The organism is Azospira sp. I13 (genome assembly GCF_003112695.1).
In the GTDB taxonomy this organism is placed as follows: domain Bacteria; phylum Pseudomonadota; class Gammaproteobacteria; order Burkholderiales; family Rhodocyclaceae; genus Azospira.
In genome coordinates this window covers 402,840-459,314 of the sequence record NZ_BFBP01000011.1, presented here as the reverse complement: position 1 = coordinate 459,314, position 56,475 = coordinate 402,840, and the positions used below count along the sequence as shown (strand labels likewise).

The 56,475-nt window shown below is 66.5% G+C and carries 48 protein-coding genes (1 of these 48 cut by a window edge); 17 read left to right on the top strand and 31 right to left on the bottom strand.

Annotated elements, in window-relative coordinates; genetic code table 11:
- The 9 genes from AZSI13_RS12020 to AZSI13_RS11980 form a co-directional block, all read left to right on the top strand.
- Positions 1 to 1,447, top strand: partial view of a PLP-dependent aminotransferase family protein gene (locus tag AZSI13_RS12020; protein ID WP_109041385.1) — the 3' portion only. 77 nt of this gene lie to the left of the window's left edge; only the last 1,447 of its 1,524 coding nucleotides appear in the window; the start codon falls outside the window, past its left edge; the stop codon is at positions 1,445 to 1,447.
- A gap of 133 nt (positions 1,448 to 1,580) precedes the next feature.
- A complete protein-coding gene (locus AZSI13_RS12015; RefSeq protein ID WP_109041506.1) occupies positions 1,581 to 1,955 on the top strand; it encodes a cytochrome c in 375 nt (124 codons plus the stop codon).
- 28 nt (positions 1,956 to 1,983) lie between these two features.
- Positions 1,984 to 3,168: a cytochrome D1 domain-containing protein gene (locus tag AZSI13_RS12010; RefSeq protein WP_201262365.1), complete on the top strand. Its 1,185-nt coding sequence runs from the start codon at positions 1,984 to 1,986 to the stop codon at positions 3,166 to 3,168.
- Positions 3,169 to 3,199: 31 nt separating this feature from the next.
- The gene (locus AZSI13_RS12005; RefSeq protein ID WP_109041383.1) at positions 3,200 to 4,222 is read left to right on the top strand and encodes an Lrp/AsnC family transcriptional regulator; all 1,023 of its coding nucleotides are present in this window, start codon (positions 3,200 to 3,202) and stop codon (positions 4,220 to 4,222) included.
- Positions 4,215 to 4,718 carry an Lrp/AsnC family transcriptional regulator gene (locus tag AZSI13_RS12000; protein ID WP_109041382.1) on the top strand — a complete coding sequence of 168 codons (504 nt, stop codon included), beginning with the start codon at positions 4,215 to 4,217 and terminating at the stop codon, positions 4,716 to 4,718. Before AZSI13_RS12005 ends, AZSI13_RS12000 begins: the two co-directional genes overlap by 8 nt.
- A 61-nt stretch (positions 4,719 to 4,779) precedes the next feature.
- The gene (locus tag AZSI13_RS11995) at positions 4,780 to 5,283 is read left to right on the top strand and encodes an Lrp/AsnC family transcriptional regulator (protein WP_109041381.1); all 504 of its coding nucleotides are present in this window, start codon (positions 4,780 to 4,782) and stop codon (positions 5,281 to 5,283) included.
- Between the two features lie 194 nt (positions 5,284 to 5,477).
- Positions 5,478 to 8,078 (top strand): diguanylate cyclase, encoded by a 2,601-nt coding sequence (locus AZSI13_RS11990; RefSeq protein WP_109041380.1) that lies wholly within the window; start codon positions 5,478 to 5,480, stop codon positions 8,076 to 8,078.
- Between the two features lie 130 nt (positions 8,079 to 8,208).
- A complete protein-coding gene (gene nirJ / locus AZSI13_RS11985; RefSeq protein WP_235609753.1) occupies positions 8,209 to 9,420 on the top strand; it encodes a heme d1 biosynthesis radical SAM protein NirJ in 1,212 nt (403 codons plus the stop codon).
- The gene (locus tag AZSI13_RS11980; RefSeq protein WP_235609752.1) at positions 9,417 to 11,135 is read left to right on the top strand and encodes a nitrite reductase; all 1,719 of its coding nucleotides are present in this window, start codon (positions 9,417 to 9,419) and stop codon (positions 11,133 to 11,135) included. Before nirJ ends, AZSI13_RS11980 begins: the two co-directional genes overlap by 4 nt.
- Positions 11,136 to 11,274: 139 nt before the next feature.
- Here AZSI13_RS11980 and AZSI13_RS11975 read toward each other — a convergent pair whose 3' ends face one another.
- The 16 genes from AZSI13_RS11975 to AZSI13_RS11900 all read right to left on the bottom strand — a co-directional run bounded on the left by AZSI13_RS11975 (position 11,275) and on the right by AZSI13_RS11900 (position 26,513).
- On the bottom strand, positions 11,275 to 12,258 hold the full coding sequence (locus AZSI13_RS11975; RefSeq protein WP_109041379.1) for a DUF2894 domain-containing protein: 984 nt from the start codon (positions 12,256 to 12,258) through the stop codon (positions 11,275 to 11,277).
- Positions 12,255 to 12,884: an OmpA family protein gene (locus AZSI13_RS11970; RefSeq protein ID WP_201262364.1), complete on the bottom strand. Its 630-nt coding sequence runs from the start codon at positions 12,882 to 12,884 to the stop codon at positions 12,255 to 12,257. Before AZSI13_RS11970 ends, AZSI13_RS11975 begins: the two co-directional genes overlap by 4 nt.
- Complete coding sequence (locus AZSI13_RS11965) at positions 12,884 to 15,301, bottom strand: DUF802 domain-containing protein (protein WP_109041377.1); 2,418 nt, start codon at positions 15,299 to 15,301, stop codon at positions 12,884 to 12,886. The genes AZSI13_RS11970 and AZSI13_RS11965 overlap by 1 nt, the downstream gene beginning before the upstream one ends.
- A complete protein-coding gene (locus AZSI13_RS11960; RefSeq protein WP_109041376.1) occupies positions 15,298 to 16,056 on the bottom strand; it encodes a DUF3348 family protein in 759 nt (252 codons plus the stop codon). Before AZSI13_RS11960 ends, AZSI13_RS11965 begins: the two co-directional genes overlap by 4 nt.
- 250 nt (positions 16,057 to 16,306) lie before the next feature.
- Complete coding sequence (locus AZSI13_RS11955; RefSeq protein ID WP_109041375.1) at positions 16,307 to 16,675, bottom strand: response regulator; 369 nt, start codon at positions 16,673 to 16,675, stop codon at positions 16,307 to 16,309.
- Positions 16,676 to 16,678: 3 nt separating this feature from the next.
- Positions 16,679 to 17,983 (bottom strand): methyl-accepting chemotaxis protein, encoded by a 1,305-nt coding sequence (locus AZSI13_RS11950; RefSeq protein ID WP_109041374.1) that lies wholly within the window; start codon positions 17,981 to 17,983, stop codon positions 16,679 to 16,681.
- Entirely contained in the window at positions 17,958 to 18,479 is a 522-nt protein-coding gene (locus AZSI13_RS11945) for a PAS domain-containing protein (RefSeq protein ID WP_109041373.1), read from the bottom strand. Before AZSI13_RS11945 ends, AZSI13_RS11950 begins: the two co-directional genes overlap by 26 nt.
- 129 nt (positions 18,480 to 18,608) lie before the next feature.
- Positions 18,609 to 19,343, bottom strand: a complete 735-nt coding sequence (locus AZSI13_RS11940; RefSeq protein WP_109041372.1) for a Crp/Fnr family transcriptional regulator — start codon at positions 19,341 to 19,343, stop codon at positions 18,609 to 18,611.
- A 49-nt stretch (positions 19,344 to 19,392) separates the two neighbouring features.
- On the bottom strand, positions 19,393 to 21,240 hold the full coding sequence (locus tag AZSI13_RS11935) for a nitric oxide reductase activation protein NorD (protein ID WP_109041371.1): 1,848 nt from the start codon (positions 21,238 to 21,240) through the stop codon (positions 19,393 to 19,395).
- Between the two features lie 3 nt (positions 21,241 to 21,243).
- Positions 21,244 to 22,236: a 4Fe-4S binding protein gene (locus AZSI13_RS11930; RefSeq protein ID WP_201262363.1), complete on the bottom strand. Its 993-nt coding sequence runs from the start codon at positions 22,234 to 22,236 to the stop codon at positions 21,244 to 21,246.
- A gap of 36 nt (positions 22,237 to 22,272) precedes the next feature.
- Positions 22,273 to 22,680: a hypothetical protein gene (locus AZSI13_RS11925; RefSeq protein ID WP_109041369.1), complete on the bottom strand. Its 408-nt coding sequence runs from the start codon at positions 22,678 to 22,680 to the stop codon at positions 22,273 to 22,275.
- Positions 22,681 to 22,726: 46 nt separating this feature from the next.
- Entirely contained in the window at positions 22,727 to 23,521 is a 795-nt protein-coding gene (locus tag AZSI13_RS11920) for a CbbQ/NirQ/NorQ/GpvN family protein (RefSeq protein ID WP_109041368.1), read from the bottom strand.
- Positions 23,521 to 23,811, bottom strand: coding sequence for a cytochrome C oxidase subunit IV family protein (locus tag AZSI13_RS11915; RefSeq protein WP_235609750.1), 291 nt, complete (start codon positions 23,809 to 23,811; stop codon positions 23,521 to 23,523). Before AZSI13_RS11915 ends, AZSI13_RS11920 begins: the two co-directional genes overlap by 1 nt.
- 10 nt (positions 23,812 to 23,821) lie before the next feature.
- Positions 23,822 to 24,424, bottom strand: a complete 603-nt coding sequence (locus AZSI13_RS11910; RefSeq protein WP_109041366.1) for a cytochrome c oxidase subunit 3 family protein — start codon at positions 24,422 to 24,424, stop codon at positions 23,822 to 23,824.
- A gap of 234 nt (positions 24,425 to 24,658) precedes the next feature.
- Complete coding sequence (locus tag AZSI13_RS11905) at positions 24,659 to 26,032, bottom strand: cbb3-type cytochrome c oxidase subunit I (RefSeq protein ID WP_109041365.1); 1,374 nt, start codon at positions 26,030 to 26,032, stop codon at positions 24,659 to 24,661.
- A gap of 55 nt (positions 26,033 to 26,087) precedes the next feature.
- On the bottom strand, positions 26,088 to 26,513 hold the full coding sequence (locus AZSI13_RS11900) for a cytochrome c (protein WP_109041364.1): 426 nt from the start codon (positions 26,511 to 26,513) through the stop codon (positions 26,088 to 26,090).
- A gap of 234 nt (positions 26,514 to 26,747) precedes the next feature.
- Between AZSI13_RS11900 and AZSI13_RS11895 the strand changes: the two genes are divergently transcribed.
- The 5 genes from AZSI13_RS11895 (at position 26,748) to AZSI13_RS11875 (ending at position 33,057) form a co-directional block, all read left to right on the top strand.
- On the top strand, positions 26,748 to 30,062 hold the full coding sequence (locus tag AZSI13_RS11895) for an EAL domain-containing protein (RefSeq protein WP_109041363.1): 3,315 nt from the start codon (positions 26,748 to 26,750) through the stop codon (positions 30,060 to 30,062).
- Positions 30,063 to 30,092: 30 nt separating this feature from the next.
- Positions 30,093 to 30,731, top strand: a complete 639-nt coding sequence (locus tag AZSI13_RS11890; protein ID WP_109041362.1) for an MBL fold metallo-hydrolase — start codon at positions 30,093 to 30,095, stop codon at positions 30,729 to 30,731.
- Positions 30,724 to 31,080, top strand: a complete 357-nt coding sequence (locus AZSI13_RS11885) for a DUF123 domain-containing protein (RefSeq protein ID WP_109041361.1) — start codon at positions 30,724 to 30,726, stop codon at positions 31,078 to 31,080. The genes AZSI13_RS11890 and AZSI13_RS11885 overlap by 8 nt, the downstream gene beginning before the upstream one ends.
- A gap of 153 nt (positions 31,081 to 31,233) precedes the next feature.
- Positions 31,234 to 31,554 (top strand): quaternary ammonium compound efflux SMR transporter SugE, encoded by a 321-nt coding sequence (sugE, locus tag AZSI13_RS11880; RefSeq protein ID WP_109041360.1) that lies wholly within the window; start codon positions 31,234 to 31,236, stop codon positions 31,552 to 31,554.
- A 186-nt stretch (positions 31,555 to 31,740) separates the two neighbouring features.
- The gene (locus AZSI13_RS11875; protein WP_109041359.1) at positions 31,741 to 33,057 is read left to right on the top strand and encodes a hemolysin family protein; all 1,317 of its coding nucleotides are present in this window, start codon (positions 31,741 to 31,743) and stop codon (positions 33,055 to 33,057) included.
- 171 nt (positions 33,058 to 33,228) lie between these two features.
- On the opposite strand, the gene AZSI13_RS11870 is transcribed toward AZSI13_RS11875, so the two are convergent.
- The 6 genes from AZSI13_RS11870 to ada all read right to left on the bottom strand — a co-directional run bounded on the left by AZSI13_RS11870 (position 33,229) and on the right by ada (position 40,889).
- Complete coding sequence (locus AZSI13_RS11870) at positions 33,229 to 35,736, bottom strand: bifunctional diguanylate cyclase/phosphodiesterase (RefSeq protein WP_109041358.1); 2,508 nt, start codon at positions 35,734 to 35,736, stop codon at positions 33,229 to 33,231.
- A 12-nt stretch (positions 35,737 to 35,748) separates the two neighbouring features.
- Positions 35,749 to 36,981 (bottom strand): EAL and HDOD domain-containing protein, encoded by a 1,233-nt coding sequence (locus AZSI13_RS11865; protein ID WP_109041357.1) that lies wholly within the window; start codon positions 36,979 to 36,981, stop codon positions 35,749 to 35,751.
- A 181-nt stretch (positions 36,982 to 37,162) separates the two neighbouring features.
- Positions 37,163 to 37,816, bottom strand: a complete 654-nt coding sequence (gene mobA / locus AZSI13_RS11860) for a molybdenum cofactor guanylyltransferase MobA (protein ID WP_235609748.1) — start codon at positions 37,814 to 37,816, stop codon at positions 37,163 to 37,165.
- A gap of 114 nt (positions 37,817 to 37,930) precedes the next feature.
- Positions 37,931 to 38,824, bottom strand: coding sequence for a DNA-3-methyladenine glycosylase (locus tag AZSI13_RS11855; protein WP_109041356.1), 894 nt, complete (start codon positions 38,822 to 38,824; stop codon positions 37,931 to 37,933).
- The gene (gene alkB, locus AZSI13_RS11850) at positions 38,824 to 39,483 is read right to left on the bottom strand and encodes a DNA oxidative demethylase AlkB (protein WP_109041355.1); all 660 of its coding nucleotides are present in this window, start codon (positions 39,481 to 39,483) and stop codon (positions 38,824 to 38,826) included. Before alkB ends, AZSI13_RS11855 begins: the two co-directional genes overlap by 1 nt.
- Positions 39,480 to 40,889: a bifunctional DNA-binding transcriptional regulator/O6-methylguanine-DNA methyltransferase Ada gene (gene ada / locus AZSI13_RS11845; RefSeq protein ID WP_109041354.1), complete on the bottom strand. Its 1,410-nt coding sequence runs from the start codon at positions 40,887 to 40,889 to the stop codon at positions 39,480 to 39,482. The genes alkB and ada overlap by 4 nt, the downstream gene beginning before the upstream one ends.
- 227 nt (positions 40,890 to 41,116) lie before the next feature.
- On the opposite strand from ada, the gene AZSI13_RS11840 reads away from it, so the two are divergent.
- Together AZSI13_RS11840 and AZSI13_RS11835 are read left to right on the top strand one after the other, a co-directional pair.
- On the top strand, positions 41,117 to 42,424 hold the full coding sequence (locus AZSI13_RS11840) for an FAD-dependent oxidoreductase (protein ID WP_109041353.1): 1,308 nt from the start codon (positions 41,117 to 41,119) through the stop codon (positions 42,422 to 42,424).
- A gap of 79 nt (positions 42,425 to 42,503) precedes the next feature.
- Positions 42,504 to 43,157: an HD domain-containing protein gene (locus AZSI13_RS11835; RefSeq protein WP_109041503.1), complete on the top strand. Its 654-nt coding sequence runs from the start codon at positions 42,504 to 42,506 to the stop codon at positions 43,155 to 43,157.
- 157 nt (positions 43,158 to 43,314) lie between these two features.
- On the opposite strand, the gene recQ is transcribed toward AZSI13_RS11835, so the two are convergent.
- From recQ to AZSI13_RS11795, 8 genes are all read right to left on the bottom strand, one after another.
- Positions 43,315 to 45,153 (bottom strand): DNA helicase RecQ, encoded by a 1,839-nt coding sequence (gene recQ / locus AZSI13_RS11830; protein ID WP_109041352.1) that lies wholly within the window; start codon positions 45,151 to 45,153, stop codon positions 43,315 to 43,317.
- Positions 45,154 to 45,192: 39 nt separating this feature from the next.
- The gene (locus AZSI13_RS11825; protein ID WP_109041351.1) at positions 45,193 to 46,161 is read right to left on the bottom strand and encodes a TerC family protein; all 969 of its coding nucleotides are present in this window, start codon (positions 46,159 to 46,161) and stop codon (positions 45,193 to 45,195) included.
- Between the two features lie 9 nt (positions 46,162 to 46,170).
- Positions 46,171 to 46,437 (bottom strand): hypothetical protein, encoded by a 267-nt coding sequence (locus AZSI13_RS11820; protein ID WP_109041350.1) that lies wholly within the window; start codon positions 46,435 to 46,437, stop codon positions 46,171 to 46,173.
- Between the two features lie 311 nt (positions 46,438 to 46,748).
- Positions 46,749 to 47,507 (bottom strand): UDP-2,3-diacylglucosamine diphosphatase, encoded by a 759-nt coding sequence (locus AZSI13_RS11815; RefSeq protein ID WP_109041349.1) that lies wholly within the window; start codon positions 47,505 to 47,507, stop codon positions 46,749 to 46,751.
- A 48-nt stretch (positions 47,508 to 47,555) separates the two neighbouring features.
- A complete protein-coding gene (locus AZSI13_RS11810) occupies positions 47,556 to 48,047 on the bottom strand; it encodes a peptidylprolyl isomerase (protein ID WP_109041348.1) in 492 nt (163 codons plus the stop codon).
- Between the two features lie 52 nt (positions 48,048 to 48,099).
- Positions 48,100 to 48,690: a peptidylprolyl isomerase gene (locus tag AZSI13_RS11805; protein WP_201262362.1), complete on the bottom strand. Its 591-nt coding sequence runs from the start codon at positions 48,688 to 48,690 to the stop codon at positions 48,100 to 48,102.
- Complete coding sequence (locus AZSI13_RS11800; protein ID WP_201262361.1) at positions 48,690 to 49,991, bottom strand: murein L,D-transpeptidase family protein; 1,302 nt, start codon at positions 49,989 to 49,991, stop codon at positions 48,690 to 48,692. The genes AZSI13_RS11805 and AZSI13_RS11800 overlap by 1 nt, the downstream gene beginning before the upstream one ends.
- Positions 49,991 to 51,142: a nuclear transport factor 2 family protein gene (locus AZSI13_RS11795; RefSeq protein ID WP_109041347.1), complete on the bottom strand. Its 1,152-nt coding sequence runs from the start codon at positions 51,140 to 51,142 to the stop codon at positions 49,991 to 49,993. The genes AZSI13_RS11800 and AZSI13_RS11795 overlap by 1 nt, the downstream gene beginning before the upstream one ends.
- A 315-nt stretch (positions 51,143 to 51,457) precedes the next feature.
- Here AZSI13_RS11795 and cysS point away from each other — a divergent pair, with 315 nt between their 5' ends.
- Positions 51,458 to 52,834: a cysteine--tRNA ligase gene (gene cysS / locus AZSI13_RS11790; protein WP_109041346.1), complete on the top strand. Its 1,377-nt coding sequence runs from the start codon at positions 51,458 to 51,460 to the stop codon at positions 52,832 to 52,834.
- Between the two features lie 505 nt (positions 52,835 to 53,339).
- On the opposite strand, the gene AZSI13_RS11785 is transcribed toward cysS, so the two are convergent.
- Positions 53,340 to 56,243, bottom strand: coding sequence for an adenosylcobalamin-dependent ribonucleoside-diphosphate reductase (locus AZSI13_RS11785; RefSeq protein ID WP_201262360.1), 2,904 nt, complete (start codon positions 56,241 to 56,243; stop codon positions 53,340 to 53,342).
- Between the last annotated feature and the right edge of the window lie 232 nt (positions 56,244 to 56,475).

Sequence of the window (56,475 nt, the reverse complement as noted above, 5' to 3'; positions counted from 1 at the left end):
TGAGTTGCGGGCGGCCATCCTCTCCGGCCGCATCGCCGCCGGCCGGCGCCTCCCGTCGAGCCGCGACCTGGCCCGCCAGCAGGGCGTGTCCCGGGGCACCGTGCTGTCGGTCTATGAACAGCTGATGGCCGAAGGCTACCTGGCCAGTACCACCGGCAGCGGTACCGTCGTCGTCGATGCCCTGCGCCTCCAGGGCGCGCCGGCCCGCCCCGTCGTACCGGCCTTGCCCGGGGGGCGGCATCTCTCTCCCCCATCGCCTCCTTCTCCCCTATCACGCCTGTCCCGCCAGGGTCGCCGACTGGCCGACAGCCCTTTTCCCCTTTACGAATCCAGCCTGACGGCGGTGCCTTTCCGCCCCAACCAGCCCGATCTGGCGGCCTTTCCCTGGGCCGTCTGGAACAAGCTCAGCCACCGCTGCAACCGGCAGGCCCGGCCCGATGCCATGGCCTACGGCGAGGCCGCCGGCTACCGGCCCCTGCGCCAGGCCATCGCCGAACACCTGCGCTACGCCCAGCGCATTGATTGCCGGGCAGAGCAGGTGATGATCCTGGGCAGCGCCCAGCAGGCCATGGACCTGTGCATCCGCCTGCTGCTGGACCCCGGGCAGGCTGCCCTGGTGGAGGACCCGGGCTATCCCGGGGCCGCCCGCCTGGTGGAACTGGCCGGTGGCCGGGTCATCGACGTGCCGGTGGATGGCGCCGGCCTGTGCACCTCGCCGCCCCTGCCGGTGGCGTCGGACATCCGCCTGGCTTACGTCACGGCGGCCCACCAGTCGCCCCTGGGCGGCGCCCTGCCCCTGGAGCGGCGCCTGGACCTGCTGGCCTGGGCGGAGGCCTGCGACGCCACCATCATCGAGGACGACTACGACAGCGAATTCCGCTTCGATGCAGCGCCCCTCTCCAGCCTCATGAGCCTGGACGGGGCCGGGCGGGTGATCTACATGGGCACCTTCAGCAAGCTGCTCTTTCCCGCCCTGCGCCTGGCCTATGTGGTGCTGCCGGAGTGGCTGGCGGAGCCCTGCGCCGCGGCCATCTCCCTGACTTGCCGGCACCTGCCGGTGGCGCCCCAGGCCGTCCTTGCCGCCTTCATCGCCGAGGGCCATTTCGCCCGGCACCTGCGCCAGATGCGCCTGCGCTACGGCGAGCGGGCGGCAGTCTTCCAGACGGAATGCCGCCGCCAGCTAGGCGGTCTGCTGACGGTGCTGCCCATCACCACGGGCATGGATGCGGCAGCCCTGCTGGATTTTCCCGGGGATGACCGGACGGTGGCGGCGGCCCTGGCGCAAGGGGGCGTCGAGGCCCGGCCCCTCTCCTTCTACCGGCGCAGCCAGCCCGGCCCCCCGGGGCTGGTGCTCGGCTTTTCCGCCTTCGCGCCGGCGCAGCTATGCCAGGGGGTGGCGGCCATGGCGCCGATACTCGAAGCCTGCCGCGCCGCTGGGGCAGGCTGAGTCTGGCCGGCCTGCGCAACCTCTGTTTCGGGCGCGGTTGCGGGCTTGCCCTTACATGGCGCAGGGTTGATCTGCCGCGAAAGCTGATGCTTATCAAAGTGGGCGGCCCGGCCTCTCGGCAAGATGGATGCCCATGAAGCCCGCTCTCCTTTCCCGCCCCCTGTTTTCCCGCCTCCCGGCCTTTGGCCTGGGGAGCCTGTGCCTGGCCGGCGCCCTCGGGCTGCCGCCGGCGGTCGCTGCGGAAGGCGGCCCATCCGCCCCCCGGGCCCGGGAACTGGTGCACCTGGTGCGCCAGGACTGCGGCTCCTGCCATGGCCTGACCCTCAAGGGCGGCCTGGGGCCGGCCCTCACCGCCGAGACCTTCCGCCAGCGCCCTGCCGAGAGCATGGTGGCCACCATTCTTTACGGCCGCCCGGGCACGCCCATGCCGCCCTTCAAGGGCATCGTCAGCGAAGCCGAGGCCCAGTGGATCGTGCAACAGCTCCAGGCCGGCTTTCCCACCGAATAATCCCATGAATTGCCCGCGAAAGACTGCCATGAAGCCCGCCGCCTCCCGTCTCCTGCTCCTGCCTGCCCTGCTGCTTTCCCTCCTGGCCGGTTGCGCCAGCGCTCCGGCGCCCCGGGGCAGTGGCGACCTGGGGGTGGTGATCGAGCGTTCCATCGGCCAGGTGCAGGTGGTCAATACCACCACCAAGACCTCCCTGGCCAAGGTGCCGGGCCTGGGGGACCTCTCCCACGCCTCCGTGGTTTTCAGCCGTGACCAGCGTTACGCCTATGTCTTCGGCCGCGATGGCGGCCTGACCAAGGTGGATATCCTCACCGCCAGCATCGCCAAGCGCATCGTCCAGGCCGGCAACGCCATCGGCGGCGCCATTTCCCAGGACGGCAAGCTGGTGGTGGCCCAGAACTACGAGCCGGGCGGTATCAAGGCCTTCGATGCGGAAACCCTGGAGCTGGTGGCCGACATTCCTTCTGTGGACATGAACGGGGTGCGCTCCAAGGTGGTGGGCCTGGCCGACCTCTCCGGCAACCGTTTCGCCTTTTCTCTCTTCGAAGCCGGGGAAATCTGGGTGGCCGACCTTTCCAGCCCGAAGGCGCCCAAGGTGCAGAAGTACTCCGCCGGCAAGCAGCCTTACGACGCCCTGGTGACGCCGGACGGCCGCTACTACATCGCCGGCCTCTTCGGTGAGGACGGCCTGGCCATGCTCGACACCTGGCAGCCGGAGCTGGGGGTGAAGAAGATCCTCGCCGGCTACGGCAAGGGCGAACAGGCCCTGCCGGTGTACAAGATGCCCCACCTGCGTGGCTGGTCCGTCGCCGGCGGCAAGGCCTACCTGCCCGCCATCGGCCGCCACGAGGTGCTGGTGGTGGATACCAAGACCTGGCAGGAAACCGGCCGCATCCCCGTGAAGAGCCAGCCGGTGTTCGTCATGGCCCGGCCCGACGGGCGCGAGGTGTGGGTCAATTTCGCCTTCCCCGACAACGGCTGGGTGCAGGTGCTCGATACCCTGGAGGGCAAGGTCACCCACACCCTGCAACCGGGCAAGGCTATCCTGCACATGGAGTTTTCCCCCCGCGGCGAGGCTGTCTGGCTCTCGGCCCGGGACGACAACAAGGTCACCGTCTTCGACACCCGCAGCAAGCAGCCGGTGGCCGAGCTGAAGGCCGACAGCCCCAGCGGCATCTTCTTCACCAGCCGTGCCGCCCGCACCGGCTTCTGAGCCCCGCCTGCCTGAACCTGCGCCCACGCCCATGAACGCTGCCCACTTTCCCCTGCTCAACGACTACCAGCGGGATTTCCCCCTGGTCTCCCGGCCCTTCGCCGTGCTTGGCGAGGCCCAGGGCCTGAGCGAGGCGGAAGTGCTGGAGCAGTACCGCCACTGGCAGCAAGCGGGCCTGGTAAACCGCATCGGCGCCGTTTTCGCCCCGCGCCGGGTCGGCGCCAGTACCCTGGCCGCCCTGCAGGCCCCGCCAGAGCGCCTGGAATGGGTGGCCGGCCGGGTCAGCGCCCACCCCGAGGTGAACCACAACTACGCCCGGGAACACGCCTACAACCTGTGGTTCGTCGCCACCGCACCGGACCTGCTGCGCCTGGGCCAGGTGCTGGCCGCCATCGAGGTGGAAACCGGCTGCCCGGTGATTTCCCTGCCCCTGGTGGAGGAGTTCCACATCGACCTGGGCTTCGATCTTTCCGGCGGCGCCGGCCGGCGCCAGCCCGTGGCCGCCGTACCCTCCCTGGACCAGCCCATTGCCCTGACGGCGGAAGAGCGTCGCCTGATGCCGGTGTTGCAGGAGGGCCTGCCCCTGGAGCCCCGCCCCTTCAAGGCCCTGGCCTACCGCGCCGAAATGGGGGAGGAGCGCCTGCTGGCCCTGCTCGGCGAATGGCTGCAACGGGGCATCCTCAAGCGTTTCGGCGTGGTGGTGCGGCACCACGAACTGGGCTACACCGCCAACGCCATGTGCGTCTGGGCGGTGCCGGAAGACGCGGTGAGCGCCCTGGGCGAACGCCTGGCCGCCGAGCCCGGCGTCACCCTCTGCTACCGCCGCCGCGCCCAGCTACCCCATTGGCCCTACAACCTCTTCTGCATGATCCACGGCAAGGCCCGGGACGAAGTGGCGGAGTTGCGCCGCAGCCTGGGCGAACGCCTGGGGCTGGATGCCCACCCCCATGACCTGCTCTTTTCCACCCGCCGCTACAAGCAGACCGGCGCCCAATATGCACCCCAGGCGCCCCGGGCCGCTGCCGGGATGCCCCAGGAGGCCGCCCATGGCTGATGCCGGCAACGCCCGCACCGCCCGCCGCGCCGCCCTGGCCCCCGCCCGGGAGCCGGACGAGCTGGACCGGCGCATCATCAATGCCCTGCAGGGCGACTTCCCCCTGAGCCCGGAGCCCTACGCCGAAGCCGCCGCCCAACTGGGGATCGGTGAAGCTGAGCTGCTGGCCCGGCTGCAATCCCTGCTGGATGACCGCATCCTCACCCGCTTCGGCCCCATGTTCCAGATCGAGCGCCTCGGCGGCGCCTTCTGCCTGGCCGCCATGGCGGTGCCCGAAGATGAATTCGAGCGGGTGGCGGAACAGGTGAATGCCTTGCCCCAGGTGGCCCACAACTACGCCCGGGAGCACGCCTTCAACATGTGGTTCGTGCTGGCCACGGAAACGCCGGAAGGCATCGACGCGGCCGTGCAGGCCATCGAGACCGCCACCGGCTATCCGGTGTATCCCTTCCCGAAAGAGAAGGAATACTTCGTTGAAATGAAGTTGCAGGCATGAATGCGGTGAAGGCCTCTCACACCGGCGTCGCGGTTGCCACCTGTCTGCCCTGGAGCCCTTGATGGACGCCACTTTCCGCATGGATGACCTGGATCGCCGCCTGGTGCTTGCCACCCAGGCCGGCCTGCCCCTGGAGCCCCGTCCCTATTGGGTTCTCGGGCAGCAGCTGGGCATGGAGGAGGCCGAGGTACGGCAGCGCCTGGGCCGTCTGCTGGAGGCCGGCGCCATCCGCCGCATCGGCGCCGTGCCCAACCATTACGCCATCGGCTACACCGCCAACGGCATGAGCGTGTGGCAGATCGACCCGACGGTGATCGACGCCGTCGGCGAGCGGGTGGGCGGACTGGCTGCCGTCACCCATTGCTACCGCCGGCCCGACCATCCGCCGAGCTGGCCCTACAACCTCTTCGCCATGGTGCACGGCAAGAGCCGGGAGGAGGTGGTGGCCGAGGTGGCGCGCATCGCCGCCCTCGTCGCCGCCGAATTCCCGGGCGCCCTGGGGGCCCGGGACATCCTCTTTTCCACCCGCATCCTGAAAAAGACCGGCTTGCGCATCGGCGGCTGATGGGCCTTCCGGCGTCGGGCGGAGGCGAGCGGGGCAATCCATCGCGCAGTGTTGTTGATGCGCATTGAATCCGGGTAAAAATTCTGCCTTGGCATATGCGATCGGTGTCCCTTGCGGGGGGCTATGGCATACAATGAAAAGAACATAACTTAAGTCTTAGCTCTGGGCTGACGACCTGCGCGGGGACTTTGACGGTGTTCCTTTCCTCCTTCCCCATGACGCCTCGCACCCGCTTTAGTCTACTCATCGCCACGATTGTGGTGACGACCCTGTTGGCCCTGGGGGGCTATTGGTACAGCCTGCTGAGCAGCCATGCCCGGATGCGGGCCGATACGATGGCCAACCTGCAGCGCGTCTCCGGCCAGATCGGGGGCGGGGTGTCAGAACAGATGTCCGCGGTGGTGCGCGGGCTCAACTATGTGATGGAAAATCTGCGTCTGGAGTACGTGGACAAGCACCTCACCCAGCGCCGTTCTTTCGACCAGGGGGTTCGGGCCGCCCTGCGGGCCTTCCCCTCGGGTGCCCTGGCGCAGGTGGGCGTCATTGATGCCAAGGGTTACCTCGATTACTCCAATTTGGGCGGGCCGCGGGTCTATCTGGGGGACCGGGAGCATTTCCGGGTCCATGCCGACCGGCCGGATGAGGATAAGCTGTTTATCAGCAAGCCGATTCTGGGACGGGTTTCCCAGCAATGGACGATCCAATTTACCCGGCCCATCCGCGAAGGCGGAAAGTTCGCCGGCGTGCTCGTCCTCTCCGTGTCCCCCGGCTATCTCTCCAAGACCCTGGAACGCCTGGGGCTGGGGGAAAACGACAGTGCCGGCATGGTGCGGGGCGATGGCACCTATCTGGCCCGTAGCGCCAATCTGCTGAATTACCTGGGCAAGTCCGTCAAGGAAGGGCGCCCCTACCTGGGGAATGAGCGCGACATGCGCGGGAGCTTCAGCGACGAGGCCTCTCACGAACCGGTGCGCCGCACCTTCTCCTGGTTCCGCCTGCCGGATTTGCCACTGGTGGTGTATGTCGGGCTGTCGGAACAGGATGCCCTGGCCCCGGTCGAGCGGGAAATCCGCACCAGTCGGCGGGCCAACCTGATCGGCTCCCTGTTCGTCCTTTCCTTCATGGTGGCCATCGTTGTGCTGCTCTTCCGGGTACAGCGCCAGCGGGTGCGTCTGGAGCAGAACGAAAACCTGTATCGCAGCCTGTTCGAGAAAAACGCCTCGGTCAAACTGCTGATTGATGAAACCAGCGGTCAGATCGTGGGGGCCAATGAGGCCGCCTGCGACTATTACGGTTACACCCGCGCGCAGCTGGAAGCACTTCATATCAGCGACATCAACTGCCTGCCCGTGGACGCCATCAAGCTGGAAATGGCCCGGGCCAAGGCCGAACTCCGGGCGCACTTCTTCTTTTCCCATCGCCTGGCCAGTGGCGAGATTCGCCAGGTAGAGGTCTATTCCGGGCCAATGGAGCTGAATGGCCGTTCCCTGCTCTATTCCATCGTCCATGACGTGACCGAGCGCAGCCAGCTGGAGAAACGCCTGAAGGTCAGCGAGAGCCGTTACCGCACAGTTTTTGATGTCATTCCTGACGGCATGATGCTGGTGGATGCCAACGAAAACATCATCTTGTGGAACGAATCGGCCCTCTCCATTCTCGGCGTTTCCGAGGAGGGGCTGCTGCAGCGTCAGGTCGCCCTCGTGCTGCGGGATGGTCAACCGGTGTCGCCAGCGGATTACCCCAGCCGTCGTGCCCTGCGGGAAATGTCTTCCCAGGGCTTGTACAGCGTTGTCCTGCCCGATGGGGGGCGTCGCTGGATCGCCGTCAGCACCCGCCAGCTGCCGCTGGATGCAGATGGCCACGCCACCGGTGCCGTGGTGTCCTTCTCCGACATCAGCCGGGTGGTGGCCCTGGAGGAATCCCTGCTGATCAGCCAGTCGGTTTTTGAGGCCGCCTCCGAAGGCATCCTGGTGACCAACGCCCGCAATGTGATTGTGCGCACCAACCCGGCCTTTGCCCATATCACCGGCTACAGCGCCGAGGAAACCGAGGGACGAGTGCCCTCCTTCCTGGCCTCCGGTCATCACGATGCGGCGTTCTACCAGGCCATGTACCAATCCCTGGCGGATAAGGATTACTGGGAAGGGGAGGTGGTGAATCGTCGCAAGGATGGCAGCATCTTCGTGGAATGGCTGAAGATCACCGCCGTGCGCAATCGTGAAGGGGTGTTGATACGCTATGTGGCGCTACTTTCCGACATCACCCTGAAGAAGCTGCGGGAGCAGGACATCTGGCGTCAGGCCCACTACGACCCCCTGACCCAGCTACCCAACCGTACGCTGTTCATGGACCGGCTGGGTCAGTCCATCGCCCAGGCGACCCGTCGCCATCAGCAGGTGGGGGTGCTGTTCATTGACCTGGATAAATTCAAGCCGGTGAACGACACCTACGGGCACCAGGCTGGGGATGAACTGCTGCGCCTGGTGGCCAACCGGATTTCCGGCTGTCTGCGGGATGAAGACACGGTGGCCCGCTTGGGGGGCGATGAATTCGTGGTGCTGCTGCCGGCCCTGGATGATGGGGAAAGCTGCGTGATGGTGGCCGAAAAGATTCTCCAGGTGGTGCATCAGCCTTTCCACCTGGGGGTGGGCCTGGTGGAAATTTCCGCCAGTATCGGCGTGGCCCGTTCTCCCCAGGATGGCGCCACGGCGGAATCCCTGCTGCAGGCTGCCGACGAGGCCATGTATGCCGCCAAGGCTGATGGTCGGGCCACGGTGCGTCAGCTAAGCAACTGAGGGCCTTTCCGTCGGGTCTGGCTTGTGTTTGAGCCGGCACGGCGGGCGGCCACTCACCCGGCTTGATGCGCATCAATGCCCGGTGAGCCGGGGCTGTCGTTCAATGGGAGCAATTCCTGTTGGAGGCATCATGTTCCGCATTTCCCAATTCATGGACGAGCTGGTCAGCCCTTCCGCCGTCGGCCCCCGCCGTAATCCGCCCGGGCCGGTGGTGATCTGGAACCTGGTGCGCCGCTGCAACCTCACTTGCAAGCACTGCTATTCCATCTCCGCCGACAAGGACTTTCCCGGCGAACTGAACACCGCGCAGGTCTTCACGGTGATGGACGACCTCAAGGCCTTCCGCGTGCCGGTGCTCATCCTCTCCGGCGGTGAGCCCCTGCTGCGGCCCGACATCTTCGACATCGCCCGCCGCGCCAAGGGCATGGGCTTTTACGTCGGCCTGTCTTCCAACGGCACCCTGATCAACGACAGCAATATCGACGCCATTGCCGACATCGGCTTCGACTACGTGGGCGTCAGCCTGGACGGCATCAAGGAGACCCACGACAAGTTCCGCCGCCTGGAGGGCGCCTTCGATGCCTCCCTGGCCGGCATCCAGCTGTGCAAGCAACGGGGCATCAAGGTGGGCGTGCGCTACACCATGACCCAGGACAACGCCCATGATCTGCCGGGCCTGCTCAAGCTGATCGAGGCCGAGGGCATCGACAAGTTCTACTTTTCCCACCTCAACTACGCTGGCCGGGGCAACAAGAACCGCCGCACCGACACCCACCACCAGGCCACCCGTCAGGCCATGGACCTGCTCTTCGATACCTGTTGGGACTATCGGCAGAAAGGTCTGCACAAGGAATTCGTCACCGGCAACAACGATGCGGATGGCGTCTACCTGCTGCGCTGGGTGGCCCGCCGCTTCCCCGACAAGGTGGCCCACATCCGCGCCAAGCTGGAGCAATGGGGCGGCAACGCCAGCGGTGTGAACGTGGCCAACATCGACAACCTGGGCAATGTGCACCCGGACACCATGTGGTGGCACCACACCCTGGGCAATGTGAAGGAGCGGCCCTTCTCCACCCTGTGGAACGACCTTTCCGACCCCCTCATGGCCGGCCTCAAGCAACATCCCCGGCCCGTGGAAGGGCGCTGCGGCGCCTGTGCCTACCTGAAGCTGTGCAACGGCAATACCCGGGTACGGGCCCAGCAGCTCACCGGCAACCCCTGGGCCGAAGACCCGGCCTGTTATCTCACCGACGAGGAAATCGGCGTGGCCCAGGCCGATGCCGCCGGCCATTCGGCCAACCACGACGCCATCCACTCGGAAAGCAAAGAGGTCACGGCATGAAGCGCCCCATTTCTTCCTTCGCCACCATCTACGGCGCCCGCGAGGCTCGTGTTGCTGCCGTCTGTCGGCCGGGCAGCGAAGCTCGGCCCCCATCCTCTCCTGCCCGCCTGGCTTTCTGGCTGCTTTCCGTGCCCCTGGGTCTGGGTGCCCTGTGGCTGGCCAGTCGGCCGGCCCAGGCCGGCGAAGCCGCGGCTCCAGCAACCCTGGCCGGTGCCGCCCCGGTGGTCCCGGTGACCAACACCGCCACGCTCTACCAGCAGCACTGTGCCGCCTGCCACGGTGCCGATCGGCTCGGCGGCATGGGCCCGGCCCTGCTGCCGGAGAACCTGGAACGCCTGAAAAAGGCCGAAGCCCTGAAGACCATCAAGGAAGGCCGCCCGGCCACCCAGATGCCAGCCTTCGCCGCCACCCTCAAGGCTGAGGAAATCGCCGCCCTGGCCGATTACGCCTACGCCCCGGTGAGCCCCAAGCCGACCTGGACGGAAAAGGACATCCGCGCCTCCCGCGTTCAGCATGTGGATGAGAAAACCCTGTCGCCCAAGCCCGTCTTCAAGGCTGACCCGATGAACCTCTTCGTGGTGGTGGAAGGGGGCGACCATCACGTTTCCGTGCTGGACGGCGACAAGCTGGAGCCCATCTACCGCTTCCAGTCCCGCTATGCCCTGCACGGCGGGCCCAAGTTCTCCCCCGATGGCCGCTTCGTGTATTTCGCCTCCCGGGATGGCTGGCTGACCAAGTTCGATCTGTGGAACCTCAAGGTGGTGGCCGAGGTGCGGGCCGGCATCAATACCCGCAATGCCGCCGTCTCCGGCGATGGCAAGTACGTCATCGCCGCCAACTACCTGCCCCAGGACTTGGTGCTGTTCGACGCCGACCTCAATCTGATCAAGGTGATGGACGCCAAGAGCGCCGACGGCAAGGAAAGCTCCCGGGTTTCCGCGGTATACGACGCTGCGCCGCGCAAGAGCTTCGTCGCCGCCATGAAGGACATGCCCGAGGTCTGGGAAATCAGTTACGACCCGGAAGCCCACCCCATCTACGACGGCTTGGTGCATGACTACCAGTACAAGGAAGGGGTCTCGGTGCCCGGCTTCCTCAACCCCCGCCGCACCCGCCTCATCGACCCCCTGGACGATTTCTTCTTCGACCAGAGCTATTCCGAAGTGATGGGCACCAGCCGGGAAGGCAAGGGCCAGGTGGTGAACCTGGATGCCCGCCGCAAGGTGGCCGAACTGCAGCTCTCCGGCATGCCCCACCTGGGCTCCGGCATCACCTGGAACTGGCAGGGGCGCACCGTGATGGCCTCCACCAACCTCAAGGAAGGCAAGGTGACGGTGATTGACATGAAGGACTGGAAACCGGTGAAGGATATCGTCACCCGGGGAGCCGGCTTCTTCCTGCGCAGCCACGAGAACAGCCGCTACGCCTTCGTCGATTCCATGATGAGCCCGGCCAAGGACACCCTGCAGGTGATCGACAAGGACAAGCTGGAGATCGTCAAGGAACTCAAGCCCGTCCCCGGCAAGACCCTGGCCCACATCGAATTCACCAAGGACGGCCGCTACGCCCTGGCCAGCCTGTGGGAAATGGACGGCGCCCTGATCATCTACGATGCCAGGACCCTGGAAGAGGTGAAGCGCCTGCCCATGAAGAAGCCCGTGGGCAAGTACAACGTGTGGAACAAGATCACCCGTTCCGAGGGTACCAGCCACTAGTACCAACTCACTCAACCCGGGCGCGGGGTCCATCAGACCACCCCGTGACCGCCCGAAACCCCAACAGGGGCGCGGATGGATGCCAACAGGCATCTTCCGCGCCCCTGTTGCTTTTGCGGGGCGGTGCTTGAGTGGTACTTCAGGCGGTGGGGCGGGCGCGGGGTTTGCGCTTGGCCTTGGTCGGCGTGGCGCTTTTCTTGGCGGCGGGGGAGGGGGCTTCCGGGCCTTCGAGCCAGAGCAGGGTTTCCAGGTAGCCCATGAAGCGGTGCAGGTAGGCGGGGGCCTGGTCGCGCATGAGGATCAGGGCGCGCAGGGCGAGCATGTGGGAATTGAGGGGGCCGGCGTTTTCCGGCATCTGGGCCAGGGCCTGGGTGAGTTGCTGCTCCAGGCTGAGCTGGGCCCAGCTTTCCTTGAAGTAGCGCACGGCCTTGAGGTCTTCCACAGGCGCCGGGCCATTCCGGGCGGGGGCCGCCGTGGCCTGGGGAAGCGGGACGGCCTGAGGGACAGAATCAGTCTGCTGTGGTTCGGCGGGGCTGTTGCCGGCGTCGGGCGTTTGGCCGGTTGGGGCTGGATGCGCCGTTGGCGTGACCGGAATCCCCTGGGGCTTGAGGGGCACCGGGCTAGCAGCGGGTGCATCGGCCAGGCTGACGCCGAGGGGGGCGGCCAGCTGGCGGCGCAGTTCCGCCAGGGGGTGGGGCGTAACCTGTCGCGCCAGGGCAGCCAGACGGCGGCGCAGGGCGGGGTGGTCCCCTTGTTCGAGATAGCCTTGCAGTTCAAGCGCGATCGTATCGGCAGCCGCCAGGCCAGCCAGCCAGGGTTGGGCGGCGGCCAGCAGGTCCCGGGCCTGGGCATCGGTTGCTTGCAGGGCGGCCTGGCAGTCGGCGATGGCCTGGGCCAGGCGTTGTTCCACCCGGGCCTTGGCCGGGCCCGGGAGGCCGGCGCTGCGCCGGGCCAGGGTGGTGATGAAGTGGTAGCGCAGGGGGTCCCGCTGCGCCGCGCCTTGCCGGGCGAGGGCGGCGAGGGCGGGGTGTTCCGCCGCGGCCGGCAATATTTCGGCAGCGTCGGGCGCGGCGCCGGCAGGGGGCAGCTCCGTGTCGGGGAGGGGGCTGGCCCCGTCGTTCATGGCTTGCTGCCGCCTCGGGGCACCGGGGCGATTTCCACCCGGCGGTTCTTGGCCCGGCCCTGGGCATCGGCATTGGCGGCCACCGGCTGCTGGGCGCCGAAGGCGGCGGCGAAGACGGAGGAGGCGGGGATGCCAGCGTCGATCAGCTCCCGGGTGACGGTGAGGGCGCGCTGGGCCGAGAGTTCCCAGTTGTCTTCGAACTGGCGGTTGCTGCCCCGCACCGGCATGTCGTCGGTGAAGCCGCTGACCATGAGCATTTCATCCCGGGCCTGCACGTAGGCGCCCAGGGGGGCGGCCAGACTCTTCAATAGCTGCTTGCCGTCGGGCTGCAGCTGGTCGGAATTGAGGGCAAACAGCACGCTGCCGCTGATGCCGATGCGGCCGTTGTTGAGGGTCACCCGGCCGGAGGCGAGGGGAATGGCCAGGGCCTTCTCCAGGGCCATGCGGCGCTGTTCCTCGGCCTGGCGCTTCTGCACTTCCGCTTCCAGGGTGGTGACCAGCTCCAGCTGCACGCCGAGTACCCCCACCAGGATCAGCACGAAGGCGCCCAGCAGACCGGCCATGAGGTCGCCGAATACGGCCCACACCGGGGCCGTCTGCTCGACGCTGGGGTCCAGTTCTTCCATCAGGCGCCGGCCTGGGCGTTGGTGGCGGTAGCGCCGGAGGCGGTGGCCCCCAGCTGTCGCAGTTCATCCACCACCTGCTTCTGGGAGAGGATGCTGAGGTCGATGATTTCCCGGGCCTGGGCCACGTAATAGGCCAGTTGCTCGTCGCTGCGCAGCATGGCCTTTTCCAGGCTGCCTTCGATGCGCTCCAGATTGGCCACCAGGGCACCGTTGGCCTGGCCGAACTGGGCCACGGCGGCGCTGAAGGCTTCGCCCAGGCTGGCCACTTCGACGGCGCCCCCGGTGATGCTGGCGGCGGTGTCGGCCAGGCGGGCGGTCTCGCCGGCCACCTGTTCGTTGAAGCGCTTGCCGGCCTGTTCCAGAAGGGTCCCGGCGGATGCCACCAGGGCGTCGATGGCGCCCCGCTGCTCGGTGGCGGCTTGGTTGATGGTGGCCAGCAGGGTGTTGAGGGTTTCCAGGGTGCGGCTGCGCTCTTCAAGGAGGGCATTGTCCTGGGCGACGCTTTGTGAAAGCTGCTGGCGCAGCTGGGCGATGACTTCGGCGGCCACCCGGGGGGCTTCGGCGGCGGTGGCCATGAGGCGGGAGATTTCCTGCAGGGTGTCCCGGGCCTGGGCTTGGCCTTGTTCGGCCATGCGGGCGGCGGTCTCTTCCAGGGTGCGGCAGATGGCCTGCTGCTGGCCGAGGGTGTCCTGGCCGGCCTGCTGCCATTCGGCGCGCAGATTGCTGGCCAGGTCTTGCAGGGCCTGTTGCAGGGCTGCCTGGCGGGCTTCGTCCCGGGCGGCCAGGTCGGTGTGCAGGGTATGCAGCTGCTGGATCACCGCTTCGGCGCTGCGGGGGGCTTGGGCGGCGCTTTCCATGAGGCGGGCGATTTCGTCCAGGGTGGCGCGGGCCTGGGCCTGGGTCTGGGCAGTGAGGCCCAGGGCGGTCTGTTCCAGGGTCTGGCAGATCTGCCGTTGCTGGGCCAGGCCCTGTTCGCCGGCCTGCTGCCATTCCTGGCGCAGGGTGGCGCCCAGCTCGGCCAGGGATTGGCCGAGGGCGGCCTGGCGGGCTTCGTCCCGGGCGGTTTGTTCGGCCTGCAATTGTTGCAGCTGGGTGATGACCTGGCTGGCAGCCTGGGGCGCCGCGGCGGCCAGGGCGGCCACCCGGGCGATTTCTTCCAGGGTTTGCCGGCCCTGCTCCTGGGCGGTGGCGTGGATGCGCTGGGCGCTGGCTTCCAGGGCGGCGGCCAGGGCGGCCTGGCGCTGCTGGTCCTGGCCGGCCAGTTCGCCTTGCAGGGTGCGCTGGGCGGCCTGGAGATCGGCCAGCAGGGCGGCGCCCTGGCTGCCGAAGGCGCCGGCGAAGGCCGCCAGGGATTGCTGCAACTGGGCCTGGAGGGCCTCGTTGTGCTGCGCCTGGGCGGTGAGGGCGCCTTCCCAGGTGGCGGCCACCTGGCGGGTGCTGTCGTCAAAGCGGCTGGCGATGCCCGCCAGCTGGGTGCCCACGGTCTGGGCGGTGCGCTCCTGCAACGCGGCGCTTTCCTTGGCGATGCCGGCCATGGTGGCTTCCACCACTGGCTGAATGGCGGCGCCGGCGGCCCGGGCGCCCTCGGCCAGGCTGGCCCGCAGGGACTGGTCCACCGAACGGGCCAGTTCGCCGTAGGCGGCCTGGGCTTCCCGGTGGAACTGCTCCTGGCCGGCTTGCAGCCGCTCCTGCCATTCCCGGTTCTGCCGGGTCAGGGTTTCCATCATGGCGTTGAGCTGGCCGGCCACTTCGGGCAGGGTCTGGGATTGGGCGCGGATGGCCTTGAAGGTTTCCTGGCGCTGGTGCACCAGGGAGTATTCCCGCAGGGTGGTGGCGATGTGCCGGTCCAGGTTCTGGCCCACCTGCTGGCGCTGGCGGCGGCAGAGGGCGGAAATCAGGCCCAGCATGGCGGAGGTGGCCACGCCGGCGACGGAGGTGCCGAAGGCCAGGCCCAGGCCCTTCACCGGGGCGGCCAGGGAGGCCCGGATGGTGGCCAGGTCGGTGGTGCTTTCCAGGGCCAGCACGGCGCCGTTGAGGGTCACCACCATGCCGAGGAAGGTGCCGAGCATCCCCAGCATCACCAGCAGACCCACCAGATAGGGGGTGATGGCGGGGCCGGGCAGGGCCGTCCGCTCCCCTTCGACGCGCAGGCGCACCGGGTTTTGCAGGGCCGGGGGCAACTGGTCGAGCCATTCGCCGAGGTGGCTCAGGGTTTCGGGAATGGCGCCCAGGGCCCGTTGCAGGGCGTTGGTGGCCTGCTGGAAACGCAGCAGTTCCAGGCAGCCCACCAGGTAGGTGGCGCCGATCAGCAGGGACATGGCCAGGGCCAGGGGGTGGCCCGTGCGGTAGCCAAAAGCCACCCACAGCACGGCGAAGAGGCCGGCCAGGAAGGCGGCGATACTGAAATTCTTGTTCATGGCGTTTGCTTTACCTCGTTGCCAAATGCGTCGATCAGCCCCTGCACCGGCTCCAGCCGGACTTCCAGTTCGGCCAGCAGCACCTGCTGCATTTCCCGGATGAAGGCAGCCAGGGCGGCTTCCGCTGCGGCGGTATCGGTGGCCGTGGCGGCGGCCGCTGGATCAGCAGCGGGGGGCTGGCACAGTTGCGTGAAACGTTTTTCCAGCAGGCGGGGAATGGCGGCCAGCAGTTGGCGCTCCCGCTCGGCCAGGGTTTTCTCCAGCAAGGCATCCAGGGCGGCCACCTGGCGCAGGGCCGGTGCATGCCGCATGACGCTTTCCCGCGTCTGCTGGCGCAGGGGGGCGATGGCGGCCTCCATGCTGCGTTGCTGGGCCAGGTAGTAACGGTGGAAAAAGGCGAAGGGGCTTTCCCCTTCGCTCACCGTGCCGGCGGCCAGGGTCGGCAATTTTACGCGCCCCTGGCCCGGCTTGAATACTCCCTCGGGATTCTGGGCCTCGGCCTGGCGCTGCCGCAGCCGGGCCAGGCTGGCCTGCAGCTCGGCCAGGGCCTGGGGCGCCGTGTCGGGCGCTGCCGCTGGTGTCAGCCGGGCATTGACGATCCCTGACAGGGCGATGGCGTCGTTCAACTGCAGCCACTGGCTCAGCCGCTCGGCGAAAGTCTGCCGGGATTCCGTTGCGGGGGAGTCCGTCAGTTCGGTAAGCAGGCGGACCAGGCGGGAGCTGGTCAGGCTGGTGCGGGGCAGTTCCCTGGACATGGCTGGATGGGCTGGTCTGGCGAAGTAAGCGGGATGAAGGGTTGGTGATGGCGGCGATGGCCGCTGCCCGGGGCGAAGATGGGCCGGGGATGCTGAAACGGGCCGGCAGGCTACACCAAAGCCGGCGCCGGGTCAGCATTTTTGACCATTTTCCTTTTGTTGCCAGGGAATTGGCGACACTGGGCGACGCTGGCCGGGGCAACGATGCCCCGTCTGCCGTGGGCAGACAGTGGCGCCGGACGCGGGGTGTTCAGGCCCGCAGCTGGAGCTTTTCCAGCGCCTGGTGCACGGCTTCCATCTTGAAGGGCTTGACGATGTAGCCGTTGATACCCAGCTGGATCATGGAGCGCACCTTGTCCTGCTCGGCGACGGAGGTGACCATGATGACCGGGATGCGGGAACCGCCGGCCCGCAGCTGGCGGACGAATTCCATGCCGTCCATGAGGGGCATGTTGAGGTCGCTCAGCACGGCGTTGATGGGCTGGCTGCGGCACATCTCCAGGGCCACCTGGCCGTTGGAGGCCTGGGTGACGCTGAAGCCGGCCTCCCGGGCCGCCGCCGCCAGCACGCCGCGCACGGTCTCGGAGTCGTCCACGATCAACAGTTGCTTGGAAGGCATGGCTCAGTTGCCGTAGGTCACGGCGTTCTGGGTTTCGATGTAGGCGAACAGCTCGTCATACATTTCCACCAGGGCTTCCCGCTCCTTGCTGCCTTCCGTCCACTTGCGGCTGGCCGCCAGCTCCAGGGCGGCCCGCTCGGCGGCGGAGTGACCGGAGGTGTCGATGCTCTCGCCGTTGATGATGGCGTTCACGTCGGCCCGGGCCTTCTGGGCCAGGGACACCATGCGCATGGAAGTTTCCATCTTGCCGGCGCCCCGGCCGATGGTGCCGGCCAGCGCTTCCACCACCCCGGCGGAACTGGCGGAACCGGCCAGTTCTCGGCTGAACACGTCGGCCGTGTCCCGGGCTTCGGAAACGGCCTGGCTCAGGGTTTCCATTTTCTGGGAGACATCTTCCATGGCGGCAGAAACGTCGCCGATGGCCTGGGTGATTTCCACCGCGGCCTTCTGGGACTGGTCCGCCAGCTTGCGCACTTCGTCAGCCACCACGGCAAAGCCACGACCCGCTTCGCCGGCCCGGGCCGCCTCGATGGCGGCGTTGAGGGCCAGCAGGTTGGTCTGCTTGGCGATGGCGTCGATGTGGCCGGTGAGCTGGCGGATGGCGTTGGTCTTGCCATCCAGCTCATGCAGGGCGGCGGCGCTGCCCTGGGCCGAAGTCTGGGCCTGGCCGAGGGCGGAGGACATGGTTTCGGCGGCACCGGACATGGCGCCAGCGGAGGAGGCAAAGGCCTGGGAGAGGTTCTCCGCCTGGGTGGAATCCCGGGCCACCAGTTCCAGGGCCTCGCTGACGTGGCCGATGGCGGTGGACAGGCCGCTTTCAGAACGCAGGAAGATTTTCGACAGCAGGGCTTCCCGGGCCACGGATTCCCGGGCTTCTTCCAGGCGGTCGAGCATGCCCTGCATCTTTTCCAGGACGTCGCGGAAGGTGCCGTGCAGGCCGGCGGCGTACAACCGGCGCCAGGGGCGGCCGTGGGTGGAAGCCTCCATGGCCCCCAGCATTTCGCGGAAGGCGGTCTCGGTCTGGTCCAGGGAGGAGTTGATGCTGATGCGGATGGCGTCGAGCAGGGGATCGTCCATGCTCTCCGGCATACGGTGCACCAGCCGGCCGGCCTGGACCTTGTGCATCAGTTCGTTGAGCTCCTTCAGCCGGCTTTGCCGGGCGGCCGCCGGTAGCGCCAGCAGCAGGGCGGCCAGGGCCAGGGGCGCCAGGGCGAACCAGGGATCGAGGAAGCTCAGGCCGGCACCGGCCAGAACCAGCACGAAGACGGGCCAGCGCCGCGCCTCAAAGCGAGAGAACCAGCTGCTCATAGCTCATTCCGGTGGATTGGAGAAGATCGGTCAGCACCTTGGTGCCGGCGGCGATGGCGTCCTTGGGTCCGGCGGATTTTTCCGCCGCCAGCATCTGCTGGTAAACCGGGACGATCTTGTCGATGGCGGCGCGGCTGGGGCAGCGGCGTACCGAGTAGTAGCCGACGATCTCGCCCTTGGGGCCGAAGTCCGGCGTGATGTGGGTGAACACCCAGTAGTAGCTGCCGTCCTTGGAGAGATTCTTGACGTAGGCGAAGACTTCCTTGCCCGACTTGATGGTGTCCCACACTAGGTTGAAGGCGGCCCGGGGCATGTCCGGGTGGCGGATGATGTTGTGCTGGGTGCCCAGCAACTCCGCCTCGGAATAACCGGAAAATTCGATGAAGATCTCGTTGCCGTAGGTAATGCGGCCGGTGAGATCGGTTTTGCTGACAATGAAGTCATTGTCGCGCATGACCCGTTCCCGATTGTTGGGAACGACGGATTTGTTTTTCATGTCTCCCTCGTTATCTGTCGGGCAGGGCCCCAGCGGGGGATTCTAATCCAGAGCGGGTAAATGCAGTGCCCCGGAATGCGTAAAAATCCCGAACTTTCGCGGGTTTATGCCTGGTTGTATCTCTGAAGGCTAGGGCGAGGCCTGGCGCAGCTGCTCCACGTCCGGGATGTGGATGGTGCGGCCATCCACCAGCACCAGGCCGCGGCCGGCCAGGTCGTGGAGGATGCGGGAGAAGTGTTCCTGGGTCAGGTTGAGGCGGGAGGCGATGTTGCCCTTGCTGCTGGGCAGGCGCACCACGGCCTGGCGCGGGCAGTCGCTGCCGGCCTCCGGCGCTTCGGCGCCGCGCAGCAGGAAGCCGACGATGCGCTCCCAGCCGGACTGCAGGGAATAGGCCTCTACATCCACCACCCGGTGGTGCAGGCGGCGGGAGAGGGAGCCGATCATCTTGCGGCAGAGCAGGGGGTCCTGGTCCATCTCCTGGAACAGCACCAGCTTGGAAATGTGCAGCAGGCGGGAGCGGGCGAGGGCCTGGGCGAAGAGGGGGTAGGGCTTTTCCATGAACATCACCGCCTCGCCGAAGGTCTGGCCCGGGTGAATCAGTTCCACCACCTTTTCGTTGCCCTGGGTGGAGTTGAAGGCCAGCTTGACCTGGCCCGCCAGCAGCAGGTGGAAGCCCCGGCAGGGGTCGCCCTTGTGGAAGAGGATGTCGCCGCGGCCGGCCTCCACCTCCCGCACGCCCCGGGCCAGGCGCTCCAGGTCCGGGGCTTCGAGTTCGGCGAACAGCCCGGTTTCCCGCAGCTGGGCAATGATGCGGGGGTCGGGGGTGCCGTTTTCCGGGGGCAGGAGGCAGGTGCTGTTGTTCATGGGAACCGTCTCTTCCTCAGGGGATAGCGTAGGGCTTGGTACGTGGAAATTAGCGCGTCAGTTGGGCGTAGAGCAGGGGCAGGCGGCGGGGCAGCTCCTCCGGCTTGCGGATGACGGCGTAGCCGGCGGGGCCGAAGAGGTGGGGCAGGTAGGAGGCCCCTTCCCGGTCGATAGTGACGCAGAAGGGCTGCAGGCCCAGCTTGCGCGCTTCGATGATGGCCATGCGGGTGTCTTCGATGCCGTAGCGGCCGTCGTAGAGGTCCAGGTCGTTGGGCTTGCCGTCGGAGAGGATCAGTAGCACCCGGCGGCTGGCGGCCTGCTTGGCCAGCTGGCTCGAGGCGTGGCGGATGGCGGCGCCCAGGCGGGTGTAGTAGCCGGGCTTCAAGGCCAGGATGCGGCCCCGGGCGGCGGCATCGAACTTCTGGGAAAAATCCTTCAGCCGGGTAAAACGCACCTGGCTGCGCTTCAGGGAGGAGAAGCCGGCCAGGGCGAAGGCGTCGCCGGTGGCGCCCATGGCGGTGCCGAAAAGCAGCAGGGCGTCCTTGACCACGTCGATGACCCGGGCTTCGTCGCTGATCCAGGTGTCGGTGGAGAGGGAAAGGTCGGCCAGCACCAGGCAGGCCAGGTCCCGCTCGCGCTTTTCCAGGGAGAGGTAGAGGTTGTCCGTGGGGTGGCCGCCGGTGGCCCGATCGGCGTGGGCGCGCACGGCGGCATCCACGTCCAGCTCCTGGCCGTCGGGCTGCATTTTCAGCCAGCGGCGGGCCGGCAGCAGGGCGGCAAACTGCTGGTGCAGGCGCTTGGCAGTGCGCCGTAGGCGGATGGGCATCTCGCTGGCCTCGGCGGCCTGGGGGGTGACTTCCACCAGGCGCACGTGGTCTTCCAGCAGCTGGTTCTTGCGGTAATCCCACTCGGGCAGGGGCAGTCCGTCGCCAAGGATGACGTCGTCCTCGGCGGCGGAGGGCAGGTCCAGGTCGAAACGCACCTTGGAGGCCACCCGCTCGTTGTTGTCGGCCAGGGCCAGGGCATCCATGTCCTCGGCGGCGGAGGCGGCATCCTCGTTGGGGTCGTCGTCCGCCGGCCGGTTCACCTTGACGAACTCGCCCCAGGTGAACAGGCTCTCGGCGCGGAAGAGCATGAGCAGGCCGTTCTTGTCGGTGGAGTCGGTGACCCGTTCCACCTGGTGGGCCCGCCGTTGCTCCTCCTCCTTCAGTTGCTGACTGCCGCTCTGGTCCTGCTCCGGCGCCTCCCGGCTGGGCCGGGTTTCGCCTTCATGGCTCTGGCGGAAGTCTCCCAGCCACAGCAGCACCGGGCGGGAGGGCACGGGGGAGCGGGGTAGGGATGGGACGCTGCCTGGCGTCTCCAGGGCCTGGCGGATGGCCTGTTCCCGGGGGCGCTCCGCTTCGGGGAGGGATTCGGGAGCCAGGCGCTGGGCCAGGTGGGCGGCCACCAGGCGCCGGTAGCGGGCCTGCAGGCCGGGCCAGCAGGCCAGGGCGTGCTGGGTGGCGGCCTGGTTGCGGCGGCAGGAGTTGGCCTCTGCGGCTACATCGGGGTGTTGCCCGGCGGCAGCCAGGGCCGCCAGCCAGAGGTAGAGGTCCCGGTTCAGGGCGCTGTCGGGAAAGGCGGCGATTTCCGGTGGCAGGCGCAGGGTGGCCATGTCCAGGCTGGCCGGGGCGCTTTTTTCGTCGCTGCCGGCAATGCGGGAGAGCCAGCGGCGGCGGGCACCGTGGCTGACTTCCGCCGCGGCGGCAACACGCAGGCCGGGGTCGCCGCCGAAGGCGCGAAAGAGAATGCCGGCGGTGCGCTCCACCTCCTTGAGGCGCACGGCGGCCTTGGGGTAGTTGTCCCCCGCGGCCTGGGTGATCCAGCGGTGCCAGAGTTTGCCGACGAATTCTTCCATGATCTATTTCCGTTCCACGGCCGAGAAGCCCGCTTCGTTTTGCCGCGCCGCTTCGGCTTCCACCCATTGCAGCAGGGGCCCTTGGGGATTGGCGGATTGGCTCTGGGAGCAGGCCTCCAGGCACTGGCCGCATTGGGTGCAGGCGAACATCATGCGTTTGAGGGTGCGCGGCTTGAGCCGCATGGGGCAGACCGCATCACAGGCGGATTGCTTGTCCGGCAGGCAGTCGGCGCATTCGGCGGTGCGTTCCCGGGAGAAACCCACCACCATGGCGTCCTTGTTGCTGACCCAGGCCAGGCTCTGGAAGAGGCCGACGGCGCAGGCATAGCGGCAGAAAAGATGACGGGCGAAGAGGAATTCCGCCGAGATGACGGTGGTGGCGGCGGCGATGAAAATGAACTGGTTGCGCGTCAGCTGACCACCGAAGAGGTTGGCGTAAACCTCCATGGGCGGCAGCAGGTAAGTGAGGAAAACCACAGCCCAGACGAAGGCGAAGGCCACCGCCAGGGGCACCACCGCCAGCCACCAGATGGCCCCCCGGGGGCGAGGCGTACCGTCGGCCTGCCAGGGGGAGATGGGCTTTTTGTCCCACAGGCTGTGTTTGCCGGTGGCCCGGATCATCAGGCGGTTGATGGTTTCCACCACGGAGAAGTGGGGGCAGAGCCAGCCGCAGTAGAGGCGGCCCCATTTCCAGGCGACCCAGATGAAGGCGGCGGCACCGGCGAAAATCGGCAGGAAGAGGCGGGAGAGAACGTTGACGGCGGCCTCCCCGGCGCTGGCCTGGCCGGCCAGGAACGGGTCCAGCCCCAGGTGCCATTCGAAGGTGAGCAGCCAGGCATGGCCGGCCTTCAGGTCGTAGCGAAAAAGGTCGAAAACCGGGGCCAGGGCGAAGAGGATGAAAAAGCCCATCTGGAAGGCCAGACGCCGGTGTTGCAGTTGCTGATTGTGGGCGACGGCCCGGTCGGCCGGAATGATGGGAATGATGCGGCGAGTCATGGAGGAGCCGGGTGATGTCAGGGGGCGGGGGCCGGGTCAATCCCGGTTCAGGCGCGGCCCGATGAGGGGAAAACGCCAGGGGCGGCCGGCCATGGCGTAGGCCAGGCCGACGATGCCGCCCACCACCAACGCCGAGTGCACACAGGTGAAGTAGAGGATCACCACCACCCAGGTCCATTCCCAGTGCAGGCCCCCCAGGGTGATGAAGAGGAGGGAGAAGGAGACGATCAGCAGGCCGCCCCAGGCGCTGACCCAGAAGGTCTGCTGCAGGTGCTGGCGGGCCAGCAGGGGGGCGCTGTGGCGATGCCGCCACCAGAGCCAGGCCAGTACCATGAAGCCGAGGCCCGGCGCCGCCAGCAGGTTGATGAGGAACAGCCCTTCGGCGGCGATGGCCAGGGTGGAGCCGGGGGTTTCCTGGGGGGCGTGTTCCGGGGCGGTGTTCATGGTGGGGTGGCCGGGTTGGTGGCTCGGGTCGTCGCTCAGACTTGGGCTAGCGGCCGAAGGTGGCGTTGACGATTTCCATCAGGGCGGCAGCCGTCTCCACGTCGTCGGTCAGGCTTTCGACGATGGCGGCGCGGCAGGCGGTGACCGGGTCCATGCCCGACTTCACCAGGGTGGCGGCGTACACCAGCAGGCGGGTGCTGGCGGCTTCTTCCAGATCCTGGTCTTTCAGGGTGCGCAGGGCCTGGGCGATGGCCACCAGGCGCTTGGCCAGGTCTTCGTCGCAGCCGGCTTCGCCGCGCAGGATGGCGATTTCACGGGCGCTGCCGGGGAAATCGAAGCGCAGGGAAACAAAACGCTGGCGGGTGGAGGGCTTCATGCCCTTGAGCAGGTTCTGGTAGCCCGGGTTGTAGGAGACCACCAGCATGAAGGAGGGCGGCGCCTCCAGCACCTCGCCAGTGCGGTCGATGGGCAGGATGCGGCGGTCGTCGGCCAGGGGGTGCAGTACCACCGTGGTGTCCTTGCGGGCTTCCACCACTTCGTCCAGGTAGCAGATGCCGCCTTCGCGCACGGCGCGGGTGAGGGGGCCGTCGCACCACAGGGTCTTGCCGTCGCCGATGAGGTGGCGGCCCACCAGGTCGGCCGCGGTGAGGTCGTCGTGGCAGGCCACGGTGTACAGGGGCAGGCCCAGCTTGGCCGCCATGTGGGCGACGAAGCGTGTCTTGCCGCAACCGGTGGGGCCCTTGATGAGCAGGGGCAGGCGGTTGTTCCAGGCGTGTTCGAAAATCTCCACTTCGTCGGCAGCGGCGTCGTAGAAGGGGATCGTGGTGGTAGCCATGTCCATCAGGGCATTCCTTTCCAGTAAGCGAGCGCAATGAGAGTGCAGACCAGGGCCAGCCAGCCCAGGACGATGCCCTTCCACAGCAGGGGGGCATGGCGCAGCCCCATGAAATCAAGAATCACGGCCCGGCTCTTGAGGGCGGCGATGGCCAGCAGGGCCGCTACGGCAGTGGGGCCGCTGGCACCTTCTTCCCCCAGGCCCCAGGTGGCCAGGGTGGCGGCGATGAGGGCCAGCCAGACCAGGGTGCTGCGGCGGGTATCCACGGGGACGGGGGTATGGGTCAGATTTTCCATGGCGGCCTCCTCAGCGTAGTACATAAACCAGGGGGAAGAGGATGATCCACACCAGATCCACCATGTGCCAGTAGGAGGCTCCACTGTGCAGATTATTCATGGCGGTGGCGTTATCCGGGCCGTAGTTGCCACGGCGGGCGTGGAACCAGAGGATGGCCAGGATCACCAGCCCGAGCAGCACGTGCATGAAATGGAAGAAGGTGAGGGAGAGGTAGAACATGTAGAACGGGCTGGTGGAGAGGGTGATGCCCGCGCCCAGCTTGTCCGCATATTCCGTCACCTTGACGGCGACAAAGCCACTGCCGCAGAGGAAGCCGGCGGCCAGCCAGGGCGCCACCTTGTCCTTGAGGCCGGCTTCGGCGGCCTGTACGGCGCGCACCACAAAGTAGCTGGCGGTGAGCAGGAGAATGGTATTGAGGGCGCCGGCGTTGCGGTCCAGGGTCAGCTGCTCGGCATTGAACAGTTCGACGTGCTTGGCCCGGGTGAAGGCGTAGGCGGCAAAGAAAACGCAGAAGGCCAGCAGCTCGGCGGCGATGAAAAACCAGATGGCCAGGTCGCCGGGCAGGTGCCGGGCGACAGGTTTTTGCAGGGGGAGGGTGACGTTCGCTTCCATGGGTGCCAGTCTAGAAAGACGGCATGAGGGCTGCTTTGATGCGCGCTAAGAAGGGAGAACAATTCCCTTTAGCCACCCCTTGCCAGGGCATGGGCAAAAAAAAACCGGCGCCATCTTGCGAGGGCACCGGGCTGTCAATGGAGGTTGGGAGGTGACAAAAATTTGCTACGAATTTCTGTGTTGCAGCCCGGGTGCCGGTGGTTGGGACCGGCACCCGGGTCAGGCTGCCCGGAATCAGGCGGCCTTTTCTTCACCCTTGATGAAGAAGCTGGCGATGTACAGCACCAGGCCGATCAGGAAGACCACACCGGTCCACTCGCGCATCCAGTAGAACAGGGCAACCTTGTCCTGCACCACCATGAAGGGCAGCGGGGTGTCGGAAACGCGCTGCAGCCACACTTGCAGGATGCCGGCGGCGGTCAGGAACAGGGTGATGAAGACAATGGCGATGGTCATCAGCCAGAAGCTCCACATTTCCACGACCTGGGCCTTGTTGCTGTTGGCAGCACGGCCGCGCAGGATCGGCATGGCGTAGCTGATGATGCACAGCACGACCATGGCGTAGGCGCCGTAGAAGGCCATGTGGCCGTGGGCAGCGGTGATCTGGGTGCCGTGGGTGTAGTAGTTCACCGGAGCCAGGGTGTGCAGGAAGCCCCACACGCCGGCGCCCAGGAAAGCCATCACACCCGTCCCCAGGGCCCACAGAGTGGCGGCCTTGTTGGGGTGTTCGCGACGACGGCGGTTCACCATGTTGAAGGCGAACACGGTCATGGCGAAGAAGGGGATGGGCTCCAGAGCGGAGAACACGGAACCCCACCACTGCCAGTACTCGGGGGTACCGATCCAGTAGTAGTGGTGGCCGGTACCGATGAGGCCGGTCACCAGGCTCAGGGTGATGATCACGTACAGCCACTTCTCGATCACTTCACGGTCAACACCGGTCACCTTGATCAGGACGAAGGCCAGCAGGGCGCCCAGAATCAGTTCCCATACGCCTTCCACCCAGAGGTGCACGGTCCACCACCAGTAGAACTTGTCCATCACCAGGTTGGTGGGGTTGTAGAAGGAGAACAGGAAGAAGATGGCCAGGCCCCACAGACCCAACAGCAGCACCACGGTGATGGAGGTCTTACGGCCCTTCAGCACGGTCATGGTGATGTTGAAGAGGAAGGCCAGGGCCACGATGACGATGCCGATCTTGGTCACCAGGGGTTGTTCCAGGAATTCCCGGCCCATGGTTTCAAGGATGTCGTTACCCGTCAGTTCAGCCAGGGTGGCGTAGGGAACCGCCAGATAGCCGACAATGGTCAGGGCGCCTGCGACCAGGAAAATCCAGAACAGGGCTAAGGCCAGCTTGGGGCTGAACAGCTCCGTCTCGGATTCTTCCGGGATCATGTAGTACGCCGCGCCCATGAAGCCGAAGAGCAGCCAGACGATCAACAGGTTGGTGTGGACCATACGGGCCACGTTGAAGGGGATGAGCGGGAACAGGAAGTCCCCGATGACGTACTGCAGGCCCATGATCAGGCCGAACAGGATCTGTCCGAGGAAGAGGCCGATTGCCGCGATGAAATACGGCTTGGCAACGGCCTGGGATTTATATTGCATAGCGATGACTCCTTAAGCGTTAGCTCTGTTTCTTCTGGTTATCCAGTCGAGGGCGTTAGCCTTCGATGTTGGGCGGCCAGTTGGCGGTGTTGATTTCAGAGGTGTACTTGAGGAATGCCACCAGATCGTCCAGTTGCTGCTCAGTCAGGTTGAACTGAGGCATCTGGCGACGGCCGGGGGCGCCGCTGGGTTGGCCCTTGATCCAGGCCTTGATGAACTCCCCGCCACGGCGCTTGTACACATTGCCCAGTTCCGGAGCGAAATACGCGCCTTCGCCCAGCAGGGTGTGGCAGCCAATGCAGTTACGGGTTTCCCAGATTTTTTTACCGTTGGCCACGGCCGGGGTAATAGCGCCCCGGTTGTCGCGTTTCGGCAGTGTTGCGTTAGAGTCGAAGGTCAATGCCAAGAACAGCAGAAAGAAAAAAACCGTTCCGCCGAAAAAGATATTGCGCGCCATCGACTTGGTGAAAGCGCCGCTCATGCTGCCCTCCTTTCAATACGAGGAAAAAAATAAACTTGGAACACGGCAGGCGGAGGTTAGCGATTGGGGATATCCCACCACCATGATGTGAATCAAAAAGGCCGGCGGGAGCCCTTACGGGGCGGTGTTTTTGCCGGATTAGACGTTAAAAAAGTCCAGTTTTCGCCCCCTTGGCTTGGGAAACCCGGGGGCTGCCTTTAGAATCGGCCTTTCCCTCCCTTTCCGGCTTTCCCCATGTCCGACCGCACCCTTGCCGACCTGATGACCTGGAATATCGTCGAGGTGGATCTCGACACCAGTCTCCTGGCGGCGGCGGAAATCATGGAAACCGCCCGTATCAGCTCCCTGCTGGTGCTGGAAGACGGGGCGGCCGTGGGCATCGTCACCGAGCGGGACATCCTCAAGGCCCTGGCGGGTGCCGTGGAAGGTGGCGAAAGCGTCGCCCGCATCATGAGTTCCCCTGTGCTGGCGGCCGATTCCCGGCTTTCCGTGCATCACGCCTATCACCTGCTGGCCGAGCAGGGCATCCGCCACCTGCTGGTCACCGGTGACGATGGCCAGCCCGTCGGCGTGGTCAGCGAGAGCGATTTCCGCTTCCACCTGGGCGCCGCCTTTTTCCAGCGCTGGCGGGATGTGGGGGCCGTCATGCAGGGGCAGGTGCCCCAGCTGGGGCCCGATGCCCCGGTAAGCCAGGCCCTTTCCCTGATGTCGACCCAGGGGCTGCGCTGCATCCTGGTCACCGAGGATGCCCGCCCCCTGGGTATCGTCACCGAGCGGGATGCCCTGCGCCTCTTCCGCCGCGGTCGGGAAAGCCTGGCCTTGCCGCTTTCGGACGTGATGAGTCGGCCGGTGCTGAGCATTCCCGAGAGCATGCCCCTCAGCCAGGCGGTGGATCGCATGCAGCGGGAACACGTGCGCCATCTGGTGGTGGTGGATGGGGAGGGCCGGGTGGCCGGAGTGGTGTCGGAGCATGATGTGGTCAGCCAGCTGGAGGGCGACTACCTGGAATTCGTGCTGCGGGAAGGCCAGACTGCCCGGGCCGAACTGAAGGAAAGCCGCCTGCGCCTGAGCGCCGTTTTCGACCAGACCAGCGAGCTGATCGGCATCATGGATCTGGAGGGGCGACTGCTGGAGGCCAATCAGTCGGCCCTGTCCCTCATCGGCTGCGACGAATCCGCCGTGCTCGGCCGGTTGTTCTGGGAAACCCCCTGGTGGGACCACGATCCACAATTGCAGGAGCGCATCCGCCAGGCCGTGCTGCAGGTGGCGGGCGGCGGCGAGACCCTGCATTTCGAGGTCTCCCACCCCAGCCACCAGGGCGAACTGCGCTATATCGACTTCATCCTCAAGGCCGTCACCGACGAGCCGGGCAAGCCCCTGCAGCTGCTGGCGGAAGGCCGCGACATCACCGAGCGCAAGCGGGGCGAGGAACAGCGCCGGGTGGCCGCCAGCGTCTTCCAGAGCAGCCAGGACGGCATCCTTATCACCGACCCCCGGGGCACCATCGTCGATGTGAACCCGGCTTTCACCGTCCTCACCGGCTACACCCGGGAGGAGGCGGTGGGCTGTCCGGCCCGCATCCTCAATTCCGGCCACCACGATCCCACCTTTTTCCGCGAGCTGTTCGCCAAGGTGGAGAACCAGGGCTTCTGGCAGGGCGAATTGTGGAACCGTACCAAGGCCGGCTCCGTCACCGTGGTGCTGATGTCCATCAGCGCCGTGCGCGATGAAACCGACCAGCTGATCCACTTTGTCGGCGTTTTTTCCGACATCACCCAGCAAAAGGAAAACCAGCGCCGCCTGGAGCGCCTGGCCCATTACGACGCCCTCACCGGCCTGCCCAACCGCACCCTGATGAGCGACCGCCTGCACCTGGCCATGGCCCAGGCCCGCCGCCGGGGCAAGCTGCTGGCGGTGTGCTACCTGGATCTGGACGGCTTCAAGGCGGTCAACGACCGCCAGGGCCACCAGGCCGGCGACCGCCTGCTCATGGACGTGGCCGAGCGCCTGCGCCATTCCTTGCGGGGCGGCGATACGGCGGCCCGCCTGGGGGGCGATGAGTTCGTGCTGCTGCTCAACGACCTCTCCAGCGATTCCGAGCTGGAGCAGATTCTGGAGCGCCTGCTTGCCTCCCTGGCCCGGCCCTTCGCCCTGGAAGGCCAGATGGTGAGCATCTCCGGCAGTATCGGGGTGACCATTTTCCCCACCGACGATGCCGATGCCGACACCCTGGTGCGCCATGCCGACCAGGCCATGTACGGCGCCAAGCAGTCCGGCCGCAACCGCTACCAGATTTTCGACACCGAGCAGGATAGCCGGGCCCGCAACCGCCGGGAGGCCATCGCCGCGGCGGACCAGGCCCTGCGCCGCGGCGAGTTCCGTCTTTACTACCAGCCCAAGGTCAATCTCTGCTCCGGCCTCATCGTCGGCTTCGAGGCCCTGCTGCGCTGGCAGCACCCGGAGCGGGGCCTGCTGGCCCCCGCCGCCTTCCTCGGCGACCTGGAGGAGAGCGATCTCATCGTCGCCATCGGTGACTGGGTCATCGCCGAGGCCCTGGCCCAGCTGGAGGACTGGCAGGCCCTGGGTTGGGATTACCCGGTCAGCGTCAATATCGCTGCCCGCCACCTGCAGCAGCCCGATTTCCTGCCCCGTCTGCAACGGGCCCTGGGGCGGCATCCCGGGGTGCCGGCCCGCCTGCTGGAGCTGGAGATCCTCGAAACCGCCGCCCTGGAGGACGTGGGCCAGGTGAGCCTGGTCATCGCCGCCTGCCAGCGCCTCGGGGTGGGGTTTGCCCTGGACGATTTCGGCACCGGCTATTCCTCCCTCTCCTACTTCAAGAGCCTGCCGGCCCGCACCCTGAAGATCGACCAGTCCTTCGTGCGCGACATGCTGCACGACCCGGAGGCCCTGGCCATCGTCGAAGGGGTGGTGGGCCTGACCACCGCCTTCCAGCGCAGTGTGGTGGCCGAAGGCATGGAGACTGTCGAGCACGGCGTCATGCTGCTGCGCCTGGGCTGTTTGCATGCCCAGGGCTACGCCATCGCCCGGCCCATGCCGGCGGCGGACGTGCCGGCATGGGCTGCTGCCTTCGAGCCCGACCCCCGCTGGGTGGAAGCTGCCGCCCAGCAATGGTTGCGGGAGGATTTCCCCCTCATCGCCGCCGAGGTGGAACACCGGCGCTGGATCGACCTGCTGGCCCAGGCCCTGGAGTTGGGGGACGCCATGGCCCTGCCGCCGGAGCCCGGGGACCATACCCACTGCCGCTTTGGCGCCTGGTACCAGGGCCCGGGCCGCATCAGCTATGGCCATTTGCCCTGCTATGGCGACCTGGACGAACCCCACCGGGCCATCCACGAACTGGCCCGGGAGGCGACCCAGCTGCTGCTGGAGGGCGCCCACCGTGAAGCCCGGGCGCTGGTGCCCGAGCTGCGCCAGGGCGGCCGACGCCTCCTGGCCGAACTGGATGCCCTGCAAACCGCCATCATGTCCCAGCGCGACCCGCGGGCGGTGGCGGCCCCTTCCGCCGATGACCTGCCGGCCGGACCCTGATTTTTCGATTGATAACCGAGCCTTCCCGCCATGAAATACGACGTCGTTCCCGTCACCCCTTTTGAACAGAACTGCACCCTGCTGTGGTGCCCGGAAACCATGAAGGGGGCCGCCGTGGACCCGGGCGGCAACCTGGAGCGCATCCTGGCCGCGGCCCAGCGCCATGGTGTGACTCTGGAGAAAATCCTCGTCACCCACGGTCATATCGACCATGCCGGCGGTGTCGCCGAGCTGGCCGAGCAACTGCATATTCCGGTGGAAGGTCCGGGGGAGGAAGATCGTTTCTGGATCGATGGCATGCCCCAGCAATCCAAGATGTTCGGCTTTCCCGACGTGCGCAGCTTTACGCCCGACCGCTGGTTGAAGGGCGGCGACACGGTGCAGGTGGGCAACCTCACCCTGGAGGTGCTGCACTGCCCCGGCCACACCCCGGGCCATGTGGTCTTCTTCCACCGCCCTAGCCAGGTGGCCATGGTGGGGGACGTGCTCTTCGCCGGCTCCATTGGCCGCACGGATTTCCCCAAGGGCGACTACGACACCCTGATCCGTTCCATCCGGGAAGGTCTTTTCCCCCTAGGCGATACCGTGGAGTTCATCCCCGGCCACGGCCCCAATTCCACTTTCGGCCGGGAACGCCGGAGCAATCCCTTCGTCGGCGACGATGCCTGAGGCGGCACCACCCACCTACCAGTTGTTGATTGAAGTGGCCGTCGCCATCGACGTGGTGGTGGGCCGTCTGGGCCTCTGCCATTTCCCGGCCGGGCGCTATGTTTATACCGGCTCGGCCCGGCGCAACATTGCTGCCCGGGTAGCCCGCCATCTGGCCCCGAAGAAGCGCCTGCACTGGCATATCGACTACCTGCTGACGGCGCCGGGGGTGACGGTGGCGGGTACCCGCCTCTTCGACGAGCCGGAATGCCTGATCAACCGCAACATGCCGGGCTCGGTGCCGGTCCCCGGCTTTGGCAGCAGCGACTGCCGGGCAGGCTGCGGCAGCCATCTCAAGTATCTGGGCTGAAGGGGCGATCGGGTCGTCCGGGCCTGTCCTAGCAAAAATGGGCCAAAGCCCGGCCTTTTTGCTAGGATGACCGGCCACGCAGCACGGAAGCAGGGACGACCCCGCTTCTACCCTTCACATCGGGGACGGCCCCATCCTTCATGAGGTAACACCATGAACTGGGCGCTGCTCTTTCTTGCCGGCCTCTTTGAAATCGTCTGGGCCGTCGGCCTCAAATACACCGAAGGCTTCACCCGCCTCTGGCCCACCCTGGGCACCGTTACGGCCATGGCCGTCAGTCTCGGCCTGCTGGGCCTGGCCATGCGCAGCCTGCCGGTGGGCACGGCCTACGCCATCTGGGTCGGCGTCGGCGCCGTCGGCACGGCGCTCCTGGGCATCGTGCTTTTCGACGAGCCGGCCAATATCGGGCGCTTGCTCAGCCTGGGGATGATCACGGTGGGGCTGGTGGGCCTGAAGCTGACCACTGGCGCCTGACCGGGGCCGGCTTTCAGCCGGACTCCAGCCGGATTGAGGGCCCGGGCAGCCCTCAATCCGGCCCTCTGCTCCGGCCGTTTCCCGACCGCGGGCCGGCCTTGCCCATGGCCGGGCTGGCCCGATAAATGCTATCTTTACGGCTTCGTCACTCCCGAGCCGCTCCGGAAACGGTGGTCGCGGCCCTGTATGGATCTAGGCATCATCCTGTTGTTGATCGTGTTGAACGGCGTTTTCGCCATGTCCGAAATCGCCGTCGTGTCCTCGCGCAAGGCCCGTTTGCAGCGCCTCGCCGAAGACGGCAGCCTGGGGGCCGACGCTGCCCTGAAGCTGCACAACGAACCCTCCCGCTTCCTGTCCACCATCCAGGTGGGCATTACCTCCATCGGCATTCTCAGCGGTGCGGTGGGCGAGGCTGCCCTGGCCGACCCCCTGACCCAGTGGCTGTCCCAGTCGTCCCTGCCCGGCGAATACGCCCGGATCATTGCCCTTTCCGTCACCGTGGTGCTGCTGACCTACCTCTCCGTGGTCATCGGCGAACTGGTGCCCAAGCAACTGGCCCTGCTCAGCCCGGAAGGCATTGCTTCCCTGGTGGCCCGGCCCATGGGCTGGCTGTCGCGCCTGACGGCTCCCCTGGTGTGGCTGTTCTCAGCCTCCAGCGCCACCATCCTGCGCGTCTTCGGGGCCCGCCGCAGCGACGAGCCGCCGGTCACTGACGACGAAATCAAGGTCCTGATGGGCCAGGGCGCCGAGGCCGGCGTCTTCCACGAAAGCGAGCAGGAGATCGTCTCCAACGTGCTGCGTCTGGACGAGCAGCGTGTGGCGGCCATCATGACGCCGCGCAAGGACATGTACCTGGTGGATCTGGCGGAGGAAGAAGCCGAGGTAAGCCGTCAGGTAGCCGAGTGCCCCTACGCCCGCGTGGTGGTCTGCCGCGATGGCCTGGACCAGGTGCTGGGGGTGCTGCAGCGGGGCGACCTGCTCAAGCCGGTGCTGGAACACGCTCCCTTCAACGTGTCCACGGTGGAAAAGGCCCTGCGGCCTCCGGTCTACGTGCCGGAGAGTGTCACCACTACCCACCTGCTGGAATCCCTGCGCCGCAACCGCTCCCAGTTTGCCCTGGTGATCGACGAATACGGCGAAGTACAGGGTCTGGTGACCCTCAATGACGTACTGGCAGCCATCGTCGGCGACATGCCGAGCCAGGACGACGACGCCGAGCAGGAAGTGGTGCAGCGGGAAGACGGCTCCTACCTGATGGATGGCGGTCTGGGTATCGAGCGCCTGAAGTCCGAACTGGAAGTGAAGGAAGACCTGCCCGGTGAAGACGAAAATGCCTTCCACACCCTGGGCGGCCTGGTCATGCACCAGCTCGGCCGGGTACCCCAGGAGGCGGATCACTTCATCCTGGCGGGCTGGCGCTTCGAGGTGGTGGATATGGACAAGAACCGGGTAGACAAGGTGCTGCTCAGCCGCGCCGAACCCGTGGAACCGCCTGCCGCCTGATTTTGCCGCCGTTGCCGGGCCTGGCCGAGAATGGCTGGGCCTGGGGCAGCGATGCGGGAAGGGGGGGAAAACAACGGGTTATGGCGGAAGCCGGTGAAGTGCATATGCGGCCGAATGCAGCCGGGAAGGCAGTTACAACGTAGGGATGGAACACAAGGGTCGGGGCAAGTCTCAGAGGTTGCCGTTGGCCCGTTCCAGCAGGATGAGGAAGTCTTCCGGCGGCACCGGCGGGCTGAAGAGATAACCCTGGATTTCATCGCAGCCGGATTCCCGCAGGAATTCGAGCTGCGCTTCCGTTTCCACCCCTTCGGCGATGACCAGCAGACGCAGGTTCTTGGCCATGCTGATGATGGCCCGGGCGATGGCCGAGTCATCGCTGTCGTGGGGAATGCCGCTGACGAAGGAACGGTCGATCTTGAGGTTGTCGAGGGGGAATTTCTTCAGGTAGGCCAGGCTGGAATAGCCCGTGCCGAAATCGTCCAGGGCCAGGCGCACGCCGGCGCCCTGGAACTCTTCCAGCATCTGGATGATGCTTTCCGAGTTGTGCATCAGCATGCTCTCGGTGATTTCCAGTTCCAGGTTTTCACCCGGGAAATCGTGGCGGGCCAGGGTGTCCGCCACCCGTTGGGAAAGCCCGGGGCGAAACTGGCGGGGCGAGAGATTGACGGCAATGGTCAGGTCTTCGTGGCCCCGCTCCCGCCACTGGCTGCCCTGGGCGCAGGCCGCATCGAGCACCCATTCGCCGATGGCGTTGATGAGGCCCGTTTCTTCCGCCAGGGGAATGAAATCATTGGGGGGCACCAGGCCCAGTTCCGGGTGGTGCCAGCGGATCAGGGCCTCGGCGCCGACAATGCGGCCCGTGGCCAGCTCCACCTGGGGCTGGTAGTAGAGACGGAATTCCTTGCGTTCCAGGGCGCGGCGCAGGCCGTTTTCCAGCTTCAGCCGCTCCAGGGAGCGTAGGTTCATTTCCTGGGAATAGAACAGCTGGCCGCTGTTGCCCTGCTTGGCCCGGTACATGGCCGTATCGGCATTGCGCAGCAGGCTTTCCGCATCCCGCCCGTCGTCCGGGAAGACAGCGATGCCGACGCTGGCGCTGAGCAGCACCTCGTGGTGCTCGATGATGAAGGGCTCGGCCAGGGCGGCGAGAATCTTGTGGCCGACAATGTCGGCATGTTCCCGCTTGGTGATGTCGAACAGGGCGACGATGAATTCATCGCCTCCCAGGCGGGCCACCACATCCTCGGCCCGCAGGGTTTCCTGCAGGCGCCGGGCCACTTCCTTGAGCAGGGTGTCGGCGGCCGAGTGGCCGAAGGAGTCGTTCACCGCCTTGAAGCGGTCCAGGTCGATGAACAACACCGCCCCGTGGGCCTGGTTACGCTGGGCCTCGATGAGGGCCTGCTCAAGCAGGGAGAAGAGCAGGGAGCGGTTGGGCAGGCCGGTGAGGGCGTCGTAATAGGCCAGGCGGTAGATCTGCCGTTCCGCCTCCTTGCGCTCGGAAATATCCGAGAAGACGAGGAAGTAATGGCTGAGTACGCCCCGGGTGTTCTTGACGGAGCTGATGGCCACCCACACCGGGTAGGTGTCGCCGCCCTTGCGCCGGTCCCACAACTCCCCCTGCCAGGCGCCGGAGGAGGCCAGGGCCATCTGGATTTCCGCCGCCAGTTGGGGGTCGTCCCGGGTGGGCTGGAGCAGGGAGGGCAGGGCGCCGGCCACTTCCTCCTCGGCGAAACCGGTGATATTGCAGAAGGCCCGGTTCACCGAGAGGATGCGCTGCATGGCATCGGTGACGATGACCGCCTCGCTGTTGTGCTCGAAAATCTTGGCGTGCAGGCGCAGCTTTTCTTCCCGCTCCAGCTGGCCGGTGATGTCCACCAGGTAGCCGATAAGGCCGGCGGGCTGGCCCGCGTCGTTGCGGGAGATGGAAAGGGAGACGCTGGCCCAGAAGGTCTCGCCGGATTTCTTGCGCCGGCGCACCTCGAATTCCCGACGGCCGTGGTCGAGGAAGGCGTTGTAGAAAAGGTCGTCTTCCTCCTCCAGGGTTTCACTGCCGTCATCGGCGTAGAGGAAAAGGATGTGGCGGCCCAGGGCTTCCTCCGGCCCGTAGCCGAAGAGGCGCTCGGCGCCCTTGTTCCAGCCGGTGATGTAGCCCGACAGGTCCATGGTGATGACCGAGTCGTGAATGTGGTCGAGGATCTGGCTTTGTTCCTCTACCTTGGCTTCCATGCGGGCCAGGTCTTGCTGGCGCCGGTTGAAGGCCAGGCGGGCGTGCAGGCCGCCGGCCAGCAAGGCAGTCAGATGGGCGCAGCGCCGCTGGTCTGCCTCGCCGTAGCCTTCTGCCTTGCCGCTCACCAGAAGTAGGCCCAGCAACTGGTTGCGGAAGCTCAGGGGGCAGGCCAGGGCATCCGGCCGGGCCGTCAGGTTGCCGGAGCGGCGGGCGTCTTCCAGCAGGTCCCGCCAGGGCGCGGCCTGGGCGGGGAGGTTCAAGGTGCCGTCGGTGCCGGCCAGGAACAGCTCGCCTTCCGGGCTGGCCAGGGCATTGCGGCAGAGGGCGGCAAGGGGGCCGACATCGATTTCCCCATCCCGCAGCAGCAGGTTGTGGCAAAGCTGGCCGGCCAGCTCGAAGTCGCTGGCGGCGCTGTCCGGGTGGGGCAGCAGGGCTTGGGCCTGTTCGGGTGCCATGGGGTGGGGGCGTCAGGCCAGGTTGATGTGGCTGGCCCAGGCCAGGGCATCCACTTGCAGGCGGCCCAGGTCTTCCGGGGTGAGGCGCAGGGTGCTGCGGCCATCCGGCGGCGCTTCGCCCCGCTCCAGGCATTCCACCAGGGCCAAGGCCTCCCCCAGCAGGCCGCTGTGCTGGCCCAGGGCATCGGCTACTTCCTGGATCAGGGGCAGGGCGGAGAGGATGCTGTCCAGGGGCAGGCCCAGCAATACGTCGAGCAGGGAAAAGGCGCCGGTCATGTAGGCGCAATCCCGCAGGTCGGCATCGGCGGCACTGTCCGGCAGGGCCTGGATGGCGATCAGTTCCACCAGACGGCCCCGCAGGGCGGCCTGGGGCATCAGGGGGTTGGCCTGGGGGCCGGGATTGAACTGGTTGGCGTAGATCAGCAGTTGCAGCCAGCGTTGCAGCTGGCGCCGGCCGAGCAGGGTGATGGCCTGGGAGAAGCTGGTGATCTTGGTGCTGGCGCCGACGGAGACAGAATTGACCAGGCGCAGCAGGTTGTAGGAGAGCTTGGGCTCCTGCTTGATCATCTCCTCGATTTCCCGGTTGTCCGCATCTTGGACGATGAGGGAGAGGAGCTTGAGCAGGCGCAGCTTGGTCGGGTCCGCCGGGCTGGACGGGCATTCATCGGGCTGGGGCACGAACTCGCCGGTCATCAGGGCGAAGCCCCGGGCGGCGCACCAGATGAACAGATCGTGATTGACCACGTTGCGGGCCACCAGGGTGCAGCCATTGTCCCGCAGGCGGTTGAGCAGTACCGGGGAAATCTTGTCCCGCGCCGTGGCGCTGTCGATACGCAACAGGCGGGCACCGGCGGCGGCGCGCCGCTCCAGGGTTTCGGCATCGGCCACATCGGCGCCCAGGGCGTAGCCCCGGCTCTCCAGTGCGCGCCGCTGTTCGGCAGCGGCCGGGCTTTCCCAGGCCTCGGCGGGCAGGAAGAAGGACACCCGCTCCGCCGACAGTTGCCGGGCCAGGGGGCTGTTGCCCGCCAGTTCGCCGAGGCGGCCGGTTTCGCCGGCATCCAGGGTAATCAGCCAGGGCAAGCGGCCGGGGGGCGTCTGTTCCATGTCCCGGGCCAGCAGGGTGGCGGCCAGGGCCAGGGTGGTGGCGCCGTTGTCCCGGTGGGTGCCCAGTTCCAGGGCGGCCCAGGATTGATTGACGTCCAGCAGGGGTCGCAGGCAGGGAGCGGAAGCTTGGGCCGAGATCATGATGACGTAATTTTCTGGGGCAACGGGCGGATGGGAGACCGATGTTTTCGTTGTAATTCTCTTCGCCGATCCGGGCACCGGGGAGGTGCCTGAAAGACAGAGCTTTGGCGATGGTAGACGGCGGCGGGGAAAATTCAACCCTTTTTGTCAAAGCAATGGGGTAAACCCCCTCCCGGGAGGCTCAATTCGGTCCACTGGCGGGGTCGAGGTCTTCCCGGGAATTGCAGTTGCGGAAGGCTTCGGGGGCGGTGAATTCGACTTGGACGAGGCGGCGGCCATCCTGCCACAGGCCCACCTTGCGTTCTCCGGCGGCAAGAAAAGCGGCCAGATCCGCTGCCAGTTCCCGGCGGCACAGGCAGAACACCGAATGGCGGCGCCCGTCGGCCCGGGCCACGGCCACTTCGGCGTCGCTTGCCAGCAGGGCTTCGCGCAGGCGGGCCACCAGGTCGGCCGGGAAATCGGGAGAATCGCAGGGCACCAGCATCACCAGGGGCAGGGGGCTGGCGGCCAGGGCGGCGTGGAAGCCTGCCAGGGGGCCGGGAAAGTCCGGCAGCCGGTCCGGCAACAGCGGGTAGCCGAAGGTGGCGTAGGTGTCGGCATTGCGGTTGGCATTGATGGCCACCGCGCCCACCTGGCCGGCTAGCCGGGCGGCGATGTGGCGGGCCAGGGGCGTGCCCTGCCAGGGCAGCAGGCCCTTGTCGGCCCCGCCCATGCGGCGCCCCAGGCCGCCGGCCAGGACCACGCCGAAGACGTCGCTGGCCGGTGCGGCAGGGAGGGAGGGGGGGGCGGAAGTGGTCGCGGGAGGGGAGGCAGGGGGAGACGGTGTCGCAGTCAAGGCAGGCTCGGGCAGGCGGGAAAGGGGTGGGGCATTGTAGCAACCCTGCACGCTGCCTCTCAGCGCACTTCAGGACGTTGGCCGGGCCCTCAGGCTTTCAGGCGCTCAGGCCCCTCAGGCCTCCAGGCGCAGGCTGGCCCACAGGTAGGCCCCGGCCAGGGCGCGCCAGGGGCGGAACTGGGCCAGCCACTGCTCCGTTGCCCGGGCATCCACTTCCCGTTGCAGCAGCCGGCCCAGGGCCCGGCGCACCGCGGCATCGCCATGCAGGGAGCCATCCAGATGGGCAAAACCCCGCAGCAGGGTGTAATGCACGGTCCATGGGCCGATGCCGCGGCAGGCCAGCAGGCGTTCCTCCAGGGCTGGCAGTTCTTCCGGCGTGGCCGACAGCTGCAGTTCGCCGGCGGCGATGGCGCGGGAGAGGGGGAGCAGGGTGGTTGCCTTGCTGCGGGAGAGACCGGCCTGGCGCAGCTGTGCCTCATCCAGCCGGGCCAGGGCAGCCGCGTCGGGGTAGCAGTAGAGGCCGCTGGAATGGCGCTGGCCGGCGGCGAGGATGAGCTTGCGACGCAGGGAAACGGCGGCGGCCACGCTGATCTGCTGGCCGGTGATGGCCCAGCTCAGGGCCTCGAAGGGGCTGGCGGCCTGGGCCACCCGCAGGCCCGGCAGCTGGGCGATGACGGGCCCCAGTTCGGGGTGGTCGCGGTGGGTGGTGGTGAAGTCGGCCACCGGTTGATCCAGGCCCAGCAGATGGCGCACCAGGGTTTGCAATTCGGCGGCCGATGGGTTCGCCGCGTCATCCACCGCCAGTTCGGCAGCGACGCTTCCCGCCTCCAGGGTGAGGTGCAGGCAGGCAGGCTGGCCCTGCCAGAGCAGGCCCTTGTGCAGGGTGTTGCCCGCCACCCGCTCCGCCGTCTGGCTGGCATCCCGCTGGTGGAAGGCGAGCAGGTCCGCCGTGCGGAAATCCGCCGGCAGGGGAAGGGTGATGCTGGCACTAGCGGCGTGAGGGGGCATTAGCCGGACTGACGGAAGGTGAGATTGATACGACAGGTGCCGGTGAGGGGATGTTCCCCCGCCGGTACCGCCTGCACGCCGTGGAAGCGCAGCCGGTCGGGGCCGCCCCAGACCAGCACGTCGCCGTGCAGCAGGGGCACCTTGAGGGTGGGGTCGCTGCGGCCCATGCCGCCCCAGAGAAAGCGGGCCGGCAGGCCGAGGGAGACGGAAACGATGGGGGCCGCCAGATCGCGCTCGTCCCGGTCCTGGTGCAGGGACATGCGGGCCCCCGGGGCGTAGCGGTTGATGAGGCAGGCATCGGGGGCAAAGCCCGGGTAGTCGGCTGTGCTGGCGGCCTCCCGGGCCAGGTCGCGCAGGAGGGCGGGCATGGGCGGCCAGGGTTGGCCGCTGGCCGGGTCCGTCGCCACGTAGCGGTAGCCCCGGCGGTCGGATATCCAGCCCAGGGAGCCACAGCTGCTCATGGCCACCGACATGGTCTGGCCGCCGGGGGTCAGCATCTGGCGCCACGGTGCCTGGTCAATGACCTGCCGCACCGCCGCCAGCAGGGCTGGCGCCTGTTCCAGGGCGAAGCCCCGCAACAGCAGCGTGCCGGGCCCCAGGCGCTCGGTGGAGGGCGGCGGGGGCGGCAGGTCGGCGAAGAGGTCGGGCGTGGTGCTCATGGCCCGCGCTTTTTCGGAGCCGGGCGGCCCTTCGGCGTGCTGGCTGCGTCGGTGGATCGGTTGGCCGTTTTGCGGTGTTGCCGCATCGCTTCTTGCCTCGCTACCGCTTCTCCCGGATGGGCCTCGGTTGTCGTCGCCATGGTTGCCGTGGCCTGCTCCCGCTGCTGCAAGGCCGCCTTGCGTTCCAGGCCCCAGCGGTAGCCTGCCAATCCGCCATCGCTGCGCACCACCCGGTGGCAGGGCACGGCCACGGCCAGGGGGTTGGCGGCGCAGGCCGCGGCCACGGCCCTGACCGCCTTGGGCAGGCCAAGGGCCTGGGCGATCTCGGTATAGCTGCGGGTCTCCCCCGGGGGGATGGCCTGCAAGGCTTGCCAGACGCGGTGCTGGAAGGCGGTGCCGCGCAGATCCAGGGGCAGGTCCAGTCCCTGCCGGGGCTGCTCCACCAGGCCCACCACCTGGGCAACCCAGGCCTCGAAGTCCTGCTGCTGCGGCCCGTCCCCCAGCAGCCGGGCTCGGGGAAAGCGCTGTTGCAGGTCCGCTGCCAGGGCGGTGGGATCATCCCCCAGCAGGATGGCGCATAGCCCCCGGCTGCTGCGGGCCACCAGCAGGGCACCCAGACTGGTGGCGGCGATGGCGAAGCGGATATCCTCCGCCGCCCCGCCCGCCCGGAAGCGGCGGGGCGCCATGCCCAGTACCCGGTCGGCCTCGGCATAGAAGCGGCTGCTGGCGTTGTAGCCGGCGGCATAAAGGGTATCGGTGATGGTCTGGTCCTTGTCCGCCGGGGAGCTGCCAGGGCGGACGTTGTCTGTCAGCGGAGGTTTTTCCGTCCCCTGGCCGAGGCTGTTGCGCAGGCGTTCGGCCCGCAGCGCCCGGGCATAGGCCCGGGGCGTCAGCCCGGTGTGGGTCTGGAAGAGGCGGTGCAGATGGTGGGGGCTGAGGTCCGCCCAGGCGGCCAGCTCATCGAGCGTCGGGGGCGTCTCCGCGCTGTCGATGAAGCGGCACAGCCCGGCCACCAGATCGGCCTGGCGTTGGGCCAGGGGCGGCTGGTCGGGCAGGCAGCGCAGGCAGGGGCGAAAACCGGCCGCCCGGGCCGCCGCCGGGTCGGCGTAGAAGGCCACATTTTCCGGTCGGGGCCGGCGGGAGGGGCAGGTGGGGCGACAGTAGATGCCGGTGCTGCGCACGGCGTAGATGAACTGCCCTTCCGCCGCCGGGTCCCGGGCGCAGAGGGCAGCCCAGCGCGGATCGGCAACGACCAGGGCGGCGGCCGTGGGCGTGGCATCCCGGCTTCCTGGTGCGCCCAGGGCCTCGGGGGCCTCCACGGTGATCGCACCCGAGGCAGGCGCGCTTTCAGCCTTCTTGCCCGGGCGACGGGGAGCGGTGGAGGGGGGCAGGGAGGGTGTTTTCATCGGCGGTGTTTCGGCAGGGGGATGGGGCCAGCTTAGGCAGCGGCGAGCCGCGGCGCACCCCGTCACTTGCTTTCAAATTCGGGAGCCGTCAGAGGCTCCCTCATCCGTCATGACGACCTTTTTACCGACCTCCTTCCCCGGGGGCAAGGGCCCTGAATTGATGCGTGTCAGGTTGCTTTGCCCCGCCCTTGGCTAGACTGACGCTTTTCCGCTTCGATCTTGCCGCCATGATGCCGAGCCGCCGTCAATTCCTTACTGCCACCGCCGCCTTGGGCGCGCTCGGCGCCATGCCCCTGGTGCGGGCGGCGCCGTTGTTGCCGCCCGCGTCGGTATCCGGCAAGGCCGGCCGGGTGCTTATCGTCGGTGGTGGCTGGGGCGGCCTGGCCGCTGCCCGCCATCTGCGGCAGGAAGCGCCTCAACTGGAAGTGGAGTTGCTGGAACGGCTGCCCGCCTTCTGGTCCTGCCCTCGCAGCAACCACTGGCTGGTGGGGGAGGCCGACGGCGCCGCCTTGCGTTTCGACTACCGGCAAGTGGCCAGCCGCCTCGGCTACACCTTCCTCCAGGCCGAGGTCACCGGAGTGGATCGGGACCGCCGCCAGGTGCTGACCGGCCAGGGCCCCCTGGAATACGACTGGCTGGTGCTCGCGCCCGGCATCCGCCACGATTACAGCGCCTGGTTCGGCGACGACCGGGAGGCCATCGCCCAGGCCCGCAGCCGCTATGCCCCGGCCTATACCGCCGGCCCGGAGTTCGCGGAAGTACAGCGCCGCCTGGCTGATTTCAAGGGGGGCGACCTGCTCATCACCGTGCCCCCCTATCCCTACCGCTGCCCACCGGCGCCCTTCGAGCGGGCGGTGCTGCTGGCCCGCTGGTTCCAGGCGCGGCAGATTCCCGGGCGCATCCTGCTGGTGGATGCCAATCCGCCCAACCCGGGCTACGCCAAGGTGTTCAACGAATTCTTCCGGGGGCGCATCCATTACGTCGCCAATTCCCCGGTACGCCGCATCGACCTGGAGGCCCGGCGCCTCGTCGCCGCCGCGGGGGAATTCACCTTCGACAGTGCCATGCTGCTGCCGCCCCAACAGGCTGGCGAACTGGCCGCCCTGGCCGGCCTCACCGGGCCCGACGACGACGGCAAGGCCAGCGGCTGGGCCCAGGTCACCGGCCCCAGCCTGCAAAGCCGGGCCGACGAACGCATCTTCGTCATCGGCGACGCCGTCGGCGCCGTCTCCCCCCTCTTCGGCCACTACCCCAAGAGCGGCCACGTAGCCAACCGCATGGGCCGCATCGTTGCCAAGGAAATCGCTGCCCGGGCCGCCGGCAAGACCGCGGAACCGGCCCTGCCGGACAACCTCTGCTACGTCACGGTGAATCCCGAGCCCCTGGACGTGCTGCTCATGGACACCCAGTACAAATTCCGCAGCGACGGCGTCATCGTCCAGACCCTCCGCCAATACCGGGACCCGGACCTGGCGGCAGATGAACTGGCCTGGCATGGAGCGTTGATGGCAGAAATGCAGGGGCTGGGGGCTTAGCAAGCCAAGGGCCGGCAGGCGGGAACAGGTCGTTACAATGGCCGCCCTGACCGTTGCCCCATTTTCCCCGACTGATTCCATGACTGACTCTTCCTCCGACTGGTTGCTGCGCCTGTTCGCCCTGGCTACGGCTGACAACCATGACGATGGCGCCCACGACCTCAACCACCTGCATCGTGTCTGGCAGACGGCCCAGACCTTGTTGCAGGACCATGCCGAAGCCGATGCCCTGGTGGTGATGACGGCCTGCTATCTGCACGATCTGGTGAATCTGCCGAAGAACCACCCGGACCGCTCCAGAGGCTCCACCCTGGCGGCGGAACTGGCGGTGGCAAAACTCAAGGAAGCCGGCTTTCCGGCAGGAAAACTGGCCGCCGTGGCCCATGCCATCGAGGCTCACAGCTTTTCCGCGGGCATCGCCCCCACCACCATCGAAGCGAAGATCATCCAGGATGCGGACCGGCTGGATGCTTTGGGCGCAGTGGGATTAGCCCGCCTGTTCTACACCGCGGGGCGTCTGGGTTCCGCCTTGGCCCATGCCGGCGACCCACTAGGGGCCGCGCGGGAGCTGGACGACAAGGCCTACGCCCTGGACCACATCGAGGTAAAGCTGGCAACCCTGCCGGCCACCATGCAGACGGCGGCCGGATGCTGCCTGGGGGAGGAGCGGCTGCAATGGCTGCGGCAGTTCCAGTCGGATTTTGTCGCCGAGTGGGGGAGCGGCAATTCCTGAAAGGGGGATGGGCTGAGAGGCAAGCAGGACGCCACGTTCAGGCATGTCCATGGCGGAAAGCGCCGTCCTTATTGCCTAAGCGGGGAGTGGTTGGATAAAGCCGCTTCATGCGGCCGCATGAAGCCGGCCGAATGTGCCGCGGCCGGGGCCGTGAGACTCAGGCGGCCCGGATAATGCCCAGCAGATCGTCGCCGTAGCGTTCCAGCTTGGCGGTGCCCATGCCGGAGATACCCATCAGTTCGGCCTTGGTGGTGGGCCGGTCTTCTGCCAGTTCCTTGAGGGTCTTGTCGTGCAGGATGACGTAGGCCGGCACGCCCTGTTCCTTGGCGGTGTCGGCACGCCACTGGCGCAGGTCTTCGAAGAGGGCCTGGTCTTCCAGGGTCATGTCGTCCAGCTTGGTGGGGATGCGGTCGCTGCGGCTCTTGCTGCTGCCACCCTTGCGGGCCACGTGGCGGCGCATTTCCAGGGTTTGCTGGCCTTTCAGCACCGGGCGGGCGGCATCGGTGAGCTTCAGGGCGCCGTGTTCGGCCAGGTCGGCGGTGAGCATGCCGCCGGCCACCAGCTGGCGGAAGACGGCGCGCCAGGCGCCATCGTCCAGATCGGCGCCGACGCCGAAGGTGGGCAGGGCGTCGTGGCCCCACTGTTTGACCTTGTCGCTGACCTTGCCCCGTAGCACGTCGATGAGGTGCACCACGCCGAAGCGTTGGCCGGTGCGATAGACCACGGAGAGGGCTTTCTGGGCGGCCACGGTGCCGTCCCACAGTTCTGGCGGGGTGAGGCAGACGTCGCAGTTGTTGCAGGGTTCGCTGGCTTCGTCGAAGTAGTTGAGCAGCACCACCCGGCGGCAGCGGGGGGATTCGGCATAGGCCAGCAGGGCGTTGAGCTTCTGGGCCTCCAGCCGCTTCTGCTCCTCGGGGGCGGCGGATTCTTCGATGCGGGAGCGTTGCAGCACCACGTCCTGCAGGCCATAGGCCATCCAGGCTTCGGCGGGTTCGCCGTCGCGGCCGGCCCGGCCCGTTTCCTGGTAGTAGGCTTCCAGGCTCTTGGGCATGTCCAGGTGGGCGACGAAGCGCACGTCGGGCTTGTCGATGCCCATGCCGAAGGCGATGGTGGCCACCATGGTGATGCCTTCTTCCCGCAGGAAGGTGCGCTGGTTGTCGGCCCGCACCTCGGCCGGCAGGCCGGCGTGGTAGGGCAGGGCGGGAATGCCCTGGCTAGTGAGCCAGGCGGCGGTTTCTTCCACCTTCTTGCGCGACAGGCAGTAGACGATGCCGGCCTCGCCCTTGTGGCCGGCGAGGAAGCCGAGCAGCTGCTTGCGGGGATTGTCCTTTTCGACGATGAGGTAGCGGATGTTGGGCCGGTCGAAGCTGGCGACGAAGACCCGGGCTTCGGTCAGGCCCAGGCGGACGCGCATTTCTTCCCGGGTCGCCGCATCGGCGGTGGCGGTCAGCGCGATGCGGGGCACATCCGGGTAGCGGTTGTGCAGGGCCGAGAGTTGCAGGTATTCGGGGCGGAAGTCGTGGCCCCACTGGGAGACGCAGTGGGCTTCGTCGATGGCGAAGAGGGCCAGGCGCTGGTCCGCTTCCAGCTTGTCCAGGAGCGACAGGCAGCGGTCGGTGAGCAGGCGTTCCGGGGCGACGTAGAGCAGGTCCAGGTCGCCGCTGAGGACGCGCCGTTCCACCTCCTGTACCTGTTGCCAATCCAGGGTGGAGTTGAGGTAGGCGGCCTTGACGCCGAGCTGGGTGAGGGCGTCCACCTGATCCTGCATCAGGGCGATCAGCGGCGAGACGACGATGCCGCAGCCGTGGCGCAGCAAAGCGGGAATCTGGTAGCAGAGGGATTTGCCGCCGCCGGTGGGCATCAGCACCAGGGCGTCGCCGCCATCGGCCACGTGGCCGACAATTTCGGCCTGGCGGCCGCGGAAGGCGGTGTAACCAAAAATGCGGTGGAGGAGGTCGAGGGCGGCCGCGTCGGTGCCGGTGGAGCGGGAGGTCATGGGCCGCGATTATCGCACGGCCCATGACCCGGTTAAGGCTTAGTTAGCTGCCTTGCCGGCCTCCTCCTGGGGACGCAGCAGGGAGGCGACGATGGAGATCGCCAGGATGCCGGCCACTGCGCCCAGGGAGACGAACACCGGGATGTGGAACCACTTGACGATCAGCATCTTCACGCCGATGAAGCACAGCACCGCCGCCAGGCCGTACTTGAGCAGGTGGAAGCGGGCTGCCATGTCCGCCAGCAGGAAATACAGGGCCCGCAGACCGAGGATGGCGAAGATGTTGGAGGTCATGACGATGAAGGGGTCCGTGGTCACGGCGAAGATGGCCGGGATGGAGTCCACGGCGAAGATCACGTCGGTAACCCCGATCAGCACCACCACCACGAAGAGGGGGGTGAACCAGCGTACGCCCTCCTTCATTACGGCCAGCTTGTCGCCATCGTACTGGGGCAGGATTTTCAGGTGGCCCCGCATCCACTTCAGCACCGGATTCTGTTCGATGTCCGGCTCATGCTCGCCGGGCAGGGCCATCTTGATGCCGGTGACGAGCAGGAAGGCGCCGAAGACGTAGAGGATCCAGCTGAACTGGGAAATCAGCCAGGCACCGATGAGGATCATGATGGCCCGCAGCACCACGGCCAGGATGACGCCGACGATGAGGGCCTTCTTTTGCTGCTCCGCCGGCACCACGAAGGCGGTGAAGATCATCAGGAAGACGAAGATGTTGTCCACCGACAGGGATTTCTCAATCAGGTAGCCGGTGAGGAATTCTGTCGCCTTCAGGTTGGCCACTTCCCTGCCCACGCTGTGGTCCAGCCAGCCCCACAGGATGGCGCAGAAGACGAGGGCCAGGCTCACCCACAGAGCCGACCAAGCCAGGGCCTGGCGGGCAGTGACAGCTCGGCCGCCCTTCTTTTCCAGGGCCACCAGGTCCACCACGATGGCCACCACCACGAAAATGGCGAAGCCGACCCACCACCAGACGTTGCCGATACTTTCGGTCATGGCTGCTCCTTACCAGTTCTGGCGACGGTCATTGATGCGACGCCATTCCCCGTCGAGGGTAATGGGGTCCCGGGGGGTACTGCCGGAGGTGCCGGCCCGGGCGTAGGCCGGCGCGAAGGCAGGTTCCGCTTCGGCCTGGGCGCGACGCACGGTGTCAGCCTGGCGCGCCATACGGCGGAACAGGGCCTTGAAGAGGGGCAGGATGATGAAGCGTCCGATACCGGCCAGGAGGGCCAGACGGAATTTGAAGAAGAGGAGCGAGAGCAGCTTTTTCATGGCGGTTCCTTTCGCATGAGATCGAGATTAACCGATCCTCGCCGCCCGTAAACGCAAAAAACCTTTGCCGTTGGCGGCAAAGGTCTCGCTTGGGTTGCGTCGGCGCGCTATTTTTGCGCCTCTGGAACCACCCACCGGGCCGGGGAACTTTCATTCCCGTACTGACGACTTCCGGCGGTTCAGCTACTCCCCTTCGTGGGATCGCGAGGGAGAATCTACGGGGGATGGCTGCTTTGGTCAACCCCGCAGGGCATGTGGTTATTACGGAGTTGGGTTGCGTACGGGGTTGCGGTGCGGGGTTACAGTGCGGCTCAGGCCAGGGGAAGTTCCAGGGATTCGCGCTGCAGGGTATCGCCGTCCCAGACCAGGCAGTCGCCCCAGGCACGGGTGTGGTCCTGGTGCCAGTCGGAAAGCACCCAACGTTCGCAGTGGATGCCGTCCACGATGTGGTCGTGGCGCTCCGGGCGGTGGGTGTGGCCGTGGATCAGGGTGGCGTAGCCGTTGTCGCGCAGGAAGTCTTCCACCGTGGCTGCGTTGACGTCCATCAGGTAGTTGGCTTCGTCCCGCTTTTCGGCCTTGATGGCTTCGGAGCGCTGACGCAGGGCGGCAGCAATGGCCTTGCGTTCGGCCAGGGGTTTGGCCAGGAAATCGGCCTGCCAGGCATGGCCCCGCACCTGGGCGCGGAAGGCCTGGTAGTCCTGGTCATCGGTGCACAGGGCGTCGCCGTGGCTGAGCACGAACTGCCAGGTCACTACGGAAAGCACATAGGGGTCCGGCAGCAGGCGCAGGCCGGCGGCGGTGGCGAAATCCTGACCCAGGAGAAAGTCCCGGTTGCCGTGCAGCAGGTTGAGTTCGATACCCTGATCGGCGGCCTGGCGCAGGGCGGCAATGATGCGGGCGTTGTAGGGGTCACGGCAGTCGTCGTCGCCGACCCAGTGGTCGAAGAAATCGCCGAGGATGTAGAGGCTGTTGATCTGCCGTTTCGGCAGGGAGGCGAGGAAGGCCTCGAAGAGGGCAGTAATGCCCGGGACTGCGGGGGAAAGGTGCAGGTCGGAGATGAAGGTGAGCATGGGGCGCGAGGGTGTGATGATGGCTCGCGCCCCGGATCGGCGGCTGGCTTAGACGACTTCAGCGCGTTCGATGATCACGTCTTCCACCGGCACGTCCTGGTGGAAACCGCTGCGGCCGGTCTTGACGCCCTTGATCTTGTCCACCACCTCGGTACCTTCGACCACCTTGCCGAAAACACAGTAGCCCCAGCCGGAAGCGGAGGGGGAGGTGTGGTTGAGGAAGTCGTTGTTCTTCACGTTGATGAAGAACTGAGCGGTGGCGGAATGGGGGTCGTTGGTGCGAGCCATGGCGACGGTGTAGTTGTCGTTCTTCAGGCCGTTGTCGGCTTCGTTCTTGATCGGTGCCTGGGTGTCCTTCTGTTCCATGCCGGGGGCGAAACCGCCGCCCTGGATCATGAAGCCGTTGATGACCCGGTGGAAGATGGTGTTGTCGTAGTGGCCGGACTCCACGTAGGAGATGAAGTTCTTCACGGTTTCCGGAGCCTTCTCGGCATCCAGTTCCAGGCCGATGACGCCGAAGTTGGTGTGCAGTTTGATCATGGTTTGCCTTTCAATGCAGGGGGGCGGCTGTCGGGATGACGGGCCGCCGGGTTTATTTCTTTTCGGGAAGCAGTTTCACGGACTGGATCACCACCGGGGTGGCGGGCACGTTCTGGTGGCCACCTTGGTTGCCGGTGCGCACCTGGCCGATCTTCTTCACCACGTCGATGCCCTCGCGCACCTTGCCGAAGACGGTGTAGCCCCAACCGTCGAAGGAGGGGTAATCCAGGTTGCGGTTATCCACCAGATTGATGAAAAACTGGGCCGTGGCGGAATGGGGATTGTTGGTGCGGGCCATGGCGATGGTGCCGATGTCGTTGCGCAGGCCGTTCTTGGCCTCGTTCTCCACCGGTGCCCGGGTCGGTTTCTGGGCCATGTCGGGGGTGAAACCACCGCCCTGGATCATGAAACCGTCGATGACACGATGGAAGATGGTGCCGTCGTAAAAGCTGTCCTTGGTGTACTGCAGGAAGTTCTCCACCGTCTTGGGGGCCTTGTCGGCATACAGCTCCAGGACGATGCGGCCCTGGTTGGTCTGGATTTCCACCTGGGGGTTGGCAGCCTGGGCCAGGCTGGCGCAGGCGGTGAGGGCGAGGCCGGCGGCCAGGCGGCCGAGGCGCTTCAACAGCGGGGTCTTGAACATCAGGCGGCTCCTTCGTAGATGATCTTCCAGGTGCCCTTTTCGCGCACCCAGTATTGGCGTTTCTTCATCTGGTTGTTGAGATTGTTGCTGCGATAGGTCTGCTCAAAGGTGACCACCACGTAGTCTTCCTTGTCCGGCGCACGGAACATGGAGACATCGGAGAGCTTGACCTTGATCCATTCCTTGCCGGCATTGACCTGGCGCTTCTGCTGGGCGAAATCTGCCAGGCCCTGGGCGCCGCTCTTGAAATTGTCGGAATAGTGGGCGAGGAATTTCTCCACATCCCGGCTCTCCCAGTCACTGCGCCAGGATTCCATTTGCCGGTTGAGTTCGGTGCGTTCCTTGTTCCAGTCGTCGAGGGACAGCCATTCCACGGAATTGCTGATGATCACCGGTGTCAGGCCCACCTGCAGGTTCTTGGCCACGGCGTCCAGGTCCTGGTTGGAGAGCACGACGCAGCCATCCGAAGCCCGGGGCGGGCGGGAGAAAGTGTCCGAGGGGGTGCCGTGCAGCCAGATACCGTGGCCGTTGCGCCCCTGGCGCTTGTCCCATTCGTTGGGATAGTTGATGGGGAAGGCGCCGCTGCCGTAAAGGTCCGCCAGCTTTTCCCGGGGCAGGCTGGAAGTGACGTGGTAGACGCCGATAGGCGTCTTCTTGTCGCCTTCCTTGCTCTTCTCCGCCCCCAGCTTGCCTTGGGTGATGTAGTAGTCAGCCACGAAACGGGGGCGGCCAGCCTTCTGGTCGTTCTCGTAGAGATAGAGGCGGGATTTCTGGGTATCCACCACCACGGCGTATTTCTGTTCCGGCACCATCTGCATCAGGTAGCGGGGCACCGTGTCGGCCGGCGGCTTTTCCCGGTAGCCGCGCAGCCGCACCATGGCCTCGGCCCGCAGGTCGGCCAGCTTGTCGGCGGGGGCGTCGGGGGCGTTGCCGAAGGTTTCCAGGGGGCGGGTGCGGGCCAGCAGCAGATCCCCCTTGATGAGGTGGCCGAGGCGGAATTTCGGATAGCGTTCCAGCAGGTTTTCCGTCAGGGCCAGGGCCGATTCCAGGCGGTTCTGCTCAATCTGGGCAAAGATGTTGGCCAGCATCGGCTCCGGGCCGTGCAGGCCGGGGCCGGAATCCGAATAGGTGGCCGTTGCCATGGGCAGGGATGGGCTGCCGGCATCAGCGGGGGCTTCCCCCTTGCGCCAGAGGCTGGCGCCTTTCCAGGCTGCGGCACCGGCAGCCACTAAAACGATCAGGGCAACTGCGGTGCGGCGGAAGCGCCGGCCGGAGTTGCCCCGGGTGTACATCAGAGACATCAGCTACCTACTTTTTCCTGCTGGATCAGCCACTTGTTGCCGCTCTTCTGCATCACCAGGGTCTTGGCGGCAGAGGATTTGAGGGTTGCGGAAGTGTAGCCCTGCTTGAAGCGGACCGTGGCCTTGTCGCCGTTCATGCTGACCTTGACGTCATCCACGGTGACCTGCAGCTTGCCCGGCTTGTCGATGCGGGAAGCGCGTTCGCTTTCCCAGGACTTGCGGCTGGCGCCGCCGGGCACCTGGAAGTCGGGGCCGTAGAAGGAGAGATAACCCTTCACGTCCTTGCGTGACCAGGCGGCGGCCCAGGACTGCACGGCCTTGATCACGGCGCTGTCGTCTCCGTCGGATTTGGCTGCGGCGGGCTTTTCCTTTTCCACCCGGGCCGGTTCGGCGGCGGGAGCCGGCTTTTCCTTGTCCTTTTCCTTGTCCAGCACGGTGACCTTGGCCGGTTCCCGGGTAGCCGGGGCAGGTGCCGGTACCGGCGCTACCGGAGCGGGGGTCGGCGCAGCGGCCACGGGGGTGGGCGCGGGCGCCGGGGCGACAGGGGGCGGTGCGCTGGCTGCGGTCGGTGCCTTGCCCGGACGGCTGCTGTTACCGATCAGTTCCCGGATCAGGGAAAGCTTGGACTGGGCGTGGGAATTGGAAGAATCCAGTTGCAGAGCCTTGTCATAGGCCTGGCTGGCCAGCTTGGCATAGACGTCACCCAGGTTTTCATGGGCGATGGCATAGGAAGGATGGGTGCGGATGGCCATTTCCAGGGCGTTGCGGGCCTTGTCGTACTGCTTCTGCTGGGCGTAAAGCACGGCCAGATTGTTGTAGGGCTCGGGTAGTTCGGGGAAATCTTCCGTCAACTTGGTGAAGACGGCGATGGCCTCGTTATTGCGGTTCAGTTCCGTGAGGATGATGCCGCGCAGGAAGCGCCCTTGGGCGTCTTTCGGACGGGCGGTGATGTAGGCGTCCACCTTCTCCAGGGCCTGGGCATTCTGGCCCTGCTTGACCATCTTCTGGATGTCGGCGATGGCCGGCTCGGCGGCCAGGGAAATAGTGGGCGTGCCGAAGCCGATCAGGGCCCCGAGCAGCAGGGCCGGAAGCAGCCGGGAAGGGCTGGAAAGGCGCGGCAGGCGGGGGGCTGGCGAAAAGTGGGAACCCATCGTTGTGTTATACTCTCTCGGACGATTTGTCGGCGTTTTGCATTAGTTTTGCATCAGCGGAACCGCGAGCCGGAGGGCTTCCTGCAAGGCTTCTTGCAAGCTTTCCGCAAAACTTCCCGATTCTAACAAAGAAGGACGCCGGAGCGAAGTTGCCGGGTGCTTGAAGTTCGAAGTTGCCGCGAGCTTTGGCCGGCCGGTCCACCGCGGCCGGGCCCGATAGTCCCGGGTAGGCCCGGGCCTTCACGGTTTCATTTTTCTTCATGCCTTCGGGCTGGCGCACCGGCGCCCGGCCCTCTTTCCCCGATCGCCTTTTCCATGCTGAAAATCTACAACTCCATCGCCCGGGAAAAACAGACCTTTACGCCCATCGAAGCGGGCAAGGTGAAAATGTATGTTTGCGGCATGACCGTCTATGACTTCTGCCACCTGGGCCACGCCCGGGTGCTGGTGGTTTTCGACGCCGTGCAGCGCTGGCTGCGGGCCAGCGGTCTGGACGTGACCTACGTCCGCAACATCACCGATATTGACGACAAGATCATCCGCCGCGCCGTGGAGAACGGTGAAACCATCGGCCAGCTGACCGACCGTTTCATCGCCGCCATGGACGAGGACGCCACCGCTCTGGGGGTGCAGAAGCCCACCCACGAGCCCCGGGCTACCGACTACGTGCCCCAGATGCTGGGCCTCATCGGCCAGCTGGAAGCCAACGGTCTGGCGTACAAGGCCGCCGACGGCGACGTGAATTTCTCCGTGCGCAAGTTCCCCGGCTATGGCCGTCTCTCCGGCAAGTCCCTGGACGACCTGCGGGCCGGTGAGCGGGTGGAAGTGGATTCCGCCAAGCAGGACCCCCTGGACTTCGTGCTGTGGAAGCACGCCAAGGCAGGCGAGCCGGCCTGGGAATCCCCCTGGGGCGCTGGCCGCCCCGGCTGGCACATCGAGTGCTCCGCCATGAGCTCCGATCTGCTGGGCCAGCATTTCGACATCCACGGCGGCGGCCAGGACCTGCAGTTCCCTCACCACGAGAACGAGATCGCCCAGTCCGAAGGCGCCCACGGCTGCACCTTCGTCAATTACTGGATGCACAACGGTTTCGTGCGGGTGGATGACGAGAAAATGTCCAAGTCCCTGGGCAACTTCTTCACCATCCGCGACGTGCTGAAAAAGTACGATGCCGAAGTGGTGCGCTTCTTCATCCTGCGCGCCCATTACCGTAGTCCCCTGAACTATTCCGACGCCCACCTGGACGATGCCCGCCAGGCCTTGAGCCGGCTCTACACCGCCCTCAAGGCCGTGGTCCCCGATGCCGCCGGGGTGGATCGGGAGGAAGCTCACGCCCAGGGTTTCCAGGCCGCCATGGACGACGACTTCAACACGCCGGAAGCCCTGGCGGTGCTGTTCGAACTGGCCAACGAGGTCAATCGCAGCAAGGACGCCCGTCTGGCCGGCCAGCTCAAGGGCTTGGCCGGGATTCTCGGCCTGCTGGAGCGGGATCCGGTGGCCTTCTTGCAAGGCGCTGCCGGCAGCGATGACGAGGGGCTGTCCCCTGCCGTCATCGAAGAACGCATCGCCGCCCGGGCCGCCGCCAAGAAGGCCAAGGATTTCGCCGAGGCGGATCGCCTGCGGGCCGAGTTGCTGGCGGCCGGCATCGTGCTCGAAGATTCCGCCCAGGGCACCACCTGGCGCCGGGCCTGATACGGGTAAATCGTCAGTCGGCCGCTCAGGCAATAGGGACGGGCATCTCGCCAGTCCATGGCCTGTGAGGCAATAAGGACGCGCTTCTCCAGACAGGGGTGGGCTAGATGCCCGCCCCTGTTGCATTTCAGGGCAGGTGAGTGCTGGGCATCAGTGATGGGGGATGGGTCGGCGTTTGGCGCAGGGATGCGGCAAGGGGCTGTGGCGTAGTCGCCGGGTAGCCATTGAACGGTCCGCGTGGCTGTCGAGCGGTGGAGGGTCGGTTGTCGAAGGTCTGGCCGTGCCTTGCTGAAGAATTGCCTGGCCACAAACTACAAACCCTCACCCCAAGGCCGGGAGTTGGGCATCCAGATACCTGGATGCCGAGGCAGCGATTGATGCTGCCCTCGCCGATCAGCCGGCGATCGGCATGAAAAAAGCCCGTCATCGTTGCCGATGGCGGGCTTTTTCTTGGGACTGGCGGGTGCCGGCGGAACGGGTCCTTAGGCTGAGGCCGCTGCGCAGTTTAGCCGCAGGAGCCGACGGCGCCGCAGGCGGTGCAGAATTCGCAGCCGTCCTTCTTGATCACCGTGGTGTTGCCGCATTCGCCGCACAGCTTGCCCTGGGTGGGGCGGACGCTGTTGGAGGCTTCTTCCGGTGCTTCCAGGATGCCCATCTGCTGCAGCGGCACGCCCTGTTCATCCAGGATGCCGAGCATGGCATAGCGGTGGATGATCAACTGGGCCAGGTAGGCCACCGTGGAGGGGTAGTTGGTCTGGCGGCGGGTGCCGGGCACGAAGGCCATGAAATCGCCCAGGGGTTCCGGGTAATCCAGCAGCTTGCGCAGCTTCATGCCGATCCAGGCCGGATCCACCACCCGCATGTCGAGGGAGAGCAGCTTGCACAGACCGTCCAGGGCGCGCGGGTAGTTGCCGGAGAGCCACATGGAGTAGGGGCGGGTAACGCCGTCAGGCAGGGTGATTTCCTTCAGGCCGAGGACGAAGTCTTCGCCGGTGGTCGGGTTGAAGACATCCACCGTCCAGGACAGGGTGCCGTCGGTGCCGGTCTTCGGTTCCTTGGCGCTGAACATGGCGTCCACCACCGGGGTGGGGCCTTCATGCTGCAGGGCGCCCAGCTGCTCGACACGCCAGTGGATGACCTGGGCCATGGCGGAGACGATGGAGGGCATCCGTTTGTGCTCGCCGTGGGGCGGGAAGGGCAGGTCGAAGGCGTCGCCCGGGGTCTTGGCCAGGGCGTCCAGCTTCATTTCCAGCAGGCCCCGGTCATTGGCGCGCATGTCCATGGAGAGGGTCTTGGCCACGGCGCCTAGGCCGCGGGGCACGTCCGGGCCGTTGACCCAGATTTCGAAGGGCCAGGAGCGGCGGGGGGAGCCTTCCTCTTCCTGATCCACATGGCCGACGAAGAGGGCGAACTTGCCCTGGGGGTAGTCGAGCATGTAGGTCCAGGCCAGGTTGCCTTCCGGCAGGGTGGGGCGGCCGGGCCAGCGCAGGGAGGCCAGCACGGGGGCTGGCAGGTTCTTGATGGAGAGGCGGCGGTTGGCGTCGGAGACGAAGTCCTGGGGGTGATTCTTCTCTTCCTCGGCCTGGGTCTTGGCCGGCTCCACGGAGAGCACGGAACCCAGGATGCTGTTGGGCCGGTAGGTGGCCAGGCCCTTCAGGCCGGACTTCCAGGCTTCCACGTAGAGATCCTGGAATTCCTCGTAGGGGTAGTCGCCAGGCACGTTCACCGTCTTGGAGATGGCGGTGTCGATGTAGGGGGCAACGGCGGCCACCATGTCCTTGTGGGCAGCGGCGGAGATTTCCAGGGCGGTGACGAAGTACTCGGGCAGCTTTTCCACATTGCCGCCCAGGTGCTTGTAGAGGCGCCAGGCGTAGTCTTCCACGGCGTATTCTTTCAGGGTGCCGTCGGGCATGCGCTTCTTGCGGTTGTAGGTCCAGGAGAAGGGCGGCTCGATGCCGTTGGAGGCATTGTCGGCGAAGGCCAGGGAAATGGTGCCGGTGGGGGCGATGGAGAGCAGGTGGGAGTTGCGCAGGCCGTGCTTGCGGATCTCGGCCTTGACCTCGTTGGGCAGGCGGGAGGCAAAGTTGCCGCCGGAGAGATACAACTCGGCGTTGAAGAGGGGGAAAGCACCCCGTTCCTTGGCCATGTCCACGGAGGTCAGGTAGGCGGTGTCGCGCATGAACTCGGAGATGCGGGAGGCCATGGCCCGGGCTTCGGCCCGGTCATAGCGCAGGCGCAGCATAGCCAGGGCGTCGCCCAGGCCGGTGAAGCCGAGGCCGATGCGGCGCTTGTTGGCGGCTTCTTCCTTCTGGCGCTCCAGGGGCCAGTGGGTGGCGTCCAGCACGTTGTCCAACATGCGGGTGGATACCTTGATGACTTCGCCGAAGGCCTCGAAATCAAACTCGGCCTGTTCGGAGAAGGGGTTGTTCACGAACAGGGTCAGGTTGATGGAGCCCAGGCAGCAGCAGCCATAGGGCGGCAGGGGCTGCTCGGCGCAGGGGTTGGTGGCCTCGATCTGCTCGCAATAGTTAAGGTTGTTGTCCTTGTTGATGCGATCCAGGAAGAGGATGCCGGGTTCGGCGTGGTCGTAGGTGGATTTCATCACCTGGTCCCACAGGTCCCGGGCCTTGACCTTGCGGTACACCCACAGGCTGTCCTCGCGCTGGAAGGCGCCCTGGGACTTCATGTCGGCATTGGGCTCGGCCTTGTGCACCAGCTCCACCTCGCCATCAGCTTCCACCGCCTTCATGAAGGCATCGGTAACGCCGAGGGAGATGTTGAAGTTGGTCAGGTCGCCCTGATCCTTGGCGTGGATGAAATCCTCGATATCCGGGTGGTCGCAACGCAGCACGCCCATCTGGGCGCCGCGGCGGGCACCGGCGGATTCCACGGTCTCGCAGGAGCGGTCGAAAACGCGCATGTAGGAGACGGGGCCGGAGGCGCGGGACTGGGTGCCCTTGACCTGGGCGCCGACGGGGCGGATGGAGGAGAAGTCGTAGCCCACGCCACCGCCGCGGCGCATGGTTTCAGCGGCCTGGGCCAGGGCGGTATAGATGCCGGGGCGGCCGTCGGTGGTTTCGACGATGGAGTCGCCAACGGGCTGCACGAAGCAGTTGATCAGGGTGGCGGCCAGATCGGTACCAGCGGCAGAGTTGATGCGGCCGGCGGGCACGAAGCCATTTTCCTGGGCCCAGAGGAAGCGTTCTTCCCACTTGGCCCGTTCCTTCTCGGGTTCGACGGCGGCCAGGGCGCGGGCAACGCGGCGGCGGACGTCATGGACATTGATTTCCTTGCCCTTGGCGTATTTCTCCACCAACACTTCGGTGGAAATCTCCTGCTCGGGCAGGGGAATGAATTCGGGGGCTTCGGGAATGGCGGACAGGGAGAGCTGTTCGGCGACCTGATTCATGGGTTTCCTCTCCAAAAAAGACGGCTATGCGTTTGGTTATAACCCGGGTTGCCCGGGGTTCAGCTGGGACGTAAAGCTACTACATGTAGTGGTGCTAGGCAAATAGTTGACTATATGTAGTTGTTAGGCGTTTGTTAGGGCATGGCGTGCCAAGGCCGGGAAAATCAGGATTGGCACATTTTTTGACACTAAGTGTGAGGAAGCGATTCCCTGCCGCGATAAAAAAAATGAG

Coding starts and splice junctions, on each gene's coding strand:
- recQ (WP_109041352.1), bottom strand. CDS start 45,153: ATGACCTCCCGCTCCACCGGCACCGACGCGGCCGCCCTCGACCTCCTC.
- AZSI13_RS11955 (WP_109041375.1), bottom strand. CDS start 16,675: ATGCCTTCCAAGCAACTGTTGATCGTGGACGACTCCGAGACCGTGCGC.
- AZSI13_RS11800 (WP_201262361.1), bottom strand. CDS start 49,991: ATGTCTCTGATGTACACCCGGGGCAACTCCGGCCGGCGCTTCCGCCGC.
- AZSI13_RS11805 (WP_201262362.1), bottom strand. CDS start 48,690: ATGTTCAAGACCCCGCTGTTGAAGCGCCTCGGCCGCCTGGCCGCCGGC.
- AZSI13_RS11840 (WP_109041353.1), top strand. CDS start 41,117: ATGATGCCGAGCCGCCGTCAATTCCTTACTGCCACCGCCGCCTTGGGC.
- AZSI13_RS11915 (WP_235609750.1), bottom strand. CDS start 23,811: ATGGAAAATCTGACCCATACCCCCGTCCCCGTGGATACCCGCCGCAGC.
- AZSI13_RS11855 (WP_109041356.1), bottom strand. CDS start 38,824: ATGCCCCCTCACGCCGCTAGTGCCAGCATCACCCTTCCCCTGCCGGCG.
- alkB (WP_109041355.1), bottom strand. CDS start 39,483: ATGAGCACCACGCCCGACCTCTTCGCCGACCTGCCGCCCCCGCCGCCC.
- AZSI13_RS11930 (WP_201262363.1), bottom strand. CDS start 22,236: ATGACTCGCCGCATCATTCCCATCATTCCGGCCGACCGGGCCGTCGCC.
- AZSI13_RS11895 (WP_109041363.1), top strand. CDS start 26,748: ATGTCCGACCGCACCCTTGCCGACCTGATGACCTGGAATATCGTCGAG.
- AZSI13_RS11950 (WP_109041374.1), bottom strand. CDS start 17,983: ATGAGCAGCTGGTTCTCTCGCTTTGAGGCGCGGCGCTGGCCCGTCTTC.
- AZSI13_RS11820 (WP_109041350.1), bottom strand. CDS start 46,437: ATGAAAAAGCTGCTCTCGCTCCTCTTCTTCAAATTCCGTCTGGCCCTC.
- AZSI13_RS12005 (WP_109041383.1), top strand. CDS start 3,200: ATGAACGCTGCCCACTTTCCCCTGCTCAACGACTACCAGCGGGATTTC.
- AZSI13_RS11975 (WP_109041379.1), bottom strand. CDS start 12,258: ATGAACGACGGGGCCAGCCCCCTCCCCGACACGGAGCTGCCCCCTGCC.
- AZSI13_RS11980 (WP_235609752.1), top strand. CDS start 9,417: ATGAAGCGCCCCATTTCTTCCTTCGCCACCATCTACGGCGCCCGCGAG.
- AZSI13_RS11905 (WP_109041365.1), bottom strand. CDS start 26,032: ATGCAATATAAATCCCAGGCCGTTGCCAAGCCGTATTTCATCGCGGCA.
- AZSI13_RS11785 (WP_201262360.1), bottom strand. CDS start 56,243: ATGAATCAGGTCGCCGAACAGCTCTCCCTGTCCGCCATTCCCGAAGCC.
- AZSI13_RS11815 (WP_109041349.1), bottom strand. CDS start 47,507: ATGCTCACCTTCATCTCCGACCTGCACCTTTCCCCCGCAGTCCCGGGC.
- AZSI13_RS11890 (WP_109041362.1), top strand. CDS start 30,093: ATGAAATACGACGTCGTTCCCGTCACCCCTTTTGAACAGAACTGCACC.
- AZSI13_RS11960 (WP_109041376.1), bottom strand. CDS start 16,056: ATGTCCAGGGAACTGCCCCGCACCAGCCTGACCAGCTCCCGCCTGGTC.
- AZSI13_RS11835 (WP_109041503.1), top strand. CDS start 42,504: ATGACTGACTCTTCCTCCGACTGGTTGCTGCGCCTGTTCGCCCTGGCT.
- AZSI13_RS11910 (WP_109041366.1), bottom strand. CDS start 24,424: ATGGAAGCGAACGTCACCCTCCCCCTGCAAAAACCTGTCGCCCGGCAC.
- AZSI13_RS12015 (WP_109041506.1), top strand. CDS start 1,581: ATGAAGCCCGCTCTCCTTTCCCGCCCCCTGTTTTCCCGCCTCCCGGCC.
- ada (WP_109041354.1), bottom strand. CDS start 40,889: ATGAAAACACCCTCCCTGCCCCCCTCCACCGCTCCCCGTCGCCCGGGC.
- AZSI13_RS11925 (WP_109041369.1), bottom strand. CDS start 22,680: ATGAACACCGCCCCGGAACACGCCCCCCAGGAAACCCCCGGCTCCACC.
- AZSI13_RS11995 (WP_109041381.1), top strand. CDS start 4,780: ATGGACGCCACTTTCCGCATGGATGACCTGGATCGCCGCCTGGTGCTT.
- AZSI13_RS11795 (WP_109041347.1), bottom strand. CDS start 51,142: ATGGGTTCCCACTTTTCGCCAGCCCCCCGCCTGCCGCGCCTTTCCAGC.
- sugE (WP_109041360.1), top strand. CDS start 31,234: ATGAACTGGGCGCTGCTCTTTCTTGCCGGCCTCTTTGAAATCGTCTGG.
- nirJ (WP_235609753.1), top strand. CDS start 8,209: ATGTTCCGCATTTCCCAATTCATGGACGAGCTGGTCAGCCCTTCCGCC.
- AZSI13_RS11945 (WP_109041373.1), bottom strand. CDS start 18,479: ATGAAAAACAAATCCGTCGTTCCCAACAATCGGGAACGGGTCATGCGC.
- AZSI13_RS11885 (WP_109041361.1), top strand. CDS start 30,724: ATGCCTGAGGCGGCACCACCCACCTACCAGTTGTTGATTGAAGTGGCC.
- AZSI13_RS11865 (WP_109041357.1), bottom strand. CDS start 36,981: ATGATCTCGGCCCAAGCTTCCGCTCCCTGCCTGCGACCCCTGCTGGAC.
- AZSI13_RS11940 (WP_109041372.1), bottom strand. CDS start 19,343: ATGAACAACAGCACCTGCCTCCTGCCCCCGGAAAACGGCACCCCCGAC.
- cysS (WP_109041346.1), top strand. CDS start 51,458: ATGCTGAAAATCTACAACTCCATCGCCCGGGAAAAACAGACCTTTACG.
- AZSI13_RS12010 (WP_201262365.1), top strand. CDS start 1,984: ATGAAGCCCGCCGCCTCCCGTCTCCTGCTCCTGCCTGCCCTGCTGCTT.
- AZSI13_RS11965 (WP_109041377.1), bottom strand. CDS start 15,301: ATGAACAAGAATTTCAGTATCGCCGCCTTCCTGGCCGGCCTCTTCGCC.
- AZSI13_RS11825 (WP_109041351.1), bottom strand. CDS start 46,161: ATGACCGAAAGTATCGGCAACGTCTGGTGGTGGGTCGGCTTCGCCATT.
- AZSI13_RS11810 (WP_109041348.1), bottom strand. CDS start 48,047: ATGATCAAACTGCACACCAACTTCGGCGTCATCGGCCTGGAACTGGAT.
- AZSI13_RS11875 (WP_109041359.1), top strand. CDS start 31,741: ATGGATCTAGGCATCATCCTGTTGTTGATCGTGTTGAACGGCGTTTTC.
- AZSI13_RS11870 (WP_109041358.1), bottom strand. CDS start 35,736: ATGGCACCCGAACAGGCCCAAGCCCTGCTGCCCCACCCGGACAGCGCC.
- AZSI13_RS11920 (WP_109041368.1), bottom strand. CDS start 23,521: ATGGACATGGCTACCACCACGATCCCCTTCTACGACGCCGCTGCCGAC.
- AZSI13_RS11970 (WP_201262364.1), bottom strand. CDS start 12,884: ATGGAAGAACTGGACCCCAGCGTCGAGCAGACGGCCCCGGTGTGGGCC.
- AZSI13_RS12000 (WP_109041382.1), top strand. CDS start 4,215: ATGGCTGATGCCGGCAACGCCCGCACCGCCCGCCGCGCCGCCCTGGCC.
- AZSI13_RS11935 (WP_109041371.1), bottom strand. CDS start 21,240: ATGGAAGAATTCGTCGGCAAACTCTGGCACCGCTGGATCACCCAGGCC.
- AZSI13_RS11900 (WP_109041364.1), bottom strand. CDS start 26,513: ATGAGCGGCGCTTTCACCAAGTCGATGGCGCGCAATATCTTTTTCGGC.